Source organism: Streptomyces sp. NPDC059787 (genome assembly GCF_042732315.1).
Lineage (GTDB): Bacteria > Actinomycetota > Actinomycetes > Streptomycetales > Streptomycetaceae > Streptomyces > Streptomyces atrovirens.
Genome location: NZ_JBHWHX010000036.1, coordinates 33,468 through 79,877, shown reverse-complemented (window position 1 = coordinate 79,877; position 46,410 = coordinate 33,468). Strand labels below are relative to the sequence as shown.

The window sequence follows — 46,410 nt, the reverse complement described above, 5'->3', positions numbered from 1 at the left end:
GCCCAGGGCCGGCGCCGACGCCGTACGGTCATGCCGTCACAGCCGCTGCCACAGCGCCGGAGTGCCGGCGGGCGCCCACGCGCCCTGCGCCTGGTGGGTCTGCAGGCACTGGTACGTCACACCGTCACGGGTCACCGTGGCGCCCACCTCGTAGACCCGGCCCGCGGTCCACGCCTCGGCGCCCTCGTCCTGCTGACCCGGTGCGGTCTGCGCGGCGGTGGCGGTGGTCAGGGTGAGCCCGAAGTCCCCGAGGATCGGGTTGACCGGCTGGTAGAACGTCGTACCGCCGCTGGTGCAGTCACCGGAACCGCCGGAGGTGACCCCCTGCGCCTGCGCGCCCGCGACGTACGGCCCGCCGGAGTCGCCCGGCTCGGCGCACACCGTCGTCCGGGTCAGCCCGTCGACCCTGCCCTCGGGGTAGCTGACGCTGGTGTCGTGCTGCTCGACGGTCCCGCAGTGCCATCCGGTCGTCGAGCCGGAACGGCACACCGACGCCCCGACGAGCGCCTGCGCCGAACCGGTGACCTGCACCTCCTGGCCGTCCTGCGCCTTGACGTCGGGCGTGGGCGTCCACTGGTCGTCGGTCGCCACCCACGCCATGTCCTCGCCGGGGAAGACGGAGGCCTGGAAGGTGCCCTGCGCGGTGCGGTCGTACCCGGTCGTGGTCGCGCCGGCCCTGCCGCAGTGACCGGCGGTGACGAAGCCCGGCTGCTCGCCCCGGGTGACGGAGAAGCCGACCGAGCAGCGCGCTGCGTCGTCGATGTAGAAGGCGTCGCCGCCGGTGATGTCCTGCAGCAGGCGCGGCCGTACCGTCGTCATCCGGATGCCGACGTCCGCGCCGTCGAGCCCCGCGGCCTCGACGAAGGCGTTGCCGGCCTCCTGACTCGTCGCCTGCACCATGATCCGGTTCTCCGGTACGTCGACGTACCAGACGGGCGTGTCGAGGGTCCTGACGCGCCCGGCCGCCGCGTCCAGCCTCGCCTTGTCCGCCTCCAGAGCGGCCAGCGTCCGCCGGACCACCTTGGCCGTGGCGCCCTGGGCCTCGATGGCCGGCACGTCCTTGGCGTCGGTGGTCGCGACCGTGAGCTGCTCGGCCGTCCTGCCGCGCACCCAGGCACCGGCGAACCGGTCGCCGAGCGCGTTGCGCAGCCGGCCCGCCCGGGAACCCGCCTCGGCCTCGTTGACCAGCCGCTCGGAGGCCTGGGCCTCGTCCAGCTTCAGGTCGCGCCGGAGGGCGGCGAGCAGATGGGGCGACGGCCGGTCGGCGCCCAGGGTCTGGGCGGCGCCGGGTGTCGGCCCCGCCGCGGGCGTGGCGTCGGCCGCCGCGGCACAGGGGAGTCCGGCGAGGACGAGGGCGCCGAGCGCCGTGAACGCCGACCGGCGCGCGGCCCGGGCGTGTCTGAGGACCATTCGGTACGTCTCCTTCGATGGTGGCGAAGCTGCGGAGGCGACTCAGACCTTGCCCGTGACACCCGGCACGATGTGGGGACACGCCGGATTCACCGCATCGGTGGCCCGGACGGACCCGAGTGCAGTACCGGCGCGCACCTGCGGCCACCCGGACGGGTCACACCGGCGTCAGACCCGGCGAGCCCACCTCGGTGACGAAGGAGGCGGCCGTGGAGACGGCGGCGCCCGGCGTCGTCACGACCGGCACGACACGGAAATCGGCCCGCGCGTTCTCCCGGCCCAGCTCGACGCGCACATAGCCGCGCCGGCCGTCGTAGAACCTCAGGTGGGGGTTGGCCCGCATGTAGGTGTCCCAGTTGGCCGGGTGCTCCGCGCCGTCGCGGCCGCTGGCGACGGAGGTGCAGGTCAGCTCCGTGCCCAGAGTGACGGAGCCGGGGTCGTCGAAGTCGTCCTTGATGTCGAAGGCGTACGCGACATGGACGTCACCGGTGAGGACCAGCCAGTTGTCGACACCGGCCGCCTTCGCGCCCGCGACCAGACGGCCGCGACCGGCGCGGTAGCCGTCCCAGGCGTCCATGGAGACCTTCGCCTCGGCGTTCAGGTCCAGCCTGCGCTGGGAGAAGCACACCTGCTGGGGCATCACGTTCCACAGCGCCGTCGACGCGCCCCACCCGTCGAGCAGCCAGCGCTCCTGGGCGTCCCCGGTGAGGGTGCGCGCCGGGTCGTCCGACTCGGGCCCGGGCACGTGCGGGGTGTCGTCGTAGGCCTGGTCGGAGCGGTACTGGCGGGTGTCGAGGATGTCGAACTGGGCGAGGGTGCCCCAGTGCAGCCGGCGGAACAGCTGGGCGTCGGGGCCCTCGGGAAGCTGGTCGGCGCGCAGCGGCTGGTTCTCCCAGTAGGCGCGGTAGGCGGCGGCGCGGCGGGTCAGGAACAGCGCCGGGTCGCTGCCGTTCTCGTCGATCGCTCCCGCGTAGTTGTTCTCGGTCTCGTGGTCGTCCCAGGTGACGACGAACGGGTGGGCGGCGTGCACGGCGCGCAGGTCGGGGTCGCTCTTGTAGAGCGCGTAGCGCATCCGGTAGTCCGCCAGGGTCGTCGTCTCGCGGTTGAACACGGACGGCAGCACGACGTCGGTGTAACCGCGGGCGCCGCCCGCGGAGTTCACGGCGTACTCGTACAGGTAGTCGCCGAGGTGGAACACCACGTCGACGTCCTCCTGCGCGAGGTGCCGGTGCACCGTGTAGTAGCCGTCGTGGTACGCCTGGCAGGCGACCGCCGCCAGTCTCAGGCCCGCGGTGTCGGCGCCGGCCGGGGGAGCGGTACGGGTGCGGCCGGTGGGGCTGATCCAGGTGCCCGTGCGGAACCGGTAGTAGTAGTGGCTGCCCGCTTCCAGGCCCTTCACGTCGACGCGCACGCTGTGCGCGTACTCGGGGTGGGCGAGGGCGGTGCCCCGCCGCACGACCAGGGCGAAGGACTCGTCGAGCGCGACCTCCCAGGAGACCTCCACCCGTTGCTGCCCGAGCCCTCCGTCCGGTTCGAAGGGGGCCGGGGCCAGCCGGGTCCAGACGAGGACCGAGTCGGGCAGCGGGTCCCCGGAGGCGACGCCGAGCGTGAACGGGTCCTCGGTGACGAGGGCCGCGTCGAGCCGGGGCGCGGCGAAGGCGCCGCGCGCGGGGAGGTTGGTGGTGAAGGCCAGGGCGGCCGCCGCGGCGGTGAGGGTGAGGAAGCGGCGGCGGGCCGGATGCCGTGCGGCGGCGCGCAGTTCGGCGTCGTGCGGGGTGAGGGCGAGCGCGGACGACGGTCCGGTACGGCCCGACAGCGCCATCTGGTGTCCTCTCGTACGGGTCGGGCGGGGAAGGACGCGAGGCACAGGCCGGCGGCGACGCGGGCAGGCGAGCGCGACCGTGCCCCGGGCGCGTGCGGGGCGACGCGGATCACGGGACACGGAGTCAGTATGTTAAGCAGACAAAATGGGCAAAGGGTGCGCGCCTTGCGGGGTGTTCACACGAGAGGCCCCGTACGGATCCGGCCCCGGGGCAGAGAGAAGCGCCGCCGGTGCGACCGGCGGCGCTGGGACGGTGGGCGGGCTCAGGCGGTGGCCGCCCCCGTGCCGGCACCGGCGCCCACACGGTCGCGGACCGGCAGGTGGTAGACGTGGAAGGCGCGGCCGATGACCGGCTGGGCGACGTTGCGCACCTTCACGCCCCCCGTCGTCATGCCGTGCTCGCTGCCGGCGTGCGCGTGCCCGTGCACGGCGAGATCGGCGCCGGCCGTGTCGATCGCCTCGGCCAGCAGATAGCTGCCCAGGAACGGATAGATCTCCAGCGGCTCCCCGGCCAGGGTCTCCGGCACGGGGGAGTAGTGGGTGAGGGCGATCCGGACGTCGCAGCCCTCCTGGTCCAGCTTCTCCAGCGAGGCCCGCAGGCCGTCGGCGCACCGGCGGGAGAGGCGCACGAACTCCTTCATCACCGGCTCGCCGAACTCCCCGGCGCTCGCCCCGACGAACCCGCCGCCGAACCCCTTGGTGCCGGCCACCCCGACGCGCGCGTCACCGGCCCGTACGACCACCGACTCCCCCTCCAGGACATGGGCGCCGGCCTCCCGCAGGACGGCCGTGACCTCGTCCTGCCGGTCGTCGTGGTGGTCGTGGTTGCCGAGCACGGCGACCACGGGAACGCCCAGGCCCCGGATCTCGTCGGCCACCACGCGGGCCTCCTCGACGGTCCCGTGCCGGGTGAGGTCCCCGGCCAGCAGCAGGAGGTCGGCGCATTCGGGCAGGGTGTCGAACGCGGGGCGGAGCGAGCCCCGGGTGTCGGGGCTCATGTGGATGTCCCCGACGGCGGCGATCCGGATCATGACAGTTCCTCCGCGTGATCGGGTGACGAGGTCTCGCTGACCACGACGTCGCAGTGCACCTCGAGCCCGGCGAGCTCCTCCCGTACGGCGCTCAGGACGTCCTCGCGGCACTGGGCGGAGGGGACGGTCCCGGTGACCAGCACGGTGGTTCCGCCGCGGACCTCGACCCGCACACCGAGTTCGCCGAGCTCGCCGGAGGCGAGACGGTCCTGGAGGTGGGCGACGCGGTACTCCGGGCTCGCCGCCGCCGGTGTGCCGCCTGCGGATCCGGCGTCTTGGGTGTTCATGAGCGTTCCTTCCGCGGACGTTCAGATGACGTTCAGGCGTTCCAGGAGGAAGAAGAAGGCGGCCGGCATGGGCTCGTCCCCGCAGTCGCGCCGTACCCGCTCCCAGTCGACCTTCTCGCGCAGGGCGCGGGCGATGGGCAGGACGGCCCCGAAGTCGCAGTGGTGCTCCGAGAAGGCGGCCAGCAGGCCGGTCAGCAGATCGGTGGGCGCCAGGACCGGCATGCGCACCGACTCCACCGGCAGTTCCGACGCCCGCCGGAGCATCTCGGTGGAGACGGGCCGGTGCGCCAGCTCGAAGATGATGTCCACGTCCTGGCCGAAGCAGGTGGCCTTGATCAGCCAGTCCTCGGGCGGGGCGTACACCGTCAGCCCGGCCTCGCGGAGCGTGGCGGCCACCGACTCGGCGTCCTCGGGCCGGACGCAGAAGTCGACGTCGTGCTGGAGGTTCCCGCTGCCGCCGTGGGCGTGGACGGCGACACTGCCGGCCAGGGCGAACAGGTGCCCGCCCCGCTTGAGCACCGCGCCGACCTGCTTGGCCGCCTCCAGGATCGCCTGATTGCGGTCACGGGGCAGCTCGGGGTCGTCCTCCTGATCCCGTGCTCCGCTCCGCACGGCGTGCGCCGGCACCGGTCCCGGGACGCCCGTGGCCAGACGGAGCTCCCGGGTCCCCGGGGGCCGGGCGAGCGTGGCGTCCTCGCCGTTCTCCGTCATGACCACTCCCTTCGCCGGCCGGACGGTCCGCACGGCCGCTGTGTGCCTGCACCTAGTACCCGGCGTGCCCGTTCCGACACGGGCACGGGGGAAAGGCGGCGCCCTCGCCACCGAAGGCGTACAAGAAGGGCGCTTCGTTCGGTAACAGCTGAATATGGGGCAAAAGGCAGGGAAGGTGATGAGTGCCCGTGAGGGACTCGCCCGTGGAGGCCGACATGGAGCAGGACACGTCCCGTCCGTCCGATCTTCCGCAGCCCCTGCGGGCCGTCACCTCGGGCCTGCGGCATCTGCCGGGCGCGGAGCAGGTGGGGAGGGTGGCCGGTGGCGCCCTGGACGCGATCGGCGCGGTCTCCCCGCGCGGACGCCGGATGGCCGTCTACGCCGGAGCCGGAGTGCTCGGCGTGGCCGGCGTCGTCGAATGGCCGGTGGCGCTGACCGGCGCGGCCGTCGCCTGGCTCACCCAGCCGCGCCCCGCACAGCGGCCCGACGGCGGCGACGGGAAGGGCCCCGCGCGGCGGCTCGCCGGCGAACCGGGCGCGGAGCCGCCGGCCGACGCGGACGAACGGCACGAAACACCGGCCGGGAGCGGCACATCCGCCGGCCGCCCGCCCACGGGCCCCGGCGACCGGCTCACCCCCTCCCGCGACCGCACCGGCCGGACGGGGCACCCCGTGCGCGTCGAGCCCGCCAAGGTGGGCGACACCGCCACCGCCTCGGCCCTCAGACAGGTCGCCGACGCCACCCGGCACCCCGACCCCGGCCCGGACCGGGCGGAGCACCCTGTGGGCGATGAGCCCGCCGAGGCGGGTGACACCGCCGAACGAGTCGCCGGTGCCGTCCGGCATCGCGGCGCGTACCCCGACCCCGGCCCGGGCCGGGGCGGCGCACCCGGGCAGCCGCGCGATGCCCGCCACACCGGCTGAGCCACGATCAACGGGACCCCGCAGATGCTCACACGCTTCGACGTCGCCCCCCTCGCCGGGGCCGTGGCGGGAGTCGCCGCAGGCGCCGCCCGCGGCACCGCACAGGGCATGACGTCCGTCCACGACACGACGCGCCGCCTCGGCCACGTCGCCCGCAACGTCCTCGGCGGCGGCCGGCACTGGCGGGCCGGACACCGCGTCCACCTGGCCCTGCGGCACCCGGACGGCGCCACCGCCCCGCTCGCCCGCAAGGTCGCCGCCGAACTGCTCGACCACCCCGACGTGCTGACGGCGTACTGGGACGAAGGACTGTCCCGGCTCGTGGTGACCGCCGTGACGGACGCGGCCGGCGACCGTGTGACCGAGCGTGCCGTCGCGCTCGCCGCCCGCCTCGGGCTGACCGAGGACGCCGGCCCCGAGGAGGAGGACGACACGGCCCACCCCGGCGACCCCCGCGAGGTGCGGGTCGCCGCCACCGCGCTGCTGCTGGACGTCGCCGGCGCGGCCGGCGCCCTGGCCGGCCGGTCACTGGGCCTGCCCCGCAGCCCCAAGGCGGTCACCGCCGCCGTCACCCTGCTACGGGAGAACCCCCGCTTCCGCGCCCTGCTGCGGCAGCGGTTCGGCCGTGGCGGAACGGAACTCCTCCTCGCCGCCGCCAACGCCGCCGCGCACGGCGCCGGACAGTCCCCGGCGTCCCTGGTGCTCGACGGACTGCTGCGCACCGGCCAGCTGACCGAGGCGACCGCCCGGGCCGCCGCCTTCGAGGCCCTGCACGACGACGTCTGCCTCGAACGGCGCACCAGCATCCCCTGCCCCGCCGGCACCCGCCCGCCCCTGCGGGTGACGCCCGCCCAGGCGTACGCGGCCCACGCCGGCACCGGCAGCGTCGCGGGCGCCGCCGCCACCCTCCTCATCACCCGCGACACCCGGGAGGCGGCCGAAGCCGTCCTCGCCGGCTCCCCCAAGGCGGCGCGCTACGGCCCCGCCGCCTTCGGCGCGGTCCTCGGCACCCACCTCGCCCGGTCCGGTGTCCTGATCCGCAGCGCCGAGCGGCTGCGGCAGCTGGAGATCGCCGACTCCCTGGTCCTGCACGCCGACGCGCTGCGCGGCCGGACGCGGCCCGCCGACGGAGAGCCCGCGCTGTTCGAGGACCCCGTCGACCCCTGCGCCGAGGCCGTCCTCGACGCGGCCCGCCGGGCCGGACTGCACGTCGTGGTCACCGGCGGCTCCGACCTGAAGGACATCACCCGCCTCGCCGACGAGACGGCCCCCGCCGACCTGCCGTTCGGCGACGTCGTACGGGCGCTGCAGAACGACGGGCACATCGTGGTGAGCGTCGCCCGCGTGGCCGCGCACGGCGCCGCCGACGTGGCGGACGGACTACCGGCCGGCGATGTGGCGATCGCCCTCACGGACGCGCGCTCGGCGCTCGCCTGGGGCGCCGACGCGCTCGCCCCGAACGGACTGGCCGACGTCTGGCGCCTGCTGACGGCCGTCCCGGCGGCCCGCCGGGTCGGCCGCCGCTCGCAGACCCTGGCCCGGGCCGGCGCCGCCCTGTCCGGGCTGATGGTGGCCCGCGGCGGCACACCCGGCGGCCGGCTGTGGCAGCGGCTCACCCGGCACGCCCCGGTGAACATCGCGGCGGCGGGCGCCCTGCTCACCGGCTGGACCGAAGGCCTGCGCGTGGCCCGCGCCACGTCGCCCGAACCCCGGCTGCACGTGCCCTGGCACGCCCTGGAACCGCACGAGGCGCACGAGCTGCTGCGCGACACCCGCACCGGCACCGGACCCACCGGACTCGCCCTGCTCGCCGAACGCTCCCGGCAGCGGGCCGCGCGGCTCACCCGCACGCCCGCGGCCGCCCCCGCCCGCTGGACCTGGCAGGCGGCCGGCGCCGTCCGCCGTGAGCTCGACGACCCGCTCACCCCCGTCCTGGCCACCGGGGCGGTCGCCTCCGCGCTGCTCGGCTCACTCGTCGACGCGCTGCTCGTCGTCGGCGCCATGGACATCAACGCGGTCGCGGGCGGACTCCAGCGGCTGCGCGCCGAACGGGCGCTCAGCCGGCTCGCCGCCCACCAGCGGCCCAAGGCCCGCCGGCAGGACACCTCCCGGCGCACGGTCACCGTCGACGCCGCCCGGCTGCGGCCGGGGGACCGGATCAGCCTCGGCGCCGGCGACGTCGTACCGGCGGACGCGCGGCTGCTGGAGGCGGACGGGCTGGAGGTCGACGAGTCGTCGCTCACCGGCGAGTCGCTGCCCGTGGCCAAGGCCCTGGACCCGACCCCGGGCGCGCCGGTCGCCCGGCGGACCTGCATGGTCTTCGAGGGCACCACCGTCGTGGCCGGCCACGCCGACGCGCTCGTCGTGGACACCGGCGACCGCACCGAGGCGGGCCGCGCCGTCGCCCTGGCCGCCCGCGTCCCGCCGCCCGCCGGAGTCCAGGCCCGCCTGCAGGAACTGACCCGCAAGGCCCTCCCGGTGACCCTCACCGGCGGTGCGCTGGTCACCGGCCTGTCCCTGCTGCGCGGCAGTCCGGTACGGCGTGCCGTCAGCGGCGGTGTCGCCGTGGCCGTCGCCGCAGTCCCCGAAGGGCTGCCGCTGGTCGCGACCGTCGCCCAGATGGCCGCCGCCCGCCGGCTCTCCCGGCGCGGCGTGCTGGTCCGCACCCCACGCACCCTGGAGGCGCTCGGCCGGGTCGACACCGTCTGCTTCGACAAGACCGGCACCCTCACCGAGAACCGGCTCCGCCTGGTCCGGGTGGCCACCGCCGACGGCACCGTCCTCGCCCCGGACGCCGAGGACGCCGTACCGGTCGTACGGCTCGCCGCGCGCGCCTGTCCGCAGGAGGAGACCGGCGAGGGGCGCCGGGTCGCCCACGCCACCGACGAGGCCGTCCTCGACGTCGCCCCGCCCGACGCCGGCTGGACCGCCGACGGCGAGCTGGCCTTCGAGGCCAGCCGCGGCTACGCGGCGGCCGTCGGCCGGGACGGTGACGCGGACACCGGACTCCTCGTCGTCAAGGGCGCCCCCGAGACGGTCCTCCCCGCCTGCCGGGACCTCCCCGAGGAGGCGGCCGGCACCGCCCACACCCTGGCGGGCCAGGGACTGCGCGTCCTCGCCGTCGCCCGGCGCCCCCGCCGGGGGACCGACGCGGACACCGAACTCGACGCGGACCTCGCCGACCTGGAGTTCGCCGGACTGATCGCCCTCGCCGACGTGCCGCGCGACACCTCGCGGGAACTGCTCGCCGAACTGCGCCGGGCCGGCATCCTGCCCGTCATGCTCACCGGCGACCACCCGGAGACCGCCCGCGCCATCGCCCTGCAACTGGGCTGGCCCGAGGAGACGGAGGTGGTCACCGGGGACGACCTGGTCGCCATGGGCCGCTCCGACCGGGTGCGCGCACTGCACGGCGCCGGAGTCGTCGCCCGCGTCGCCCCCGAGCAGAAACTCCACGTCGTGGAGGCCCTGCAGCAGGCCGGCCGGGTGGTGGCGATGGCGGGCGACGGCGCCAACGACGCCGCCGCCATCCGCGCCGCCGACGTGGGCGTCGGCATCGAGGCCCGCGGCTCCGCCGCCGCCCGCAACGCCGCCGACCTGGTGCTCACCACCGGTGACCTGTCCGTCCTGGTGGACGCCGTCGGTGAGGGCCGCGCGCTGTGGCGCAGCGTCGCCGACGCGGTCAGCATCCTCATCGGCGGCAACGCGGGCGAGGTCGGCTTCAGCGTGCTGGGCACCCTGCTCGCCGGCTCCTCACCGCTGTCGACCCGCCAGCTCCTCCTGGTCAACCTGCTCACCGACATGTTCCCCGCCATGGCGGTGGCGGTGACCCCGAGCGACGACCCGTCGACGGCGGCGCACGCCGCGAGCGGTCCGATGGGCCTCGACGTCCTCGGCGCGCCCCTGCTGCGCTCCATCCGGCGCCGGGGCGTCACCACCTGCCTCGGCGCGGTCACCGCCTATCTGATCGGCCTCCTCACCCCCGGCACCGAACGCCGCTCCACCACGATGGCCCTGTGCGGAGTGGTCGGCGCCCAACTGGTACAGACCCTCTCCGGGCGCCGCCACAGCCCCCTGGTGTGGGCGACGGCCCTGGGCTCCGCCGCCGTGCTCGCCGCCCTCGTGCAGACCCCCGGCGTCAGCCACTTCTTCGGCTGCACCCCGCTCGGCCCCGTCGCCTGGGCGGGCGTCGCCCTGGCCATCACCCTGTCGGCCCTCGCCCCACGCCTGGAACGCCTCGAAGCGGTACGACACCTGTACGCCCTCACCTCCCGCCTCACCCTGCGCCTCGCCGACTCCATGAGGCAGACCCGCCACCTGCTGGCCGACGGCATCGCCCGACCGGTGGCCTGACCCCCTGGGGGCGCGGGGCTGTGCCGACATGCGGCTCCGCCGCGCGGGCGCGAAGAGGTCCGGGCATAAGGGGCGCGGGGAACTGCGCGTGGGGGTCTGGGGGCGAAGCCCCCAGGGACGGGAAGGGAAGGGGCGGCGGGGGCGAGAGAAGGCTCGGACACCCGGACGGCGCGCGGTGCGGAATCACAGGGGGCGCCGCCCTCGTGGCGGAGGACCCGCCCCGCCCGAGCGGATCCGGCGTCCCGCGCCCAGACTGGAAGTACGGGGCGCCGGTGCCCACCCGGAACCCCGCCGACGCGGGCAAGCGCGCCCGGCGCCGAAGCCCGCCGCAGACCGAGAAGGGTGAGGATCGGCATGAAGGGATACGTCTTCCACGGCCCCGGGCAGTCCGCCTGGGAGGAGGTCCCCGACCCGGCCGTCAAGGAACCCGGCGACGCCATCGTGCGCGTCGACGCCGTCACCATCTGCGGCACGGACCTGCACATCCTCAAGGGCGACGTGCCCGAGGTCCGCCCGGGCACCGTCCTCGGCCACGAGGCGGTCGGCGAGATCGTCGAGACCGGCGGCGACGTCCGCACCGTCCGTCCCGGGGACCGCGTCCTGGTCTCCTGCATCTCCGCCTGCGGGCGCTGCGGCTACTGCCGCGAGAGCGTGTACGGCCAGTGCCGGGGCGGCGGAGGCTGGGTCCTCGGCCACCTGATCGACGGCACCCAGGCCGAATACGTACGCGTCCCCTACGCCGACCTGTCGGTGTATCCGCTGCCCGGCGCGGTGGCCAACGAGGACGCCGTACTGCTGGCCGACATCTTCCCCACCGCCTACGAGGTGGGCGTGCTCAACGGCCGGGTCCGTCCCGGTGACACGGTCGTCGTGGTCGGCGCCGGCCCCGTCGGGCTCGCCGCGATCGCCACCGCCCGGCTGTTCGGTCCCGAACGCGTCGTCGCCGTGGACGTGGCCGCCTCCCGGCTGCAGGCCGCGAAGGAGTTCGGCGCCGACGCCGTGGCCGACGCGGGCGAGGGCCCCCAGCAGCTCGTCGCGGACCTCACCGGCGAGCTCGGCGCGGACGTGGCCATCGAGGCGGTGGGCGTCCCGGAGACCTTCGAGCTGTGCGCCCGTATGGTGCGGCCCGGCGGGCACCTGGCCAACGTCGGCGTGCACGGCGCGCCCGCCACGCTGCACCTCGAGGACCTGTGGATCAAGAACGTCACCATCACCACCGGACTCGTCGACACCCACTCCACCCCCACCCTGCTGCGGATGGCGGCCGCAGGCCGGCTGCCCACCCGCCGGCTGGTCACCCACACGTTCCCGCTCGACCACATGCAGGAGGCCTACGACGTCTTCGGCAACGCCGCCGAGACCGGGGCGCTCAAGGTCGTCCTCGGCGTTCCGCAGCACGAGGTGGTGCCCGTGCACCCGACGGTCTGACGGGCGCACCGGCGGACCGGGCCGTTCGGCCCATGCGGGAGCGGGCGGCCGGGTTCACCCTGGAGTGAGGCGCCGTTCGTTACCCGCGCGAGGAGGTGACCTCCGATGGCGAGGACACAGGGTGCGAGGCCCCGGAGGGTGCGGCTGTGGCGGTGGCGGAGGAACCCGCTGCGCCGCCGCAGCGATCTGGCCGAGGCCTGGCTGGTGCTCGCCGCAGTCGTCCTCGCCCTGCTGCTCGGGGCGCTCTCCGGCCTGACGGCGGCCGGGGCCGTGGACGGGTCGCTCGCCGAGCGCCGGGAGCGGACCACCCCCGTCCCCGCCGTACTGACCGAGGACGCCGCCGGGCTGTCCGCGTCGGTGACGCAGGACGGGGACGGGGACGGCGGCGTATGGGCCAAGGTGCGGTGGACTGCCCCCGACGGCACCGGCCGCACGGGCCGGGCCGAGGTCGACCCGGGGAGCCCGGCGGGCACCGAGGCCACCGTGTGGACGGACCCCGAGGGCCGGCTGGTCTCCGCACCACCCGACGGCGCGGAAGCGCAGTTCCAGACCGTCATGACCGGGATCACGGTCGCCGTCGCCACCGGAGGACTGGTCCTGCTCGGCGGCTGGCTCGCCCGGGCCCGGCTGCGACTGCGGCGCCTGGCCGAATGGGAGACGGAGTGGCGCCAGGTCGAACCGTCGTGGCGCAGGCGTATGACAGGCTGAGGGCGAAGCGGCTCAGCAGCCGGACCCTCATCGACCTGCGGAATTGCGAAATTTAGCAATTGGCTACATGCTGTATCCGTCATACAGTCGTATCCGAAGTCGAGGGCCCGTGTCCGTACCGCTGCCGCAGGCCGGAGTCCGGTCCCGGATCATCTCGCTGCTGCCCACCCGTGCCGACGCGGACCAAGTGCGGCGCCATCCCCGCCGGGACCTGCTCGCCGGCCTGACCGTCGCGGTCGTCGCGCTGCCGCTCGCACTCGGTTTCGGTGTCTCCTCCGGGCTCGGCGCCGAGGCGGGGCTGGCCACCGCCGTGGTCGCCGGGGCCCTGGCGGCCGTGTTCGGCGGCTCCGACCTCCAGGTGAGCGGGCCGACCGGGGCGATGACCGTGGTCCTGGTGCCCATCGTCGCCGACCACGGACCCGCGGGCGTGCTCACCGTCGGTCTGATGGCGGGCGTCGTCCTGGTCGCGCTGGCGCTGCTGCGGGCCGGGGGAAGCATGCGGTACGTGCCCGCGCCGGTGGTGGAGGGCTTCACCCTCGGCATCGCGTGCGTGATCGGGCTGCAGCAGATCCCGAACGCCCTCGGAGTGCCCGTGCCCGAGGGGGAGCGGGTCCTGGTGGTGGCCTGGCGGGCGGGCGGGGAATTCATCCGCGACCCCGGCTGGACGGCCCCGGCGCTGGCGCTCGCCGTGGCGGCCGTGATGCTGCTCGGGGCGCGCTGGAAGCCGACCGTCCCCTTCTCCGTCCTGGCGGTGATCACGGCCACCGTCGTGACGCAGACCGTCGGCCTGGACGGGGCGCGTCCGATCGGCGACCTGCCCCCGGGCCTGCCCGCCCCCTCGCTCTCCTTCGTGGACACCGGCGCGCTGGGCAGCCTGCTCGCGCCCGCCCTGGCCGTGGCGGCGCTGGCCGCCCTGGAGTCGCTGCTGTCCGCCTCCGTCGCCGACGGCATGACCGTCGGACAGCGGCACGACCCCGACCGCGAACTGTTCGGCCAGGGCCTGGCCAACATCGCCGCCCCGCTGTTCGGCGGCGTCCCCGCGACCGGCGCCATCGCCCGCACCGCCGTCAACGTCCGTACCGGCGCGACCTCCCGGCTGGCCTCGCTCACACATGCCGCCGTCCTCGCCGTGATCGTCTTCGCGGCCGCCCCGCTGGTGTCGCGGATCCCGCTCGCCGCCCTGGCCGGCGTGCTGCTGGCGACCGCCGTCCGCATGGTCGAGGCCGGCTCGCTGCGCGCGATGGCCCGCGCCACCCGTTCCGACGCGCTGATCCTCGTCCTGACCGCCGTCGCCACGCTCGTGCTCGACCTTGTCCAGGCGGTGATCATCGGCCTGGTCGTCGCCGGCGTCCTCGCGCTGGGCGCCGTCGCCCGGCAGGCCCGGCTCGCCCCGCTGCCGCTCGACCGGGACGACCACACGGAGGAGGAGCACGAGCTGCTGGCCGAGCACATCGTCGCCTACCGCATCGACGGACCCCTGTTCTTCGCCGCCGCCCACCGCTTCCTGCTGGAGCTGACCGAACTCGCCGACGTACGCGTGGTCGTCCTGCGCATGTCCCATGTGAGCGTGGTCGACGCCACCGGGGCCCTGGTCCTCAAGGACGCGGTGACGAAGCTGAGACGGCGCGGCATCGTCGTGATGGCGTCCGGTGTCCGCCCGGAGCACCGCCGGGCCCTCGCCTCCGTGGGCGTCCTGGAACTGCTGCGGCACGAGGGCCGGGAGTACGCCACGACCCCCGAGGCGATCCGCGCCGCCCGCGACCACCTGGAACGCGACGGTGTCCTGCGGGCGGCGGAGCTGCCGGTCGTGCTGCCCGCGCCCACCCGGGAGACGCCATGACGGCCTCCGTGCTGAACACCCTGCCGCACCGCCATGTGCTCACCCTGCCCACCGGGCCCGGAGCCGTGCGCCTCGCCCGCGAAACGGCCGAGCAGGCCCTGGCGGAGTGGGGCATAGGCGAGTGCCACCCGGCGGTGGGTCCGGCGCTGCTGATCCTGAGCGAACTGGTGGCCAACAGTGTCCGGCACGCGGCCGAGGTCTCCCCGCGGATCACGGTGATCTACGCGGCGGGCCCCGAGTGCCTGGTGTTCGCCGTGCACGACAGCCACCCCCACCGGCCGCGGCTGTTCGGGCCGGACGCCGGGCACGGCGGCCTGGCCACGGTCGTCGAACTGACCCACGCCCTGGGCGGCACCGCCGTGGTCCGGGGCGACGCCGACGGCCGGGGAAAGAGCGTCTGGATCACGCTCCCCCTGTGAGTCCACCGCCCACGGCCACCGGGCGGTGGAGAAGTACCGAGTTGCTAATGTCGGAAAGCGTCGAGGCGGACGCCGACGAACAGATGAGGCGATGGACCGAGGACCGGCCGCCCGGGCCGTGCTGCCGCGCCGGAAAGGGGACGGCACGATGACCACGCCGCTGTACCAGCTGAAGGCCGAGTTCTTCAAAACACTGGGCCATCCCGCCCGCATCCGCGTGCTGGAACTGCTCAGCGAGCGTGAGCACGCGGTCGGGGAGATGCTTCCCGAGGTGGGCATCGAGCCGGCCCACCTCTCGCAGCAGTTGGCGGTGCTGCGACGGGCGAACCTGGTGGTCGGCCGCAAGGAGGGCTCGACCGTGTACTACTCGCTGACCAGCCCGCACGTGGCGGAGCTGCTGCGGGTGGCGCGCACCATCCTGTCCGGCGTGCTCGCGGGGCAGGCCGAACTGCTCGCCGACCTCCAGGCCGCACAGGGCGGGCCGAAACCACTGCCGTAGACGACGGTGGCCCCGGCCCGGAGGCCGGGACCACGAAGGCGGTCGTACCGGAAGGGGACCGGCGTGCCCCCGCCGCGGTCAGACCTCGCCGCGCCAGGCGCCCGTCTCCAGGCCGCGCCGCTCGATGAACTCCTTGAACCGCTTCAGGTCACCACCGACCTGCCGCTTGACGAAGCCGAGCTTGTCACCCACGCTCTCGGTCATCCCCTGCGGATCGAAGTCCATCTGCAGCATCACCTTGGTGGTGGTGTCCCGCACCCGGTGGAAGGTGACGACGCCGGCCTGCCGCGCCTCACCGTCGACCGTGGTCCAGGCGACACGCTCGTCCGGGATCTGCTCGGTGATCTCGGCGTCGAACTCCCGTTCCACGCCCCCGACCTTGGTCACCCAGTGGGTCAGTGTGTCGCTGCGCTGCTCGATGCGTTCGACCCCGCCCATGAACTCCGGGAAGCTCTCGAACTGGGTCCACTGGTTGTAGGCGGTGCGGACGGGGACGTCGACCTCGATCGATTCCTCTACCTGCGACATGCGTCGGCTACCTCGCTTTCCGATGGGAAGTGGAACGCGGGTACCTGATTTCACGCCGGACAATCACGGCGATCCGCCGAACCGGCCGCCCGAGGGGTCACGCCTCCTCGCGGCGGCAGTGCAGGAAGAGCTGGGGTTCCGGCCGGGCGTCGGGATGGGTCGGGGTGAACATCACGCTCTCCTGCGACTCCACGGCCAGGCCCGCCCCACGCACGAGGGCGACGACGTCCTCGGCCGCGAAACTGGTGACGCGCACGTCCTGCCCCATGAAGGCGCCGTCGAACCCCTCGACGTCCAACGGCACGGTGGCCAGCGCGAACAGGCCGCCCGGCCGCAGCGCCCGCGCCAGCCGACGTACCAGCTCCGACTGTTCCGCCCGCGACATCTGCAGCAGCGCGAAGTACACGCAGACCGCGTCGAACGAATCGTCCTCGAGCGGCATCCGCCGGATGTCGGCGCACCGGAACTCGGCCCCGGGCACCTGCCGGGAGGCGATCCCCACCATCACCGGGGACACGTCGACGCCCAGCACCCGATGTCCCGCTGCGGCGAGCGCCTCGGCCGTGGGACGGCCCGTTCCACTGCCCACGTCCAGCACCCTGCTGCCGGGCGCCAGCCCTTCGAGCAGCCGGTCCAGCGACGCCCGGTGCGCCGACGAGGAGGCGAACGCCTTCTCGTACTCGCCGCCCAGCGCGTCGAACACCGCCGCCGCCGGTGACCCGTGATCCTCGTCGGCCAAGACGCACCCCGTTCTTCGCGTACCGATGCGGGGCATCGTGCCATTCCCGCCCCGCCTCCACAACGGGACACCGGCCGTGGCGGCTTGCGGGCACACGGACCGGCACGGCAGGGTCGGGGTGTGCCGACTCTGCTGATCGTCCACCACACGCCCTCGCCCAACTGCCAGGCGATGTTCGAGGCCGTCCTCTCCGGTGCCGGCGCCGACGGGATCGAGGGGGTCGAGGTGGTGCGGCGGGCGGCGCTGTCCGCCACCGCCGCCGACGTCCTGGACGCCGACGGCTATCTCCTCGGCACCCCGGCCAACCTCGGCTACATGTCGGGGGCGCTCAAGCACTTCTTCGACCAGGTCTACTACCCGTGCCTGGACACCACCCGGGGTCGGCCCTTCGGGTACTACGTGCACGGCGGGAACGACGTCACGGGCGCGGTGCGGGGCCTGGAGTCGATTACGACGGGCCTCGGCTGGCGTCGCGCCGCCGACGGCGTGACCGTCACCGGCGAGCCCGGCAGGGCCGACGTCGAGCGGTGCTGGGAGCTGGGCGCCACGGTCGCCGCGGGCCTGATGGACTGAGCCCCGCCGCGGGCGGCGTCAGGTCTCGTCCATCCGCCGCCGGTCCTGCTCGTCCCAGGTGCGCGTGTCGCGCGGCTGCGTGTACGGTTCCGCCTCCGGCGGATGCCCCCCGGCGATGGCCCGCTGCCGGGCGATCTCCGCGTCGAACTCCAGCCCCAGCAGAATGGCGAGGTTGGTGATCCACAGCCAGATCAGGAACACGATGACACCGGCCATCGTGCCGTACGTCTTGTTGTAGGACCCGAAGTTGGCGACGTAGAGGGCGAACCCGGCGGAGGCGATCAGCCAGATCACCAGCGCCAGGAAACTGCCCGGGGTGATCCACCGGAACCCCCTGACCTTGGCGTTCGGGGCCGCCCAGTACAGCAGCGCGATCATGATGGTGACCAGGACGACCAGTACCGGCCACTTGGCGATCGACCACACGGTCAGCGCGGTGTCGCCCAGACCGAGCAGGTCGCCCGCCTGACGGGCCAGCCCGCCGGTGAACACCACGATCAGCGCGCTGATCACGGCCATCACCATCAGCGCGACCGTCACCCCGAGCCGTACCGGCAGCACCTTCCACACCGGACGCCCCTCGGGGATGTCGTAGACCGCGTTCGACGCGCGCATGAACGCCGCGACGTAGCCCGACGCCGACCAGACGGCCAGCACCAGACCGACGATCGCCACGACCGAGCCGACGCCCGCGGTGCCCTGCAGCTGCTGTACCGCCTGGGTGATGATGTCGCGGGCCGCGCCGGGGGCGGTGAGCTCCTGGAGGTTCTCCAGCACCTTGTCCGTGGTGGACCTGCCGGTGAGGCCCAGGATCGAGACCAGGGCCAGCAGCGCCGGGAACAGCGCCAGCACGCCGTAGTACGTCAGGGCGGCGGCCCGGTCGGTGAGTTCGTCGTCCTTGAACTCGCGCAGGCTGCCTTTGAACGCCGCGCCCCACGCCCCCTTCGGCAGCTTGCCCGGCGTGTCCGGTGCCGCCCGCTCCACCTCGTCGCTGGGCCCGGGTTCGTCCGCCGCGCCGGACCCGTGCCCCGGGCGGAGCTCGTCCGCCGCCGCGCCGGTCCGGTGGTCCGGACGAGGCTCGTCCGTCGCGCTCTCGTGGGTCTGCCGGTCGTTCCGCCCCGGGATATGCAGCTTCATGCCCCTCGGGTAACCAGGGGCCGGAGGGCTAAGCCAGGGGTCCGTGCCCCGACCTGGCCGGAAAGGGGTTGTGGGAGCGCTCCCAAGGCTGCAGGATGCCAGACATGACCGAGTCCCCCAGGATCCGCCCGTACCGCCGCGAGGACCGGCAGGCCCTCGACGACATCTGCGTCCGCACCGCGCACAACGGCCAGGACAGCCGCCCCCATTACACCGACCCCACCGTCTTCCCCGACACCTTCGCCGCGCCGTACGTCCATCTGGAGCCGGAGCTGGCGTTCGTGCTGGACGACGGCCGGGGCCGGGCGGTCGGCTACATCGTCGGCACCGCCGACACCGTCCGCTTCGCCAAGACCTTCCGGGCCGCGTGGCTGCCCCTGGTCGGCGACCGCCACCCCGAGCCGTCCGGGCCGCCGGCCACCCCGGACGAGACGATCGCCTGGCTGCTGCACCATCCCGAGCGGATGATCGTCCCGGAGCTGGCCGCCTGGCCGGCCCATCTGCACATCGACCTGCTGCCCGACTGGCAGGGGCGCGGCTACGGCCGGCGGCTGATGCGGACCTTCCTGGAGGCCCTGCGGGACGGGGGAGTGCCGTCCGTCCACCTCGTCATGGCGACGGCCAACAAGCCCGCCCGGGCCTTCTACGACCGGATGGGCTTCGAGGAGATCGACGTGCCGATGGACGACTCGGTCGTCTGCCTCGGCCGTACGACGCACGACCTCGAAGGACTCTGATCCGACGGGCTCCGAGGGGTCGGCGCCCGTCTCCGTCGAACGCGTCGAACGCGCCACCGCCCGCGCGGAAGTGGCGCAAATGCGCATTGCCGCTCCGCTTCGACGGGCGCAGCCTGTGCATTGGGAGCGCTCCCATGACCGCCGTGGGAGCGCACACCCGCATCCCCACGACCCCCACAGCGGAAAGAAGGAATCCATGACTTGGCATGGTCATGATGCATTACCGCTCCGGTCCCGTCTGTCGCTCGCCCTGACCGTGGCCGTCGCCGCGCTGCTCTGTCTGATCCCCTGGAGCGGTACCGCCGTCGCCCACGGCTCGGTGATCGATCCCGCGTCCCGCAACTACGGCTGCTGGCAACGCTGGGGGAGCGACTTCCAGAACCCGGCGATGGCGCAGGAAGACCCGATGTGCTGGCAGGCGTGGCAGGACAACCCCAACGCCATGTGGAACTGGAACGGCCTCTACCGCAACGGCTCGGCCGGCAACTTCCGGGCCGTGGTCCCCGACGGCCAGCTCTGCAGCGGCGGGCACACCGAGGGCGGGCGCTACAACTCCCTGGACACGGTGGGCGCCTGGAAGACGACGAACGTGAACGGCAACTTCACCGTCCGGCTGTACGACCAGGCCAGCCACGGCGCGGACTACTTCCTCGTCTACGTCACCCGGCAGGGCTTCGACCCCACCACCGAGCAACTGGGCTGGGACGACCTCCAGCAGGTGGCCCGCACCGGCTCGTACGCGCCCAGCCAGAACTACTCGATCCCGGTGAGCACCTCCGGCCTCAGCGGCCGCCACGTCGTCTACACGATCTGGCAGGCCTCGCACATGGACCAGACGTACTTCCTGTGCAGTGACGTGAACTTCGGCTGAGTCACCGGCACTTCACCGCTCCCGTCCCCGGGTCCCCGCCGGGCCGCGTGAGTCCGGCGGGGATCCGGTGCGTGCGGGGCCGGGGCTTTCTGAGATTCCGCGAAGAAACCGTGAGTCCTTTGAACACGCTGTGGCCCGCCTACGTATGGGGCGTGGGAATCCCCTGCCCACCCCCCGCAACAGAAGCGTAGGAGTACTGCCTTGGCACGCAACACACGCAGACGCCCCAAACAGCGCGCGACTCTCGCCGCGTTCGCCCTGATCCTGGGCGGCGGCGGGATGATGGCGGCCAACGTCTACGCTTCCGCGACGGAGGAGGGCGGGCAGGGCGACGGCCAGGCGCAGGTCTTCTCGGGCGCCACGATCGACTGCCCGGACGTGGCCACCGGACTGACGTCGGTGCCGGAGGAGGCACGGGCGGAGGTGGACAAGGAGCTCGCCGGCCTGGACGCGCAGATCGCGGAGGCGTACAAGCGGATAGGGGAGTCGGCCGAGGCTCTTCGCCAGGACCCGGGCTTCGCGGAGAACGCGATCGCCAAGCCGCTCGAGGAGAAGCGTGCCGCGGCCCTCGCCCGCATCGGGACCGCCATCGACCGGGTCGGCGACCGGCCCGAGGGCCTCGAGGAACTCGCCGACTGCGCCGTGCGCGAGTCCGGCAACGCCGCACAGCCGGACGCCGGGCAGGAGGGCGCCGGGCAGGAGGGCGCCGGCGACGAGGGCGAGCAGGCGGGCGACGGAGGCGACGGCCAGGACCAGCAGGACCAGGACCAGCAAGGTCAGGACCAGCAGGGCCAGGACCAGGGCGGAAACGGCGGTCAGGCCGGCAACGGGCCCGTCGCCGGCGACTACGTCGACATCGAGAGCGTCCAGCCCAACGTCACCGAGCCGCAGCGGACGGGGAGCGCCTCCCGCGGCACCTTCACCAGCGAGTGCGGCGTCAACGAGAACGGCCTGTTCAACTCGGACAACGTGATCGCCGCCCCGGGTGTCGGCAACGGCGCCCACCACTTCCACGACTACATCGGCAACCAGGCCACCAACGCCTTCTCCAGCGACGAGGACCTGGCGCAGGCGGACACGAGCTGCGCCGACCAGGGCGACAAGTCGTCGTACTACTGGCCCGTGCTGCGGCTGCAGAACGGGACCCAGGAGCAGGACGCCGGGTCCCCGGGCGGCGGCATCGAGGGCAACGCCGGTGAGATCGTCACGCCCAAGGAGGTCACGCTGACCTTCGAGGGCAACCCGCGGGGCGAGGTCACCGCCATGCCCCGGCTGCTGCGCATCATCACCGGTGACGCCAAGTCGTTCGTCAACGGCCCCGCCAACGCCAACGCCTCCTGGAGCTGCACCGGCTTCGAGGACCGGCAGCTCACGGACAAGTACCCGCTGTGCCCGCAGGGCAGTGACGTGGTGCGCAGCTTCGACTTCCAGAGCTGCTGGGACGGCCGCAACATCGACAGCGCCAACCACCGTACGCACATGGCGTTCGCGGACGAGGCCGGCAACTGCCCGTCCGGCTTCAAGCCGGTGCCGCAGCTGGTGCAGCGCATCGTCTACGACGTCGACGCGCCGAGCCTCGACGACGGGGGCAGGACGACTCCGCTGTTCGCGGTGGACTCCTTCCCGGAGCAGTTGCACAAGCCGATCACGGACCACGGCGACTTCATCAACGTCTTCGACGAGGACCTGATGAACGAGGTCGTCGCCTGTATCAACGAGGGTCGCACCTGCGGCGCCGGTGACGGCGGCAACGGTGACGGTGGCGGTGGCGGCGGCGAACAGGGTGAGGAGCCCCAGCAGCCGGAGGAGCCCCAGCAGCCGGAGGAGCCCACGGCCACGCCCGACGACCCGGGCCAGGGTGGTGACGGCAACGACGGCGGCAATCAGGACGACGGCGGCGACAAGCCCGGCGACGGCGGGAACCAGAACGGCGGCGGAAACCAGAACGACGGCGGGAACCAGAACGACGGCGGAAACCAGAACGACGGCGGACAGGAGCAGCCGTCGGAGACCCCGGCCGCCGAGGAGCCCGAGCAGCCCGAGCAGCCCGATGTCAAGGCGTCCACTCCGGCCGAGGACGCCGGCGCCGGAAACCAGGACGACGGCGGCGACAAGGGCGGCGAGGACGACGGCGGCCAGGCGGCCCAGGCCGCCGAGGTGCCCGGCAGCCTCCCCGAACTCGGCACCGAGAACCAGTCCCGGGCACAGGGCGAGAGCGGCAGCCTCGCCGAGACCGGCACCCAGCTCTGGCCGGCCGCGCTGGGCGGAGTGCTGGTGATCTTCGGATTCTTCGTCCTGCGGAGCGTGCGGCGCGGGGCCTGACCCTCCGCGGCACCCCGACGGCGGCAGGACTCCTCACGGGTCCTGCCGCCTCACGTTTCCCTCCCCTCCGCGTCGATGTGCGGCATCACCCGGTCCAGCCATCGCGGTGTCCACCAGGCGTGCCGCCCCAGCAGGGTCATCACGGCCGGCACCAGCAGCAGCCGTACGACGGTGGCGTCGATGAGGACGCTGACCGCCAGGCCCAGCCCCAGCATCTTGACCACGATGTTGTCGCTGACGACGAACGCCGCGAACACGCTCACCATGATCAGCGCGGCGCAGGTGATGACCCGCGCGGTGATCTCCAGGGCATGGGCGACCGACGCCTTCGCGTCCCCGGTGCGCAGCCAGGCCTCGTGGACGCGGGAGAGCAGGAAGATCTCGTAGTCCATGCTGAGGCCGAAGACGATGGCGAACATCATCATCGGCACGTAGCTCTCGATCGGCACCGTGCCGGAGACCCCGAGCGCCGGCCCGCCCCAGCCCCACTGGAAGACGGCGACGACGACGCCGTACGAGGCGGTGATGGAGAGCACGTTGAGGACGGCCGCCTTGACGGCGACGAGCAGACCGCGGAACACCACGAGGATGATCAGGAAGGCCAGGGCGACCACCACGGCGATGATCAGCGGCAGCCGGTCGGCGACGATGTCCCGGAAGTCGACCTGCGCCGCCGTCGTCCCGGTGACGTACGTCGAGGCGTCCGTGCCCCGCACGGCGTCCGGCAGGGTGTCGTCCACCAGGCGGTTGGCCAGGTCGGTGGTCGTGGCGCTCTGCGGGGAGGCCTTCGAGTACACCGTGCCGACCAGGACGTCACCGTCCTGCGTGGGCGTCAGGGGGGTGACGGCGGCCGCCCCCTCGACGCCGTCCAGCGTCTTCTGCGCCTGTGAGGCGAGGTCGGACCGCTGGGAGTCCGGTACGGACGACTGGTCGATGACGACGGTGAGCGGGCCGTTGGAGCCGGGACCGAAGGCGTCGGTCATCAGGTCGTAGGCACGGCGGTCGGTGAAGGACGTGGGGTCCGCGCCGTCGCCGATGTGACCGAGCTGGATCGAGAACACCGGGACCGCGAGGACGGCGATCGTGGCGACGCCCGCCGCCAGGAACCACCACGGCCGGCGCTCCACGCGCTGTGCGTACCGGTGCCAGGTGCCGCGGGGCTCCGCACCGGGCTCGGCGTCGGTCTCGGCCACCGGCCGGCGCACCCGGTAACGGTCGATGCGCCCGCCGATCAGGCCCAGCAGGGCCGGCACCAGGGTGAGCGCGCCGACGACGGCGGAGACGACGGTGACGGCGGCGGCCAGCCCGAGTCTGGAGATGAAGGAGACGCCGGACACGGAGAGACCGGCCAGCGCGATGATCACCGTGCAGCCGGAGACGAGCACGGCATGCCCGCTGGTGGCGGTGGCGTGTCCGGCGGCCCGCACCGGATCCTCGCCGTCCATGACGTCCTGCCGGTACCGGGTGATCAGGAAGAGCGCGTAGTCGATGCCGACGCCGAGGCCGATCATCGTGGCCAGCGTCGGCGAGACCGTGGCGAAGGTGAACGCGGCGGCCAGCAGCCCGAGTACGGCGAGCCCGCCGACCACCCCGATCAGTGCCGTGAGGAGGGGGATCCCGGCGGCGAGCACACTCCCGAAGCCGATCAGCAGCACGACGATCGCCACGGCGAAGCCGATCAGTTCGCTCACCCGGTCGTCCGCGGCGGGCCGGGCCAGTTCGCCGAGCGGCCCGCCGTACTCGACCTGCGCGCCGGCCTCCCGCAGCGGCTGTACGGCGTCGTCCACCCCGTGCAGGTAGCCGTCGCCGAGGGTCGAGGGCTGTACGTCGAAACGGACCGTGATGTAGCCCGTCCTCCCGTCGGACGACAGCGGTCCGACGTCCGGCCCCGACTGGCCGGAGGAGGGGGCGGCGGACAGTGGATTCTGCGCGGACAGGACGTGCGGCAGCTTCTCCAGGTCGCCGACCGCGGTGGACATCTGGCTGCCGAGGGCGGTCAGCTGCCGCTGGTCGTCGTGGAGGACGATCTGGCTGCTGTAGCCCCCGGCCTGTGGATCGTGCCGCTGGAGGACCTCGATGCCCTGCTGGGACTGGGCGTCCGGCAGGGTGAAGTTGTCGGAGTAGGTTCCGCCGGCCGAGCGGCTCGCGATCTGCAGGGCCACCAGAGCCACGAGCCATGCCACGATCACCACGACGAAGTGGTGCGCGCACCACTCGCCCAGCCGGCGCAGGACGCCCGCCCTCGCACCTGCCGTGCCGTGCCTGGAAGGCATGGGCGTGTCTCCTCTGCCCGGCCGAGCGGTTCCCGGCCCCTCCTCCATTACAGGCGGGCACTGTTGCCCCGGCATCTCGACCCGTTCCACCCCGCCGCCCCTTCCCGTTCCGACCTGGGGCTCCGTCCCGGACCCGCTCCTCAGACGCCGGAGGGGCTACATCTCGGCCCTTCCGGTGTTTGAGGAGCGGGAGTCCGGGGGCAGCGCCCCCGGGAAGGGGAAGGGGCGGCGGGGGCGGAAAACGCCTACGGGGCGTCGGCGACGAGGGCCGGCGCCGGACCCCAGTACGACCCCGGCTCCGACCAGGGCACTGCCCACCGCCTGCGCCGCACCGTAGGACCCGGTCCCGACAAGCGGCGCGGTGCACGCGGCCGCCACCGGGATCAGCCCGGAGAACAGGGTGGCCCGCTCGGCACCGATCCGCTGCATGCCCATGTACCAGCACACGAAGCCGACGACGGTGACCACCACCGCCTGCCACAGCAGCGCCGTCACCTCGACCCCGTCCGGACGGCGCAGCCACGCGGCCCCGTCGAGCAGCAGCCCGGCCACCGCCGACTCGACCGCGGCGACGCCGCACACCGCGGCGGACAGCAGACGGGGGCCCAGGGGCCGCAGCACGGGCACGGCCAGTACGGTGAACCCGACCTCCCCGACCAGCGCGCACAGCGAGAAGGCGAGACCCGCCCCGTCCGTACGCCCCCAGCCCTGCACGGTGAAGGCGCCGACGGCCACCGCCGACGCCCCGTACAGCACCGCCCGTCGCGGCCGTCGGCCCTCCAGCAGGGGGACGAGGACGGCGACCACCACGGGCGCGCAGCCCACGAAGACGCCGGGCACCGCCGGTTCCGCGGTCCGTTCCGCGGCCAGGACGGCCAGGTTGAACCCGACCATGCCGACCGCGGCGAGCAGCGCCAGCCGGACCCACAGACGGGGCGGGAGCGACCGCAGCTTCGCGGCCGAGCCCCGGCCGGCCAGGGGGACCAGCAGCAGACAGGCCAGCGCGTACCGCAGGAACTGACCGCCCGCGTACGGGTAGTCGCCGAGGACGCTGTTGGCGGTGAAGGAGCCTCCGACGAGGACACAGGCGAGCGCGGCGAGCAGGGCCCCGCGCGTGGTGACGGCGTTCATGGCACCGACGCTAGAAAGGACGGCGGCCCGCCGAGAGGTCCACTTCAGCCCCGCTGTCGGGGACCAATCCGGCCGGGAGGCTCCCCCCTGCCTACTCCTCCTGCTTCTTCCACGGGCCGACGCCCAGCTTCCCCGTCGTCCCGAGGTCGAGTTCGGGGACGACCGTCACCGGGTCCGCGCCGGACTTCGCCCGCACCCGCACGTAGGGCACGTCGACGGGCGTGCCCGCCTCGACCGTGTTGCGCCACACCAGGCCGGCCCAGGCGCCCTCACCCGGCTTCAGCACGAGCGGCAGGGCCGGACCGTCCGCCCCGGTACCGCCGGCGACGGAACCGCCGTCGTGCAGGATCCGCACGCCGTCCACCGGTTCGTGGTCCTCGTCGAGGAGCCGGACGTCGGGATAGCCGTGCAGCGGGTAGGGCCGGGTACCGCAGTTCTCCAGACGCACGGACACCACCCGCAGGCCCATGGCGGCATTGGCCTCGTCCGCGTACACACGGACACCGGAGTCCGGACACGGGCCGCCGGGGGACGGCGCCTCGTCGACCGGGACACTGCGCACCTCGGCGATCCGCACCCGGCTCACCTCCCGCGGGCCCGCCATCGACCCGCTCAGCGCGACCCTGCCCACGGCCGTCCGGCCCGGAGCCACGTCCTCGACGGTCTCCTCGGCGCTGTACAGCACGCGCCCCGACTCGGAGAGGAGGTCGAACGTGACCGTGTAGGTGAAGGGCTCGGCCTCCGCGTGGGTGACCTCGAACAGGACGCAGCCCCCGCTTCCGTCCTCGAACCCGGTGACCCGGACCCCGCCCCGCTCCAGCTCGGTGTCCGTACCGGAGGGCCGCCCCGTGCAGGAGGCACCGGACGCCGTCGACTCGGCGTGCGTGCCGCACGCGGTGACCGACAGGACGCCGACGAGGACGAGGACAAGAGGGAGGGAGCTGCTGCGCATACGAGGAGTTGATCAGTACCGGCCGCGATCGGCTGTGACGGAAGCCATGCTTCCGGTCACCGGTGTGTGACACTTGACGCCGAGGCCGCGAGAGGGGAGTCGCCGTGGACGAGGGGACAGTGCGCACACACGAGGTCCATGGGGACACGGACGCGGCGGCGACCGCGCGTCACGCCCGCTTCGGACGCCTCCCGGAGCCGGTCCGGGTGGAGGACATGGTCGAGGAACACCCGGCCGTCGCGCCGGACCCGGCCCGCAACGCCTACGACCCGGACGAGTGGCTGGTGCGCTACTGCCTGTGAGACCGCCGCCGCGTCCTCGTCCCGGGGAAGGTGCCGACGGCGCGCGTCGGGCGTGGTGCGCGGGACAGGAGCGCCGTACGCCTTTGCCGGTACGGGAGGCGTGCGCGTACCCCTCGGCCGCCGACGGCCCCGACCCGCAGCGGCTCGCCGGCCCGCCGCAAGGTGCGGCAGGCCGACGACAGCACCGTCCTCCTGCTCCGCGCCACCCACGCACCGCCCGTCCGACGACCGGCGGCCGGGCGGCGGTCAGCGGCCGGGCCGCCGGTCGTACGCCGTCAGCAGCAGCGCCACGTCGTCCGGGCGCTCCTCGGTCCGGCGGGCCGTCCTGACCAGCCGGTCGGCGAGCTCCTCGACCGAGTCGGTGCGGCTGCGCGCCAGACAGCGGCGGATCACCTCGATGCCCGTCCCGATGTCACCGCCGGGCGTCTCGACGAGCCCGTCCGTGTACAGCGCGAGAACGCTGCCCGGGGCCAGGGTGAGTTCCGTGACCGGGTAGACGGCCTCGGGCAGCACCCCGAGCAGCACGCCACCGGGCAGGTCCAGGCTCTCGGTGTGCCCGTCGGGGTGGCGCAGCAGGGGCGGCGGATGGCCCGCCCGGACGGCCAGGGCGCGGCCGGTGGCCGGGTCGAGCTCGATGTAGCAGCAGGTGGCGAAGACGTCCGTCTCCAGCTCCACCAGCAGCCGGTTGGTGTGGGTGATGACCTCCTGCGGCGGCCGGCCGCTGGCGGCGAAGGCGTGCACCGCGCTGCGCAGCTGCCCCATGACGGCGGCGGCCCCGACGCTGTGCCCCTCGACGTCACCGATGACCAGCGCCACCCCCCGCCCCGTCCTGATCACGTCGTACCAGTCGCCCCCGATGGCCATGCCCTGGGTGCCCGGCAGATAGCGGCCGGTGGTGAGCAGCCCGTCGATGGCGGGCAGCCGGTGCGGCAGCAGCCCCTCCTGCAGCCCCCGTGCCACGGCGGACTCGGCGTCGTACAGCCGGGCCCGCTCCATCGCCTGCGCGGTCAGCCCGCCCAGCGCGGTCAGCGCGGTGCGCTCCTCGGGGGTGAACCGGTGCGGCGCGTTCCAGCCGAGGATGCAGGAGCCGACCGGCCGGCCGGAGGCGATCAGCGGCAGGAACGCCCAGGCGCTCATCGAGTCCAGGAGGAGCTGGGGGTAGGCGTTGACCAGCGCCTCCGGCGACTCGAAGAAGAGCGGCAGCCGGGTGGTCAGGGCGTGCACACCGGGCAGGTTCGCGGTGAGCGGCACCCCTTCGAAACTCTCGAGGAAATGCTCCGGATAACCGGACTCCCACAGCAGGTGCATCCGGCTGTCCCGGATCGTGTACAGGGCGATCTCCTGCGCGCCGAACGCGGGCAGGAGCTGCTCGGCGACGGCCAGGCAGACGTCCCGGACGGTGGCGGCCTCGGTCAGCACACTGGCCATCTGCACGACGTGGTAGAGGGCTCCCGCGCGGGCCGTCGCGACCACCTCCGGCGTCGCCGCGCTCTCCCCGCCGGGCGGGGCCAGGGGCCGGCCCGGTTCGGCCCCGGCGGGGGCGCTGGTGCGGAAGACACGGCCGGTCAGCCCGTGCACCCCGGGATAGAGCACGAACCCCAGCCAGACGCCGTCCGGGTCCTGCACCAGGTACGACACCGGCTCCTGCGACAGCATCGCGGCCCGGTAGCGGTCCTCGTAGGCCGGATCGCGCAGCCAGGGGAGCACGTCCCACGGGTAGTGGCCGAGCATGTGTTCCAGGTCGCAGCCCAGCAGTTCCTGGCAGCGGCGGTTGGCGTAGATGATCCGGCCGTCCTGGTCCAGGGAGAACACCCCGTCGGGCAGCCGCTCGGCGGCCTCCGCCGCGGTGACCCCGCCGGCCGCGTCGACGAGGGCGCCCACCAGCAGCCGGGCCACTCCCTCCACCCGTACGACGTGCCCCCACAGTTCGACCGGCCGGTAGCGGATCCGCCCGTCGTCCCCGGCCTCCTCCAGCACCCTGAAGTGCCGGCCCCTGATCTGCCCGGTGTCCGCCGCCTCCCGCCGGCCCGCCCGCAGTTCGTACAGGTCGTCGGGGGACACCCGGTCCTCGACCTCCGCCATGGTGCCGCCGAACTCCTCCCGGACGACACCCAGCAGGGACAGCGCGTCGTCGTCCCCGGACCACCGGTCGCCGTCCAGGTCCCACTCGACCATGCCGACCGACACGGCCCCGAGGGAGGGGATGGGCAGCTTCACGCTGACCGGCTGGTCGTCGTAGTCGATGCCGTACGCCACGGCGTCCGCGCCCTCCCGGCCGGGCATCCGGCGGGCGAACCCGGTGAGGCGCTCCTCCATGTCCCGTCCCGCGTCGCGCAGCGCCGCCCGCACCGTCCGCTCGTCCATCGGCTCCCGGGCGGCCGACCGCAGGACGGACAGGACGCCCACGGGTTCGCCGTCGACGTGCACCGGGTGGAAGGCGGAACCGAACGAGTACGGCAGCGCGGCGGTGAACTGCGGGAAGCGCAGCATCATGGCCCGCTCGTCCGGCAGCCACATGCTCTCGCTCCTGCGGTACGCCTCGGACATGGGCAGCGCGCCGCCCACGGGCACCCGCCACCAGGTCCTCAGCAGCGACCGCGGGACGCCGGCCACCACGCACAGCACCAGCGAGCGCCGGTCCCGCGAGCGCAGGTACACCAGCCCGCCGTATCCGCCGATGTCCTGGACCGCCGCCACCACGGGCTCCGCGAGCGCGTCCTCGATCCGGGCCGCCGGATGCGCCGGCCGGAGCTCCTCCGCGCCCGGGCTCTTCCCGGCGCCGCGGCCGGGCACGTCCGCCGGCCGCTCCCCGCGCGGTGCGGCGGCTGCATCATCCATGTCGCGTCCTCCCGGTGCGGACGCACGGGACATCCGTTCGCTCCCCACCAGGATGTGCCATGCCGGACGGTCCGGCGCGGCGGAGCCGCAACCTTTCGGTCATCCCGGTCGTCTCACCCGATACCAGAAGGATGCCGGCCCAGGAGGCGGAAAATGCTTCGAAAGAGAACAATCTGTGCGACTCTCGTGCTCGTGGGCGCCACGCTGACCGCGGCGGCCGTCCCGGCCGCCGCCACCCCGGCGACGGCGAGCCGGGCCGTGGCGTGCCCGACCGGCTGGGGCAGCCTGCCCAAGTCCGACAGCGACAGCACGAGCACGCCGGTGCGGGACATCAGGACCGGACGGCACGCCTGCTACGACCGCATGGTCGTCGATCTGCCCGGCGCCGCCCGCGACGGTCTCGGCTACTCCGTCCAGTACGTCGACCGCCTCCACCAGGACGGATCGGGCCGGCACATCCCCGTCTCCGGCGGCGCCGTCCTCGAGGTGCGGGTGGCCGCGCCCGCGTACGCCCCCGAGACCGGCGAACCCACCTATCCCGCGCGCGCCGGACACTCCCTGCCGGGCGTGGACCTCACCGGGTACCGCACGTTCAGGGACGCGCGGTTCGCCGGCAGCTTCGAGGGCGAGACCCAGATCGGGCTCGGGACGCGGGCGCGGCTGCCGTTCCGGGTGCTGCGGCTCGACGGCCATCTCGTGATCGACGTCGCCCACGGCTGGACCGGCAGTCGCTGAGCGCCCGCCGCCGGGCGGTCACTGCTCCAGGGCGCCCGTCTCGCAGACCCGGCGCGCCACCTCGCGCAGTTTGGTGTTGGTGCGCTGGGACTGGGTGCGCAGGATGTCGAAGGCCTGGTCCTCCGTCACATGGTGGCGGCCCATCAGGATGCCCATCGCCTCGCCGATCAGATGCCGCGTGGCGATGGCGTCCTGCAGCTGGGCGTCGGTCCGGGCGGTGGAGAAGGCGACCGCCGCGTGGGAGGCCAGCAGCCAGCCGGCCGTCTCGCTGTCCTCGGTGAACATCCCCGGCTTGTGGGAGTACATGTTGAGGGCCCCCAGCTCCTCCTCCCGGGTGTACAGCAGGAAACCCATCATGCTGCCCACCCCGAGCTCCCGGCAGCGCGGCACGAAGGACGTCCAGCGTTCGGGGTCCGCGGTGAAGTCGGTGATGCGGAAGACACGTTCGGCCCGGTCGGGCCGGGCCGCGTCGAAACAGGGACCTTCGCGCAGCCTCTCCTGGAGACGGTCGCTCTCGACCACGAGCTGCGAGGTCGGCGCCAGCGAACTCACCCGGTCCCCCCGCAGGACGAGGATCCCGGAGGCGTCGCAGCCGTCGACGAGCTCCACCGCTTTGCGCGAGATCTGCTCCAGGGTCGAGTCGAGGGTGTGCTCGGCCAGGAGATCACGCGCCATGGAAGCCATCTGCTGCGCGAAGTTCCGCCAGTCCACCGTCCGCCTCCCTGGTCGCCGCAGTCAGCACACACCGCCTCTACCCCGCGCCGGCGTACGGCACGCCGGTGAACGGCCCGATCGGGGGCAGACGGCGTACGTGATCTTCGCGGGTCCGCAGGACCCCGGACGCACTCCGTGCCGGCCGACAGAGAGAGGAACCACCACGGTGACCATGTCCCAGCGCCGTACGCGTCCGACACACCGCGGGCGGCGCTTCGACCTGCGGGCGACGGCCGTGTTCTTCGGCCTGCTCGCCACGGCCCTGATCGCCGTCGGCTTCGCGGTGCGCGCGCTGGCCCCCGTCGTGCAGCGGCGCCCGGTGTGGGTCGTCGTCCTGCTGTGCGTGGTCGTCGCGACCCTGCTGGCCCACGGACGCAGACGGCGGCGGCTGTCCGCGGCGAGGATCGCCCGCCGGGCGGGCGAGGCCCTGGAACAGGCCACGACGACGGCGCTCGACGCCCTGGACGCACCGGCACCGGCGCCGGTACCGGTACCAGTACCGGCCCGCACGTACGACGACGGCGTCCCGGCCCCCGAGGAGACGTACGACTACGACGTCCTGGACCCCGATGAGTTCGAGGCGGCGATAGCCGACCTGTGCGTGCGGGACGGCTGCGCGCGGGTGGAGGTCGTCGGGGGAGCGGGGGACCTGGGTGCCGACGTGACGGCCCTGACCCCCGACGGCCGCCGCCTCGTCGTCCAGTGCAAACGCTACGGCGACGACAACAAGGTGGGCTCGCAGGACCTCCAGCGCTTCGGCGGCACCTGCTTCACCGTCCACGAGGCGGACGTCGCCCTCGTCGTCACCACCAGCGACTTCACCGCGCCGGCCGTCGAGTACGCCGAGCAGTGCGGCATCGTGTGCGTGAACCGCGACGCCCTGCTCGCCTGGAGCGGCGGACGGACGCCGAAACCCTGGGCGGCGGGCGCGTACGAGGCGTAGGCCCGGTTGTCAGTGCCGAGTGCCATCCTGCCGGTATGGACGAACTGGAGTTCATGCGCGGCAGGGTCTACGGGGCGGACCACGACGATCCGGGCCCGCGCGACGGGAGGTCGTACGTGGAGCTGGCCGGGGGCCCGCTGGACGGTCTGCTGCTGGACGTCACCGGCCGCAGCGAGACGGAACTGAGGCACGGCGTCGGCCTGCCCACCGAGATGGGCCGCTACGGCGCGGGCGGTCGCGCGGTGTACGCGCCCCGCGACACCGGTGCCCGGGTGTACGACTGGAGGGGCGACGTTCCCTAGCCGCCCGGCCGGGTACCCGGGGCGTCGTGGACGCGAGGAGGCGGAGCGACCCATGGGACTGCTGACGGAAGGCGGCTCGGTGCTGCGCGACCGGATCGGTCACGCGATCTTCTCCCGGGTCGCCGGACCGGACGGCCCGGACAACCGCGCACGCATCCACGGCACGCCCGGCCCGCGCTGGTTCGGCCCCGACCGGCCGGTCAGAAGGGTGCACGGGGACGCGTCGATGTTCATCGGCGGACTGTCGGCCCTGCTGCTGCAGTCGCTCCACCCGCTGGCCATGGCCGCCGTCGCCGGGCACTCCGGGTTCCGCGGCGACCCCTGGGGGCGCCTCCAGCGGACCAGCACCTTCCTCGCCGTCACCACGTACGGCACCGCCGACAGCGCCCAGCGGGCCGTCGACCGGGTGCGGGCGGTCCACGAGACGGTGCGCGGCACCACCGCCGACGGCGAGGAGTACCGGGCGTCCGACCCCCGCCTGCTGTGCTGGGTGCACATCGCCGAGGTCGACATGTTCCTGCGCGCCCACCAGCGCTACGGCGCCCGTCCCCTGGACGAGGAGGGCTGCGACGCGTACGTCGCCGACATGGCGCGGATCGCCACCGCGCTCGGCGTGCCCGACCCGCCGGCCGACCGCGCCGGACTCGCCGAGCGGCTGGCCGCCTACCGCGGCGAGCTGCGCGCCACCCCCGAGGCCCGCAGCACCGCCCGCTTCCTGCTGCTCCACCCGCCCGTCCCCCTGCCGGCCAGACTGCCGTACGCCGCCCTCGCCGCCAACGCGGTCTCCCTGCTCCCCGTCTGGGCCTCCCGCGCCCTCCGCCTCCCCCGCATCCCCCCGGCCGAGAGCATCTGCGTACACCCCCTGGGCACCGCCCTCACCACAACCATCCGCTGGGCCCTGGCCCCCACCCGAGACACGACGCCCTGACCCCGGCCAGCGGCTGCCGTCCCCGCCGTCCCCGCCGTTCCCGCGGGCAGTCGTGCCGCTGGGGCGGCACGGGTGGGCGCGACGGCACCCCGTAAACGCCGGGTTGCGCAGACACCCCCCGGCCCACACCAAAGCGGGGCACCCACGAGGCGCCGGGCAGCGCAACCCCGCCCCGGCCCACGCCAACACGGGGCACCCCACAAGCACCGGCCACATCGTCGGTTGACCCCGCCCAGAAGGGGCACCCAGTGCTGACCGGCATCACTCACGGACACGGGAGGTCGAAGTGGCGGTCCGCCATCGTCTGATCAGCACGAGCCCGCAGTCCGTCTGGACCGTCCTGGAGGACGGCACCCGGTACGCGGAATGGGTCGTGGGGACCTCCTCGTCGAAACCGGTGCGCGGCCACTGGCCACAGCTCGGCTCGGCGATCGGCTTCGAGGTCCGCCTCGGCCCCCTGAGCCTGACCAACGAGACCGTGGTGCGGCGCTGTGTGCCCGGCGAGGCGCTGGAACTCGAGGCCAAGGCCGGCCCCCTCGGCACCGCCCGCATCGCCATCGAACTGCGCCCCTGGGGCGACCACTGCCTGGTCATCGTGGACGAACACCCCCTGCGGGGCGCGGGCGGCACGGTGCACAACGTGGCCGTGGAGGCCCTGATCCAGATCCGTCACCGCGCCATGCTCGCCAGACTGGCGAGGATCTGCGAGACCGACGCGGCCGAGGCCGAGCGGCACCGCCCCCTCGGCCAGGTGGTGTCACCGGCCCCCGACGAGGGAGGAGCCCGTGCCTGACGCCGTGGTGATCGGGGCCGGCCCCAACGGCCTGGTCGCGGCCAACCTGCTCACCGACGCCGGCTGGAGCGTCGAGGTGCTGGAGGAACAGCCGGAGCCCGGCGGAGCCGTACGCCACGACCAGGGCGTGGAGCACGGCTTCGTCAACGACCTCTGCAGCTCCTTCTACCCGCTCGCCGCCGCCTCCCCGGTCGTCTCCGGGCTGCGCCTGGAGGAGCACGGGCTGCGCTGGAGCCACGCCCCGCACGTCGTCGCGCATCCCCTGAGCGACGGCCGGTGCGCGGTTCTCGACCGTCGTGTCGACGTCACCGCCGACTCGCTGGAGGCCTTCGCACCGGGGGACGGGGCCGCCTGGCACCGCCTGCACGACATGTGGGAGCGTCTCCGGCCGGATCTCCTGGACGCCTTGTTCACTCCCTTCCCGCCTGTCCGTTCCGGGGTCCGCCTGGCCGTCCGGCTGCGCGGCACGGGCGGGCTGCGCATGGCGCGCACCCTGGTCCTGCCGGTGCGCCGGCTGGGGGAGGAGGAGTTCCGCGGCGAGGGCGGAGGGCTGCTGCTGGCCGGGAACGCGCTCCACGCCGACCTGGCACCGGAGGCCGCGGGCAGCGGCGGCTTCGGCTGGCTGATGTCGATGCTCGGACAGACCTACGGCTTCCCCGTGCCGGCCGGCGGCGCCGGAGCCCTCACCGAGGCCCTGGTACGCAGGCTGGAGTCGCGCGGCGGGGTGCTGCGCTGCGGCAGGCGCGTCGAGCGGATCCTCGTACGCGACGGCCGGGCGACGGGGGTGCGCACGGCCGACGGCGAGACGTTCGCGGCCGGCCGCGCCGTCCTCGCGGACGTGGCCGTGCCCGCCCTGTACCGCGAACTCCTCGGCCCCGAGGACGTTCCCGCCCAGATGCTGGACGACCTGCGGCGCTTCCAGTGGGACTTCGCCACCTTCAAGGTCGACTGGGCGCTGGACGGCCCGGTGCCCTGGAGCTGCGAGCAGGCCGCGGGCGCCGGCACCGTCCACCTCGCGGACGGCATCGACGAACTCACCCGCTTCGCCGCCCAGCTCGCCACCGGCAGCGTCCCCGACCGCCCCTTCTGCCTGTTCGGCCAGATGACGACCTCCGACCCGTCCCGCTCCCCACGGGGCACCGAGTCCGCGTGGGCCTACACCCATGTGCCCCACGACGTCACCGGCGACGCGGGCGGGGACGCGCTCACCGGGGCCTGGGACAGCAAGGAGCAGGAGCTCATGGCCGACCGTGTGGAGCGCCAGGTGGAACGCTTCGCGCCCGGTTTCCGGTCCACGATCAGGGCCCGGCGCGTCCTCGCCCCGCCCACCCTCCAGTCCCTCGACCGGAACCTGTACGGCGGCGCCATCAACGGCGGCACCACCGCCATGCACCAGCAGCTCTTCTTCCGCCCGGCCCCCGGCACCGGACGCCCCGAAACGCCCGTCAAGGGCCTGTACCTGGCGTCCGCCGGCGCCCACCCGGGCGGCGGCGTGCACGGCGCGCCGGGCGCCAACGCCGCCCGCGCCGCGCTGCGCCGGCCCCTCGCGCCGGGACTGGCCGGAGTGCAGCGGCTGCTGGCCCGCCGCGACCGCACCGGCCGCCGGCAACCCGCCGCGGGCGGCAGCGGCGGTGCATGACCGGTGCGTACGACCCCATCGAACACGACCGACGGAGGAGGGACGATGACCCGACACGACGACGGCCCCGACCTCGCCCACCGGCGCCCCGAAGACGTGAGCGACGAGACGGTGGAGGCGCTCGGCTCGCTGTCGAAGGCACTGGAGACGACCGAGCGGGCCCGGGGCCACCTCTACAGCTTCCACCAGCTCACCGGCACCGCCGACCTCGAACTCGACCGGGCGGTCGAACTACTGCACAAGGCCGGGCACCCGGACTGGGCGGAGACGGTGCGCACCCAGGTGCTGGGCCGCAACGTGATCCCCGGGCACTGGACGTTCCAGATCGTCGAGGCCTACGACGCCACGTACTACCGCCCGTTCAGGGAGATCGAACAGGCCGCCGTCGAGGAACTGGCCGAGGGCCGGGACCACCTCTACGAGGCCGAGATGAAGGAGGCCCGCCGGACCGCCGGCCACCCCGACCACACCGCCCGCCCCGACACCGGCCCGCCGCCCGGCGAAGGGGGCGACCGGTGAACGGCGGCCCGCTGCGTGACCGTACCGTCGTGGTCACGGGCGCCGCACGCGGGATCGGCGCGGCCCTGGCCCGGGACCTGGCCCGGCGCGGTGCCCGGATCGCACTGCTCGGCCACGAGCGGGCCGGGCTGGAAGCGGTGGCGGAGAGCCTGCCCACGCGGGCATGGGTGTGCGAGCTCGACATCACCGACGAGGCCGCGCTGGAGCGGGCCGCCGAACAGGTCAGGACACACCTCGGCACCCCCTCCGCCGTCGTGGCCAACGCCGGTGTCGCGGAGGGCGGCCCGTTCGTCACCTCGGACCCGGCCCTGTGGCGCCGCGTGATCGACGTCAACCTCACCGGCAGCGCGGCCACCGCCCGTGCCTTCCTGCCGGACCTGCTGGCGACGAAGGGCTACCACCTCCAGGTCGCCTCGCTGGCCTCGATCGGCGCCGCCCCGATGATGAGCGCCTACTGCGCCTCCAAGGCGGGCGTGGAGGCCTTCGCCCACTCCCTGCGCGCCGAGGTGGCGCACCACGGTGTCGCCGTCGGCATCGGCTACCTGAACTGGACCGACACCGACATGATCCGCGACGCGGACCGCCATCCCGTGCTGCGGGAGCTGCGCGGCCACATGCCGCCGCCGGCCCGGCGCCTGTACCCGGCGGACCAGGTGGCCGCCCGGCTCGGTGCTGCGGTGGAACACCGCAGCACAGCCGTCTACGTGCCCCGTTGGCTGCGTCTGGCACAGGCGGCGCGTGCCGCGCTGCCCCCCGTGGTGCTGCGGGTGGCCCGTCATGAACTGGCCCGGCTGGAGGCCGAGGACCCCCTGCGGCACACCGGGCTCCTCGGCGCCGGAGGCGAGGCCGACCGGACCGCGGACCGAACCCGCCCGTGACCCGGCCGGACCTGTCGAGCCGGCCGGTCAGCCCGGGAAACGCCCCGTGGAACGCAACGACCAGCGCCGCTCCGCGTAGGCCAGGTCGTCGCGCCACAGCCGCCCGGCGGCGGCCCGTACGAGCGGCCGCAGCAGCGGTGCCGCACCGCGCGCCAGGGCGAACCCCGGCCGGCCGGACGCCGCCACCACCGCCTCGACGACCGCCGTACGGGGCCGCCCCCGGTCGTCGGGCCCCAGGGGGGTGGCGTGCGACTCGACCACGGACCCCGTCCCCTCGCCCTCGGTGATGCGCATGACGACCGTGCGCGGTCCGGGAGCGGTGAACACCGCCCGCACCGGGACCACCAGCCGCCCCGCCACCTTGAAGGACACGTCCACGGTGAAGCCGTCCCCGGTGGAGCCCTCCCCGCCCCCGTCCGGGCCGTCCGGTGCGCCGGCCACGGTGAGGTCGACGAACGAGTAGGGGTGGAACCAGGCCCCGTGCCAGGGGTCCAGACGGTTGGCCACCACGTCCTCGGGCTCACAGACGCCCACGCCGGTGTACACCGCCGTCAGGGCGCGCGCCGGGTCCGGCCGTCGCGGCACCACCGGCGCCCGAAGCGGCGCCTCGCCGCCCACCGCGTCCAGCCGGACCCACAGCAGGACGCCGTCGTCGTATGCCGGGAACGGCTCCCAGCCCGCGAAGGACCCGCCGTCCAGGGCGAGTCCGTGCCAGTGGCACACCAGCGTGCCGCAGCGCACCGGACTGTCCCGCAGCGGAGCGCCCAGATGCGGGCAGATCCCGGGCCCGGCGACCGGACGGCCGGACGCGTCCCGCCACAGCACCACCTCCTGCCCCGCCACGGTCCGTGCCAGCGGACGGTCACCGCCCACGTCGCGGGAGGCGCCGACGACGTACCAGTTGCCGGACGGACGCGCCTGCGCCCGCTTCAGCGCCCCGGCGATGACGGCGGGCCGGGCCTCGCGCCAGGTGGGACGCTGCCGCTCCCACGGCACCGGGCGCCGCCGCAGGGACAGCGGCAGGCGCCGGCGCTCCCTCCCGGATCCGGTGCTCATACGGCCTCCCCGGGAACCGGCGGGCACGGGGTGAGCGGACGGACGTACGGGCGCCGGGCGCCGCCACGGGCCCGCAGCCGGGCGGCGGCCACCCGGGCGAGCCCGTCGGCGGCCACCACGGCACGGCGCCGGCGCGGCACCACCGCCCGCCGGTGCAGCACCGACCAGCCGTCCCGCGCCACCGCCTCCAGGATCCCCCCGTACAGCACGAACGCCGCGCGGATGCACGGCCGGGACACCGATTCCAGCATCGCGAGCCCCGGTGCCGCCTCCCGGTACACGCCCCGCGTCAGCGCCTCGAACTCCTTCAGCGCGGCAGTGACGCGCCGGTCGCGGCGGCCGGTGTCCCGGCACCACCGCAGCAGCGTCCGGTGGGCGCCGTGCGCGGCGAGCAGGTCCGCGGGCAGGTACACCCGCCCCCGGTCGAGGTCCTCGCCCACGTCCCGCAGGAAGTTGGTCAGCTGGAAGGCGACCCCGAGGGCCGCGGCGTGCGGCGCGGCCGCCTCGCGCGGGGCGACCGTGCCGAGAACGGGCAGCATCTGCAGCCCGATGACCGCCGCCGAGCCGTGCGTGTACCGGCGCAGGGCCGCGTAGTCGGCGTACTCGGTGACCACCAGGTCGGAGCGCATGGCGGCCATGAAGTCGGCGAAGTGCCCGTGGCCGATGCCGTACCGGCGTGCCGTGTCGGCGACCGCCCGCACCACCGGTTCGGTGCTGTTCCCGTCCCGCAGCCCCTTGTCCAGTTCCCGCTGGAGCGCGGAGAGTTCGGCGTCCCGGCGCTCGGGGCCCGCCCCCGTGCCGAGCGCGTCGACGATGTCGTCGGCCCAGCGGGCGAAGCCGTACAGGGCGTGCACGGCGGGGCGCCGCTCCACCGGCAGCAGCCGGGTGGCGAGGAAGTACGTCCTGCCGTGCCGGGCGTTGAGCGCGCGGCAGTGGCGGTAGGCCTCGCGCAGCGCCGGATCGGTGACGCCGGCCGCGTCGAGTTCACGGTCGGTCATACGGAGGCCTCCTGCGTGGGGGTGAGAGGGCGACGCGGCGGTCGCGGGCCGCCGGTGATCCGTGCCGCGGCCAGCTTCCCGGACAGCAGCACGGTCGGCACGCCGACACCGGGGGTGGTGCCGCAGCCGGCCAGCACGGCGTTCTCGGTGCCGCGGACCAGGTTGCGGGGCCGGAACGGGCCCGTCTGGGCGAAGGTGTGGGCCGTGGCGAACGGCGTACCGGCCGCGTGCCCCTGCGCGTGCCAGTCGGCGGGCGTCACCACGCACTCCGCCTCGACGGCGGCCCCGAGCCCGGCCAGCCCCCGCCGCTCCAGCTCCCGCAGCAGCGCGTCCCGGTAACCCGGCGCCAGGTCCGTCCAGGCGGCGGGGCCCGGCCCGATGTCGGTGTTGGGGCACGGAGCGAGGACGTAGTGCAGATGGCGTCCCGGCGGGGCGAGGGACGGGTCGGACGCGGTGGGCCGGGTGATGAGCAGCGACGGGTCGCTCATCAGCCGGCCGGTGCGGGTGAGCTCGTCGAAGGTGGTGCGCCAGGCGGCGCCGAAGGAGAGGGTGTGGTGCGCCAGTTGCGGCCAGGTCCGGTCGGTGCCGAGGTGCAGCACGACCGCGGAGGGGGAGTGCCGCAGCCGTACGGGGCGCCGTGGCGCGCGGCCGAGGAGCCCGTAGGCGACGGGCAGGTCGGGGGTGAGGACGACCGCGTCGCAGGGGATGCGGCCCTGGTCGGTGACGACGGCGGTGATCCGTCCCCCGGAGCGTTCCAGCCGGGTCACCCGGTGGCCGAACCGCAGGTCGGCGCCCGCGTCGGCGGCGGCGTCCGCCATGGCGCGCGGCAGCGCGTGCATCCCGCCACGCGGGAAGTACACACCGGCGACGGTGTCCATGTAGGCGATGACCGCGTACGCGGCCAGCGCCCGGGCCGGCGGGACGCCCGCGTACAGGGCCTGGAAGGAGAAGACCCGGCGCAGCCGCTCGTCCCGCAGGAACCGCCCGATCCGCGCGTCCAGCCGCCCGAACCCGCCGAGCGCCGCCAGCCGTACGAGGTCGGCGCCCAGCAGGCCGAGCGGCGAGTCGAAGTTGGTGTCGATGAAGCGGCGCGTCTGGACGCGGTGCAGCCGTTCCAGCCAGCCGCGCAGCCGCAGATAGCCCGCGGCCTCACGGGCACCGGCGAACCGTTCGACCTCCGCCGCCATCGCCTCGGCCCCGGTGTGCACGTCGAGGCTGCTGCCGTCGGCGAAGCGGGCCCGGTACGCCGGGTGCAGCGGAACCAGCTCCACACGCCTGCGCAGACCGTCGCCGACGGCGGCGAACGGCTCGTCGGCCAGATCGGGCATGGTCAGCACGGTGGGCCCGGTGTCGATCCGGTACCCGTCGAGCATCATCCGCCCGGCCCGGCCCCCGGGCAGCGCGTCCCGCTCGACGACGGTGACCCGCCGACCCGCGCCCAGCAGGTGCAGCGCCGCCGACAGCCCGGCCAGTCCGGCCCCCACCACGACGACATGGTCCGTACGTCCCGTCACGGTGCGGATCACCGGCCGGCCTCCCCGCCGCCGGCCGCCCGCGCGGGTCCCGGCCGGGTGCCGCAGGAGTGCGCGTCCCGCGGCGGCCCCTCACCCGCCGCGGAGGCCAGCAGCAGCCGCAGCCGCTCCCCGCCGTGCGGATCGAGGAGGGCACCGTCGACGTGCCGCAGCCCCCGGGCCACCAGCCGGCCGATCATCGCCTCGACCGTGCTCCGTGCCCCGGTGCCCGTCAGTACCTCCCGCACCTCCTCCAGACCCTCCTCGGTGAGCGCGCCGTGGCCGAGCGAGCGGTCCAGCACGTCCAGGGTCCGGCGGTCGCCGGCCGCCTCGGCCCGCGCGTGGGCGACGGCCACCAGGCAGGTCGGCTTCCCCTCGCCGATGTCCCCGCCCGTCGGCTTGCCGGTGCGCCGCGGATCACCGAAGACGTCGTCGAGATCGTCGCGGAGCTGGAACGCCGTGCCCACACAGCGCCCGGCCGCGCACAGGGCCGCCGCGGTGCCCTCGTCCGCACCCGCGAGCGCGGCACCGAGGGCGATCGGCCGTTCGACCGAGTACAGGGCGCTCTTGACACGGGCGGTGCGCAGCGCGCGCGGCAGCGACCGCGATCCCGTCGCCTGGCCGTGCAGGTCCAGGTACTGGCCGGCCACCATCTCCGTACGCATGTCGCTCCAGAGCCGGCGCACCGCCCGCCCGCCGTCCCCTTCGAGCGGCGTCTCGGCCAGGAGGTCGTCGGCCCATACGAGCGCCAGGTCGCCGGCGAGGATCGCGGTCCCGTCGCCGAGGCGCCCGGCCCGCCCCGCCGGTGCCGCGTCCGCGTACTGGGCGGCGACGTCGACATGGAGCGTGGGCCGCGCACGGCGCAGCGCGGAACCGTCCATCACGTCGTCGTGGACCAGCGCACAGGTCTGCAGGAGTTCGAGCGCCGCACCGACCCGCAGGGCCGCCCCGACCGTGGCGGCGCCCTCGCCACCACAGGCGCGCAGCGCCCACCACAGGAAACGCGAACGGGTGCGCTTGCCGCCCGTACGGGTGAAGTCCGCGACCCGTCCGGCCACATCACCGCCGAACAGGGGGTCCACGTCGCGCGCGCGGGCCACCCGGTCGGCCAGCACGTGGTCGAGCACACGGCCGACCGCGCCGGACACGTCCCGGTCCACGGCGGACGCGTCCTCGGTCCCCGGCGGCGCCGGGGTGTGCTCCGTGCCGTACGGCGCGTCGCCGGGCGGGCCGGGTGCCGACACCGGCACCCGGCCCCCGACGAGCCGCGGTCCCGCCGGGTCGTGATCCTGCGCCTGTCTGCGGCCCATCCCGGTTCCTCTCGTCCTGAACGCCGATCGTTGCGTGCCCGGTGTCTTTCCGCCCGCGCACCGCGTGCGGATGCGGTACGAACGGAACGGGCCGACGAACTGCCGCCGCATGCCTTCCCCCTGTGCGCCCTGCCTCACCGGCAGCGGTTCGTCACACCTTCGAGTGACCCGCATCCGATCGGGCACACAGGCAGGAATGCTGGACACGGATGCCGAGGAGCGGGAGGAGCGTGCCGTCGTGCTGGACGCCGACGTGGCGATCGTCGGGGCGGGAGCCGCCGGACTGTCCCTGGCCCACCGCCTGTCGCGGACCGTGCCGGGGACCCGGGCACCGTCGGTCGTCCTGCTGGACGCCCCGCCCGGCCCGCTGCGCCCCCCGCGCCGCACCTGGTGCTTCTGGGAAGCGGGCGCGGGCCGTTTCGACGCCGCCGTCACGGCGACCTGGCGGCACCTGCGGGTGCGTCCCCCTTCCGGCCGGGCGGCCGAGGGGGACATCGCGCCGCTGCGCTACAAGATGATCCGGTCCGACGACTTCGAGCACCTGGTCGGCCACGACCTGGCCGGCAGCCCGGTCGTCCGCCGGCTGGGGGCGGCCGTCGAGACCGTGGAGGACGTGCCCGGGGGAGCCCTGGTCCGGCTGCGGGACACCGACGGCCGGGCCCGCTCCCTGCGGGTCCGCTGGGTGTTCGACTCACGTCCCCCGGGCAGCCTGCCGGCCGCCCGCACCACCCTGCTGCAGCACTTCCACGGCTGGTTCGTCCGCACCGCCCGCCCGGTCTTCGACCCCGGGACCGCCGACCTGATGGACTTCCGCACCCCCCAGCCCGCCGGCGGACTGTCCTTCGGCTACGTCCTGCCCGTCGGCCGCCGCGAGGCACTGGTGGAGTACACCGAGTTCTCCCGGCGCCCCCTCACCGCCGACGGCTACGAGTCGGCGGTACGGCAGTACACCGAGGACGTGCTCCGGCTGGGGGAACTGCGGATCCTGTCCACCGAGACGGGCCTCATCCCGATGACCGACGCCCCGATCCCCCGCCGGGTCGGTGCCTCCGTCTTCCGCATCGGTGCCGCGGGCGGCGCCACCCGCCCCTCGACCGGCTACACCTTCGCCGGGATCCAACGGCAGACGAGGGCGGTCGCCGCCGCCCTCCGCCAGGGCCGCGTCCCGGTGCCGCCCCCCGCCCATTCGGCCCGCTCCCGGGCCATGGACGCCGTCCTGCTGCGCGCCCTGGACAGCGGCCGGGCCGACGGACCCGCGCTGTTCTCCCGCCTCTTCACCCGCGTGCCCATGCGGCGCCTGCTGCGCTTCCTGGACGGCCGCACCCGGCTCCACGAGGACCTCGCCGTCGGCCTGCACGCCCCCATCGGCCCCATGCTCCGCTCGGCACTGGAACTGCCCGCCCTGCCCCGCCGACCGTTCGACGGCCCCTGATCCGGGTCGCCCGCCCGCCCCTTCTGCACCGGGAGACCGCATGACCCTGCTGCGCGACGAGAACCTCGCCGCCGCCTTCGACCACGCCGCCCGCGGCTACGACACCCTGGTGGCCGCCAACCCCGGCTACCACGCCCACCTCCGCCGCTCGGCACGCCGCCTGGGGCTGCCGCGGCGGGGCGAGGGACTGCGCGTCCTGGACCTCGGCTGCGGCACCGGCGCGTCGACCGCCGCGCTCTCCACGGTGCTGCCGGGCGCGCGGATCGTGGCCGTGGACGCCTCCGCCGGCATGCTCGAACGGGCCGCCGCCAAGAGCTGGCCGGACGGGGTGACCTTCGTACGGGCACCGGCGGAAGGGCTGGCGGAGGCCGGGGTGGAGGGCCCCTTCGACGCGGTGTTCGCGGCCTACCTCCTGCGCAACGTCGCCGACCCGGACACCGTGCTCACCACCGTGCGCGGACTGCTGGCCCCCGGCGGGAGACTGGGCGTGCACGAGTACACGCTCGGCGGACGCCGTGCGGACCGCGTGGTGTGGACCCTGGTGTGCCGCGGCGTCGTCCAGCCGGCGGCCACCGTGCTCGGGGACGCCGAGCTCTACCGCCACCTGTGGCGCAGCGTCGTGGAGTTCGACACCGCCGGCCGTTTCACCGGCCGGCTGCGCGCGGCCGGCTTCGAAGCGGTGCGCGCCCTGCCCCTGCCGGGATGGCAGACGGGCATCACCCACACCTTCGTCGGCCGACGGCCCCGCACGGAGAGCGAGGACGAGGGATGACCCCCTCCCGCCGCCCGGACGCCACCCGGCACGGCCGGGACCGTCGCGCCCGGGTGCTCGCGGCCCCGCCCGGGAGGCGCCGGATCGAGGGCGCCCGCCCGACCACCGCCGTCGTCGGCGGCGGCATCGCCGGCCTGGCCGCGGCGACCGCGCTGGCCGAGCGCGGCGTGGCCGTGACGCTCTACGAACGCGAACCCTTCCTGGGCGGACGGGTCGGCGGCTGGCCGACCGGCCTGGCGGACGGCACCCCGGCGACCATGAGCCGGGGCTTCCACGCCTTCTTCCGCCAGTACTACAACCTGCGCGGTCTGCTGCGCCGTACCGACCCCGGCCTGGAACGGCTCACCGGCCTGCCGGACTACCCGCTGCGGCACGGCGACGGACTGCGGGACGGCTTCCGCCACGTCCCGCGCACCCCGCCGTGGAGCGCGCTCGGCTTCGTCGCCCTCAGTCCGTCCTTCCGCGTGCGCGACCTGCGCCGCATGAAACCGCTCGCGGCCCTCCCGCTGCTCGACGTGCGCGTGCCCGAGGTGTACGCACGCCTGGACGGCGTCAGCGCCCACGACTTCCTCGACGCCGTGCGCTTCCCGCGCAGCGCCCGCCACCTGGCCTTCGAGGTGTTCTCCCGCAGCTTCTTCGCCGACCCCCGGCAGCTGTCGGCCGCCGAGATGGTCCTGATGTTCCACATCTACTTCCTGGGTTCCGCCGAAGGGCTGCTGTTCGACGTGCCCGACGCGCCCTTCCCCGCCGCCCTGTGGGAGCCCCTGGCCGGCTACCTGCGCCGGCACGGCGCCCGGATCCGCACCGCCACGGCCGTCGAACACATCGCCCCCACCGGGGACGGCGGCTACGAGGTCGCCACCACCGGGGAGGAGAGCCGTCACGAGACCGTCGTCCTCGCCCTCGACGCCGCGGGACTGCGCGCTCTGGTCGCCCGCTCCGGCCGGCTCGGCGACGGCCCGTGGCGGGAACGGATCGCACGCCTGCGCAACGCCCCGCCGTTCCTGGTCACCCGCCTGTGGCTGGACCGGCCCGTCGCACCCGACCGGCCCGCGTTCCTGGGCACGAGCGGATACGCGGGCCTCGACAACATCAGCGTGCTGGAACGCTACGAGGACGAAGCGGCCCGCTGGGCCTCCCGCACCGGGGGCTCCGTGGTCGAACTCCACGCGTACGCGCTGCCCCCGGACGCGTCCCGGGACGTCGAGCGGAAGCGGCTGATCGGACAACTGCACCGCGTCTACCCGGAGACACGGGCCGCCACGATCGTCGACGCCCGGCACGAGTGGCGGACCGACTGCCCCCTGTTCCCCGTGGGCGGCTACGCCGACCGGCCGACGGTACGCACCCCGGAGCCCGGCGTGACGATGGCCGGCGACCTGGTCCGCACCGGCCTGCCCGTCGCGCTGATGGAACGCGCGGCGACGACCGGGTTCCTCGCCGCCAACGCCCTGCTGGAACGCTGGGGAGTGCGCGGACAGACCCTGTGGACGGTGCCCGACCGGGGACGCGGCGCCCTGCTGCGCTCCCTGGCCCGACTGGGGCGGCCGGCGGGCTGACGGAGACCGGCGGCCGGGGTCGGCCGCCGGACCCGGACCGCTCGGCTCCCGCCCCCGCCGCGGTGAGGTGGCCGGGGACGTCGGTCCGGTGAAGGAGGCGTTCGAGGCAGGGCGGCCGATGGTCCGGGTGCAGGACGGCGTGGGCGGCACCGCTGTGACGGCGGACCATGAGCGGCGCGGCCGGGCCCGCCGGATCGGTGCCCGCCAGACCGCGGAAGTCCGGCCGCACGGCACACGGCGGGGCCGGCCCGGTCAGGTGCGCCACCACGACGGCGATCAGCTCCGCACCGCGGGCGTCGTCGGGTTCACCACCGACGCGCACGGTCGGCGTCACGGCCTCCGGGGCCGCTTCGGCGCGGGCACCGGTGTGGTGCGGCGCGCTTCATACGGTGGTGGGGGGGCGGCCGGGCCGGGCCGGCCCACACCCCGCGCGACGGCAGCACCCCCCCCCCGCACGGCCGCCACCGCCGGCCGGCGTTTACCGGGA

General features: G+C 74.5%; 40 protein-coding genes. 23 read left to right on the top strand and 17 right to left on the bottom strand.

Annotation, left to right across the window (positions count from 1 at the left end; all coding sequences use genetic code 11):
- Nucleotides 1-36: 36 nt before the first annotated feature.
- From ACFV5H_RS28215 to ACFV5H_RS28195, 5 genes are all read right to left on the bottom strand, one after another.
- Complete coding sequence (locus tag ACFV5H_RS28215; protein WP_385197802.1) at nt 37-1,410, bottom strand: trypsin-like serine protease; 1,374 nt, start codon at nt 1,408-1,410, stop codon at nt 37-39.
- Between the two features lie 157 nt (nt 1,411-1,567).
- Complete coding sequence (locus ACFV5H_RS28210; protein ID WP_385197800.1) at nt 1,568-3,232, bottom strand: alkaline phosphatase D family protein; 1,665 nt, start codon at nt 3,230-3,232, stop codon at nt 1,568-1,570.
- A gap of 263 nt (nt 3,233-3,495) precedes the next feature.
- Nucleotides 3,496-4,263, bottom strand: a complete 768-nt coding sequence (locus ACFV5H_RS28205; protein WP_385050076.1) for a metallophosphoesterase — start codon at nt 4,261-4,263, stop codon at nt 3,496-3,498.
- The gene (locus tag ACFV5H_RS28200) at nt 4,260-4,550 is read right to left on the bottom strand and encodes a BON domain-containing protein (RefSeq protein WP_385050078.1); all 291 of its coding nucleotides are present in this window, start codon (nt 4,548-4,550) and stop codon (nt 4,260-4,262) included. The genes ACFV5H_RS28205 and ACFV5H_RS28200 overlap by 4 nt, the downstream gene beginning before the upstream one ends.
- Nucleotides 4,551-4,571: 21 nt before the next feature.
- Nucleotides 4,572-5,261: a nucleotidyltransferase family protein gene (locus tag ACFV5H_RS28195; RefSeq protein ID WP_385050080.1), complete on the bottom strand. Its 690-nt coding sequence runs from the start codon at nt 5,259-5,261 to the stop codon at nt 4,572-4,574.
- 188 nt (nt 5,262-5,449) lie between these two features.
- On the opposite strand from ACFV5H_RS28195, the gene ACFV5H_RS28190 reads away from it, so the two are divergent.
- The 7 genes from ACFV5H_RS28190 (at nt 5,450) to ACFV5H_RS28160 (ending at nt 15,431) form a co-directional block, all read left to right on the top strand.
- Nucleotides 5,450-6,184, top strand: a complete 735-nt coding sequence (locus tag ACFV5H_RS28190) for a hypothetical protein (protein ID WP_385197798.1) — start codon at nt 5,450-5,452, stop codon at nt 6,182-6,184.
- A gap of 24 nt (nt 6,185-6,208) precedes the next feature.
- On the top strand, nt 6,209-10,537 hold the full coding sequence (locus tag ACFV5H_RS28185; protein ID WP_385197796.1) for an HAD-IC family P-type ATPase: 4,329 nt from the start codon (nt 6,209-6,211) through the stop codon (nt 10,535-10,537).
- Between the two features lie 354 nt (nt 10,538-10,891).
- Nucleotides 10,892-11,965 carry a zinc-binding dehydrogenase gene (locus ACFV5H_RS28180; protein ID WP_385197794.1) on the top strand — a complete coding sequence of 358 codons (1,074 nt, stop codon included), beginning with the start codon at nt 10,892-10,894 and terminating at the stop codon, nt 11,963-11,965.
- 105 nt (nt 11,966-12,070) lie between these two features.
- Nucleotides 12,071-12,673 (top strand): hypothetical protein, encoded by a 603-nt coding sequence (locus ACFV5H_RS28175; protein ID WP_385197792.1) that lies wholly within the window; start codon nt 12,071-12,073, stop codon nt 12,671-12,673.
- Nucleotides 12,674-12,782: 109 nt separating this feature from the next.
- Nucleotides 12,783-14,513, top strand: coding sequence for a SulP family inorganic anion transporter (locus ACFV5H_RS28170; protein ID WP_385197790.1), 1,731 nt, complete (start codon nt 12,783-12,785; stop codon nt 14,511-14,513).
- Complete coding sequence (locus ACFV5H_RS28165) at nt 14,510-14,932, top strand: ATP-binding protein (protein WP_385050091.1); 423 nt, start codon at nt 14,510-14,512, stop codon at nt 14,930-14,932. Before ACFV5H_RS28170 ends, ACFV5H_RS28165 begins: the two co-directional genes overlap by 4 nt.
- 148 nt (nt 14,933-15,080) lie before the next feature.
- Nucleotides 15,081-15,431, top strand: a complete 351-nt coding sequence (locus tag ACFV5H_RS28160; RefSeq protein ID WP_030869497.1) for a metalloregulator ArsR/SmtB family transcription factor — start codon at nt 15,081-15,083, stop codon at nt 15,429-15,431.
- A 78-nt stretch (nt 15,432-15,509) separates the two neighbouring features.
- Here ACFV5H_RS28160 and ACFV5H_RS28155 read toward each other — a convergent pair whose 3' ends face one another.
- Together ACFV5H_RS28155 and ACFV5H_RS28150 are read right to left on the bottom strand one after the other, a co-directional pair.
- A complete protein-coding gene (locus tag ACFV5H_RS28155) occupies nt 15,510-15,959 on the bottom strand; it encodes an SRPBCC family protein (RefSeq protein WP_385197788.1) in 450 nt (149 codons plus the stop codon).
- Between the two features lie 97 nt (nt 15,960-16,056).
- Nucleotides 16,057-16,734 carry a class I SAM-dependent methyltransferase gene (locus ACFV5H_RS28150; protein WP_385197786.1) on the bottom strand — a complete coding sequence of 226 codons (678 nt, stop codon included), beginning with the start codon at nt 16,732-16,734 and terminating at the stop codon, nt 16,057-16,059.
- An 84-nt stretch (nt 16,735-16,818) separates the two neighbouring features.
- Between ACFV5H_RS28150 and ACFV5H_RS28145 the strand changes: the two genes are divergently transcribed.
- Entirely contained in the window at nt 16,819-17,271 is a 453-nt protein-coding gene (locus ACFV5H_RS28145) for a flavodoxin family protein (RefSeq protein WP_385050096.1), read from the top strand.
- An 18-nt stretch (nt 17,272-17,289) separates the two neighbouring features.
- Here ACFV5H_RS28145 and ACFV5H_RS28140 read toward each other — a convergent pair whose 3' ends face one another.
- Nucleotides 17,290-18,408, bottom strand: coding sequence for a YihY/virulence factor BrkB family protein (locus ACFV5H_RS28140; RefSeq protein WP_385050098.1), 1,119 nt, complete (start codon nt 18,406-18,408; stop codon nt 17,290-17,292).
- A 104-nt stretch (nt 18,409-18,512) separates the two neighbouring features.
- On the opposite strand from ACFV5H_RS28140, the gene ACFV5H_RS28135 reads away from it, so the two are divergent.
- The 3 genes from ACFV5H_RS28135 (at nt 18,513) to ACFV5H_RS28125 (ending at nt 22,338) form a co-directional block, all read left to right on the top strand.
- Nucleotides 18,513-19,145, top strand: a complete 633-nt coding sequence (locus ACFV5H_RS28135; protein ID WP_385050100.1) for a GNAT family N-acetyltransferase — start codon at nt 18,513-18,515, stop codon at nt 19,143-19,145.
- A 196-nt stretch (nt 19,146-19,341) separates the two neighbouring features.
- Entirely contained in the window at nt 19,342-20,016 is a 675-nt protein-coding gene (locus tag ACFV5H_RS28130; RefSeq protein WP_385050102.1) for a lytic polysaccharide monooxygenase, read from the top strand.
- 279 nt (nt 20,017-20,295) lie between these two features.
- The gene (locus ACFV5H_RS28125) at nt 20,296-22,338 is read left to right on the top strand and encodes a DUF1996 domain-containing protein (protein ID WP_385197804.1); all 2,043 of its coding nucleotides are present in this window, start codon (nt 20,296-20,298) and stop codon (nt 22,336-22,338) included.
- 50 nt (nt 22,339-22,388) lie between these two features.
- Here the strand turns inward: ACFV5H_RS28125 and ACFV5H_RS28120 are convergent, their stop codons facing one another.
- The 3 genes from ACFV5H_RS28120 to ACFV5H_RS28110 all read right to left on the bottom strand — a co-directional run bounded on the left by ACFV5H_RS28120 (nt 22,389) and on the right by ACFV5H_RS28110 (nt 26,694).
- Nucleotides 22,389-24,611 (bottom strand): MMPL family transporter, encoded by a 2,223-nt coding sequence (locus ACFV5H_RS28120; RefSeq protein ID WP_385050104.1) that lies wholly within the window; start codon nt 24,609-24,611, stop codon nt 22,389-22,391.
- Nucleotides 24,612-24,767: 156 nt separating this feature from the next.
- Nucleotides 24,768-25,742: a DMT family transporter gene (locus ACFV5H_RS28115; protein WP_385050106.1), complete on the bottom strand. Its 975-nt coding sequence runs from the start codon at nt 25,740-25,742 to the stop codon at nt 24,768-24,770.
- Between the two features lie 91 nt (nt 25,743-25,833).
- Nucleotides 25,834-26,694 (bottom strand): DUF4232 domain-containing protein, encoded by an 861-nt coding sequence (locus ACFV5H_RS28110; RefSeq protein ID WP_385197784.1) that lies wholly within the window; start codon nt 26,692-26,694, stop codon nt 25,834-25,836.
- A gap of 119 nt (nt 26,695-26,813) precedes the next feature.
- Here ACFV5H_RS28110 and ACFV5H_RS28105 point away from each other — a divergent pair, with 119 nt between their 5' ends.
- Complete coding sequence (locus ACFV5H_RS28105; RefSeq protein WP_385050201.1) at nt 26,814-26,996, top strand: hypothetical protein; 183 nt, start codon at nt 26,814-26,816, stop codon at nt 26,994-26,996.
- 246 nt (nt 26,997-27,242) lie between these two features.
- Here the strand turns inward: ACFV5H_RS28105 and ACFV5H_RS28100 are convergent, their stop codons facing one another.
- Nucleotides 27,243-29,834, bottom strand: coding sequence for a SpoIIE family protein phosphatase (locus tag ACFV5H_RS28100; RefSeq protein WP_385050110.1), 2,592 nt, complete (start codon nt 29,832-29,834; stop codon nt 27,243-27,245).
- Nucleotides 29,835-29,987: 153 nt separating this feature from the next.
- Between ACFV5H_RS28100 and ACFV5H_RS28095 the strand changes: the two genes are divergently transcribed.
- Nucleotides 29,988-30,569 (top strand): hypothetical protein, encoded by a 582-nt coding sequence (locus ACFV5H_RS28095; protein WP_385050112.1) that lies wholly within the window; start codon nt 29,988-29,990, stop codon nt 30,567-30,569.
- 18 nt (nt 30,570-30,587) lie between these two features.
- Here the strand turns inward: ACFV5H_RS28095 and ACFV5H_RS28090 are convergent, their stop codons facing one another.
- A complete protein-coding gene (locus ACFV5H_RS28090; RefSeq protein WP_385050114.1) occupies nt 30,588-31,280 on the bottom strand; it encodes a GAF and ANTAR domain-containing protein in 693 nt (230 codons plus the stop codon).
- Nucleotides 31,281-31,449: 169 nt separating this feature from the next.
- Between ACFV5H_RS28090 and ACFV5H_RS28085 the strand changes: the two genes are divergently transcribed.
- The 7 genes from ACFV5H_RS28085 to ACFV5H_RS28055 all read left to right on the top strand — a co-directional run bounded on the left by ACFV5H_RS28085 (nt 31,450) and on the right by ACFV5H_RS28055 (nt 37,285).
- Nucleotides 31,450-32,226, top strand: a complete 777-nt coding sequence (locus tag ACFV5H_RS28085; RefSeq protein WP_385197782.1) for a restriction endonuclease — start codon at nt 31,450-31,452, stop codon at nt 32,224-32,226.
- A gap of 35 nt (nt 32,227-32,261) precedes the next feature.
- Nucleotides 32,262-32,528 (top strand): hypothetical protein, encoded by a 267-nt coding sequence (locus ACFV5H_RS28080; RefSeq protein ID WP_073935895.1) that lies wholly within the window; start codon nt 32,262-32,264, stop codon nt 32,526-32,528.
- A 52-nt stretch (nt 32,529-32,580) separates the two neighbouring features.
- Nucleotides 32,581-33,456 (top strand): oxygenase MpaB family protein, encoded by an 876-nt coding sequence (locus ACFV5H_RS28075; protein ID WP_385050120.1) that lies wholly within the window; start codon nt 32,581-32,583, stop codon nt 33,454-33,456.
- A 286-nt stretch (nt 33,457-33,742) separates the two neighbouring features.
- On the top strand, nt 33,743-34,249 hold the full coding sequence (locus ACFV5H_RS28070) for an SRPBCC family protein (RefSeq protein WP_385197780.1): 507 nt from the start codon (nt 33,743-33,745) through the stop codon (nt 34,247-34,249).
- Entirely contained in the window at nt 34,242-35,888 is a 1,647-nt protein-coding gene (locus tag ACFV5H_RS28065; RefSeq protein WP_385197779.1) for a phytoene desaturase family protein, read from the top strand. Before ACFV5H_RS28070 ends, ACFV5H_RS28065 begins: the two co-directional genes overlap by 8 nt.
- A 45-nt stretch (nt 35,889-35,933) precedes the next feature.
- Nucleotides 35,934-36,407, top strand: coding sequence for a hypothetical protein (locus ACFV5H_RS28060; protein ID WP_385050126.1), 474 nt, complete (start codon nt 35,934-35,936; stop codon nt 36,405-36,407).
- Nucleotides 36,404-37,285, top strand: a complete 882-nt coding sequence (locus ACFV5H_RS28055; RefSeq protein WP_385050128.1) for an SDR family oxidoreductase — start codon at nt 36,404-36,406, stop codon at nt 37,283-37,285. The genes ACFV5H_RS28060 and ACFV5H_RS28055 overlap by 4 nt, the downstream gene beginning before the upstream one ends.
- Nucleotides 37,286-37,312: 27 nt before the next feature.
- Here ACFV5H_RS28055 and ACFV5H_RS28050 read toward each other — a convergent pair whose 3' ends face one another.
- The 4 genes from ACFV5H_RS28050 to ACFV5H_RS28035 are packed head-to-tail and all read right to left on the bottom strand — an operon-like array spanning nt 37,313 to nt 42,160.
- Entirely contained in the window at nt 37,313-38,341 is a 1,029-nt protein-coding gene (locus tag ACFV5H_RS28050; RefSeq protein ID WP_385050130.1) for a DUF5914 domain-containing protein, read from the bottom strand.
- A complete protein-coding gene (locus ACFV5H_RS28045) occupies nt 38,338-39,339 on the bottom strand; it encodes a phytoene/squalene synthase family protein (RefSeq protein WP_385050132.1) in 1,002 nt (333 codons plus the stop codon). Before ACFV5H_RS28045 ends, ACFV5H_RS28050 begins: the two co-directional genes overlap by 4 nt.
- Entirely contained in the window at nt 39,336-40,865 is a 1,530-nt protein-coding gene (gene crtI / locus ACFV5H_RS28040; protein ID WP_385050134.1) for a phytoene desaturase family protein, read from the bottom strand. Before crtI ends, ACFV5H_RS28045 begins: the two co-directional genes overlap by 4 nt.
- Nucleotides 40,862-42,160, bottom strand: a complete 1,299-nt coding sequence (locus ACFV5H_RS28035; protein WP_385050136.1) for a polyprenyl synthetase family protein — start codon at nt 42,158-42,160, stop codon at nt 40,862-40,864. Before ACFV5H_RS28035 ends, crtI begins: the two co-directional genes overlap by 4 nt.
- 196 nt (nt 42,161-42,356) lie before the next feature.
- Here ACFV5H_RS28035 and ACFV5H_RS28030 point away from each other — a divergent pair, with 196 nt between their 5' ends.
- From ACFV5H_RS28030 to ACFV5H_RS28020, 3 genes are read left to right on the top strand one after another with little or no spacing between them, the layout of a single operon-like run.
- Nucleotides 42,357-43,592: a lycopene cyclase family protein gene (locus tag ACFV5H_RS28030; RefSeq protein ID WP_385050137.1), complete on the top strand. Its 1,236-nt coding sequence runs from the start codon at nt 42,357-42,359 to the stop codon at nt 43,590-43,592.
- A gap of 40 nt (nt 43,593-43,632) precedes the next feature.
- The gene (locus ACFV5H_RS28025) at nt 43,633-44,364 is read left to right on the top strand and encodes a class I SAM-dependent methyltransferase (protein WP_385050139.1); all 732 of its coding nucleotides are present in this window, start codon (nt 43,633-43,635) and stop codon (nt 44,362-44,364) included.
- Nucleotides 44,361-45,923 carry an FAD-dependent oxidoreductase gene (locus ACFV5H_RS28020; protein WP_385197777.1) on the top strand — a complete coding sequence of 521 codons (1,563 nt, stop codon included), beginning with the start codon at nt 44,361-44,363 and terminating at the stop codon, nt 45,921-45,923. Before ACFV5H_RS28025 ends, ACFV5H_RS28020 begins: the two co-directional genes overlap by 4 nt.
- The last annotated feature ends 487 nt before the right edge of the window (nt 45,924-46,410 follow it).

Bases quoted from the DNA above. Each gene is read 5' to 3' on its own strand.
- ACFV5H_RS28215 (WP_385197802.1), bottom strand. From the start codon at position 1,410: ATGGTCCTCAGACACGCCCGGGCCGCGCGCCGGTCGGCGTTCACGGCG.
- ACFV5H_RS28210 (WP_385197800.1), bottom strand. From the start codon at position 3,232: ATGGCGCTGTCGGGCCGTACCGGACCGTCGTCCGCGCTCGCCCTCACC.
- ACFV5H_RS28205 (WP_385050076.1), bottom strand. From the start codon at position 4,263: ATGATCCGGATCGCCGCCGTCGGGGACATCCACATGAGCCCCGACACC.
- ACFV5H_RS28200 (WP_385050078.1), bottom strand. From the start codon at position 4,550: ATGAACACCCAAGACGCCGGATCCGCAGGCGGCACACCGGCGGCGGCG.
- ACFV5H_RS28195 (WP_385050080.1), bottom strand. From the start codon at position 5,261: ATGACGGAGAACGGCGAGGACGCCACGCTCGCCCGGCCCCCGGGGACC.
- ACFV5H_RS28185 (WP_385197796.1), top strand. From the start codon at position 6,209: ATGCTCACACGCTTCGACGTCGCCCCCCTCGCCGGGGCCGTGGCGGGA.
- ACFV5H_RS28180 (WP_385197794.1), top strand. From the start codon at position 10,892: ATGAAGGGATACGTCTTCCACGGCCCCGGGCAGTCCGCCTGGGAGGAG.
- ACFV5H_RS28175 (WP_385197792.1), top strand. From the start codon at position 12,071: ATGGCGAGGACACAGGGTGCGAGGCCCCGGAGGGTGCGGCTGTGGCGG.
- ACFV5H_RS28165 (WP_385050091.1), top strand. From the start codon at position 14,510: ATGACGGCCTCCGTGCTGAACACCCTGCCGCACCGCCATGTGCTCACC.
- ACFV5H_RS28160 (WP_030869497.1), top strand. From the start codon at position 15,081: ATGACCACGCCGCTGTACCAGCTGAAGGCCGAGTTCTTCAAAACACTG.
- ACFV5H_RS28155 (WP_385197788.1), bottom strand. From the start codon at position 15,959: ATGTCGCAGGTAGAGGAATCGATCGAGGTCGACGTCCCCGTCCGCACC.
- ACFV5H_RS28150 (WP_385197786.1), bottom strand. From the start codon at position 16,734: ATGCCCCGCATCGGTACGCGAAGAACGGGGTGCGTCTTGGCCGACGAG.
- ACFV5H_RS28140 (WP_385050098.1), bottom strand. From the start codon at position 18,408: ATGAAGCTGCATATCCCGGGGCGGAACGACCGGCAGACCCACGAGAGC.
- ACFV5H_RS28135 (WP_385050100.1), top strand. From the start codon at position 18,513: ATGACCGAGTCCCCCAGGATCCGCCCGTACCGCCGCGAGGACCGGCAG.
- ACFV5H_RS28130 (WP_385050102.1), top strand. From the start codon at position 19,342: ATGACTTGGCATGGTCATGATGCATTACCGCTCCGGTCCCGTCTGTCG.
- ACFV5H_RS28125 (WP_385197804.1), top strand. From the start codon at position 20,296: ATGATGGCGGCCAACGTCTACGCTTCCGCGACGGAGGAGGGCGGGCAG.
- ACFV5H_RS28120 (WP_385050104.1), bottom strand. From the start codon at position 24,611: ATGCCTTCCAGGCACGGCACGGCAGGTGCGAGGGCGGGCGTCCTGCGC.
- ACFV5H_RS28115 (WP_385050106.1), bottom strand. From the start codon at position 25,742: ATGAACGCCGTCACCACGCGCGGGGCCCTGCTCGCCGCGCTCGCCTGT.
- ACFV5H_RS28110 (WP_385197784.1), bottom strand. From the start codon at position 26,694: ATGCGCAGCAGCTCCCTCCCTCTTGTCCTCGTCCTCGTCGGCGTCCTG.
- ACFV5H_RS28100 (WP_385050110.1), bottom strand. From the start codon at position 29,834: ATGGATGATGCAGCCGCCGCACCGCGCGGGGAGCGGCCGGCGGACGTG.
- ACFV5H_RS28095 (WP_385050112.1), top strand. From the start codon at position 29,988: ATGCTTCGAAAGAGAACAATCTGTGCGACTCTCGTGCTCGTGGGCGCC.
- ACFV5H_RS28080 (WP_073935895.1), top strand. From the start codon at position 32,262: ATGGACGAACTGGAGTTCATGCGCGGCAGGGTCTACGGGGCGGACCAC.
- ACFV5H_RS28075 (WP_385050120.1), top strand. From the start codon at position 32,581: ATGGGACTGCTGACGGAAGGCGGCTCGGTGCTGCGCGACCGGATCGGT.
- ACFV5H_RS28060 (WP_385050126.1), top strand. From the start codon at position 35,934: ATGACCCGACACGACGACGGCCCCGACCTCGCCCACCGGCGCCCCGAA.
- ACFV5H_RS28050 (WP_385050130.1), bottom strand. From the start codon at position 38,341: ATGAGCACCGGATCCGGGAGGGAGCGCCGGCGCCTGCCGCTGTCCCTG.
- ACFV5H_RS28045 (WP_385050132.1), bottom strand. From the start codon at position 39,339: ATGACCGACCGTGAACTCGACGCGGCCGGCGTCACCGATCCGGCGCTG.
- ACFV5H_RS28035 (WP_385050136.1), bottom strand. From the start codon at position 42,160: ATGGGCCGCAGACAGGCGCAGGATCACGACCCGGCGGGACCGCGGCTC.
- ACFV5H_RS28030 (WP_385050137.1), top strand. From the start codon at position 42,357: ATGCTGGACACGGATGCCGAGGAGCGGGAGGAGCGTGCCGTCGTGCTG.
- ACFV5H_RS28025 (WP_385050139.1), top strand. From the start codon at position 43,633: ATGACCCTGCTGCGCGACGAGAACCTCGCCGCCGCCTTCGACCACGCC.
- ACFV5H_RS28020 (WP_385197777.1), top strand. From the start codon at position 44,361: ATGACCCCCTCCCGCCGCCCGGACGCCACCCGGCACGGCCGGGACCGT.